This is a genomic window from Metasolibacillus sp., from assembly GCF_025291715.1.
In the GTDB taxonomy this organism is placed as follows: Bacteria; Bacillota; Bacilli; order Bacillales_A; family Planococcaceae; genus Metasolibacillus; species Metasolibacillus louembei.
Map to the genome: position 1 here is coordinate 1 of NZ_JAMBIZ010000030.1, position 50,323 is coordinate 50,323.

49 protein-coding genes are annotated in these 50,323 nt (G+C 38.4%); 36 read left to right on the forward strand and 13 right to left on the reverse strand.

Annotated elements, in window-relative coordinates; genetic code table 11:
- Nucleotides 1–42 precede the first annotated feature (42 nt).
- Nucleotides 43–504, forward strand: a complete 462-nt coding sequence (locus tag M3Z76_RS15595) for a phage holin family protein (RefSeq protein ID WP_293928629.1) — start codon at nucleotides 43–45, stop codon at nucleotides 502–504.
- Nucleotides 501–1,181, forward strand: a complete 681-nt coding sequence (locus M3Z76_RS15600) for a M15 family metallopeptidase (RefSeq protein ID WP_293928630.1) — start codon at nucleotides 501–503, stop codon at nucleotides 1,179–1,181. The genes M3Z76_RS15595 and M3Z76_RS15600 overlap by 4 nt, the downstream gene beginning before the upstream one ends.
- Before the next feature lie 42 nt (nucleotides 1,182–1,223).
- On the opposite strand, the gene M3Z76_RS15605 is transcribed toward M3Z76_RS15600, so the two are convergent.
- Together M3Z76_RS15605 and M3Z76_RS15610 are read right to left on the reverse strand one after the other, a co-directional pair.
- Entirely contained in the window at nucleotides 1,224–1,580 is a 357-nt protein-coding gene (locus tag M3Z76_RS15605) for a hypothetical protein (protein ID WP_483310180.1), read from the reverse strand.
- Between the two features lie 1,166 nt (nucleotides 1,581–2,746).
- Nucleotides 2,747–3,103 (reverse strand): helix-turn-helix domain-containing protein, encoded by a 357-nt coding sequence (locus tag M3Z76_RS15610; protein ID WP_293928631.1) that lies wholly within the window; start codon nucleotides 3,101–3,103, stop codon nucleotides 2,747–2,749.
- Between the two features lie 166 nt (nucleotides 3,104–3,269).
- On the opposite strand from M3Z76_RS15610, the gene M3Z76_RS15615 reads away from it, so the two are divergent.
- The 3 genes from M3Z76_RS15615 (at nucleotide 3,270) to M3Z76_RS15625 (ending at nucleotide 4,552) form a co-directional block, all read left to right on the forward strand.
- The gene (locus M3Z76_RS15615) at nucleotides 3,270–3,446 is read left to right on the forward strand and encodes a helix-turn-helix transcriptional regulator (protein ID WP_293928633.1); all 177 of its coding nucleotides are present in this window, start codon (nucleotides 3,270–3,272) and stop codon (nucleotides 3,444–3,446) included.
- A 15-nt stretch (nucleotides 3,447–3,461) separates the two neighbouring features.
- The gene (locus M3Z76_RS15620; RefSeq protein ID WP_293928634.1) at nucleotides 3,462–4,235 is read left to right on the forward strand and encodes a BRO-N domain-containing protein; all 774 of its coding nucleotides are present in this window, start codon (nucleotides 3,462–3,464) and stop codon (nucleotides 4,233–4,235) included.
- Nucleotides 4,236–4,369: 134 nt separating this feature from the next.
- Nucleotides 4,370–4,552, forward strand: coding sequence for a hypothetical protein (locus M3Z76_RS15625; RefSeq protein ID WP_293928635.1), 183 nt, complete (start codon nucleotides 4,370–4,372; stop codon nucleotides 4,550–4,552).
- Nucleotides 4,553–4,623: 71 nt separating this feature from the next.
- Here the strand turns inward: M3Z76_RS15625 and M3Z76_RS15630 are convergent, their stop codons facing one another.
- Nucleotides 4,624–5,331: a hypothetical protein gene (locus M3Z76_RS15630; protein ID WP_293928636.1), complete on the reverse strand. Its 708-nt coding sequence runs from the start codon at nucleotides 5,329–5,331 to the stop codon at nucleotides 4,624–4,626.
- Nucleotides 5,332–5,500: 169 nt separating this feature from the next.
- Between M3Z76_RS15630 and M3Z76_RS15635 the strand changes: the two genes are divergently transcribed.
- Entirely contained in the window at nucleotides 5,501–5,722 is a 222-nt protein-coding gene (locus M3Z76_RS15635) for a transcriptional regulator (RefSeq protein WP_293928637.1), read from the forward strand.
- Entirely contained in the window at nucleotides 5,719–6,981 is a 1,263-nt protein-coding gene (locus M3Z76_RS15640; RefSeq protein ID WP_293928638.1) for a Y-family DNA polymerase, read from the forward strand. The genes M3Z76_RS15635 and M3Z76_RS15640 overlap by 4 nt, the downstream gene beginning before the upstream one ends.
- A 234-nt stretch (nucleotides 6,982–7,215) precedes the next feature.
- Here M3Z76_RS15640 and rpsD read toward each other — a convergent pair whose 3' ends face one another.
- The gene (rpsD, locus tag M3Z76_RS15645) at nucleotides 7,216–7,818 is read right to left on the reverse strand and encodes a 30S ribosomal protein S4 (RefSeq protein WP_293928640.1); all 603 of its coding nucleotides are present in this window, start codon (nucleotides 7,816–7,818) and stop codon (nucleotides 7,216–7,218) included.
- A 504-nt stretch (nucleotides 7,819–8,322) separates the two neighbouring features.
- Here rpsD and M3Z76_RS15650 point away from each other — a divergent pair.
- Nucleotides 8,323–10,203: a sensor domain-containing diguanylate cyclase gene (locus M3Z76_RS15650; protein WP_293928642.1), complete on the forward strand. Its 1,881-nt coding sequence runs from the start codon at nucleotides 8,323–8,325 to the stop codon at nucleotides 10,201–10,203.
- A gap of 168 nt (nucleotides 10,204–10,371) precedes the next feature.
- On the opposite strand, the gene M3Z76_RS15655 is transcribed toward M3Z76_RS15650, so the two are convergent.
- Both M3Z76_RS15655 and hisJ read right to left on the reverse strand, forming a co-directional pair.
- Nucleotides 10,372–10,854 (reverse strand): GAF domain-containing protein, encoded by a 483-nt coding sequence (locus M3Z76_RS15655; RefSeq protein ID WP_293928643.1) that lies wholly within the window; start codon nucleotides 10,852–10,854, stop codon nucleotides 10,372–10,374.
- A gap of 22 nt (nucleotides 10,855–10,876) precedes the next feature.
- The gene (hisJ, locus tag M3Z76_RS15660; RefSeq protein WP_293928657.1) at nucleotides 10,877–11,668 is read right to left on the reverse strand and encodes a histidinol-phosphatase HisJ; all 792 of its coding nucleotides are present in this window, start codon (nucleotides 11,666–11,668) and stop codon (nucleotides 10,877–10,879) included.
- A 110-nt stretch (nucleotides 11,669–11,778) separates the two neighbouring features.
- Between hisJ and ezrA the strand changes: the two genes are divergently transcribed.
- The 9 genes from ezrA to M3Z76_RS15705 all read left to right on the forward strand — a co-directional run bounded on the left by ezrA (nucleotide 11,779) and on the right by M3Z76_RS15705 (nucleotide 21,665).
- The gene (ezrA, locus tag M3Z76_RS15665; protein WP_293928658.1) at nucleotides 11,779–13,479 is read left to right on the forward strand and encodes a septation ring formation regulator EzrA; all 1,701 of its coding nucleotides are present in this window, start codon (nucleotides 11,779–11,781) and stop codon (nucleotides 13,477–13,479) included.
- Nucleotides 13,480–13,691: 212 nt separating this feature from the next.
- Entirely contained in the window at nucleotides 13,692–14,852 is a 1,161-nt protein-coding gene (locus M3Z76_RS15670; RefSeq protein ID WP_293928660.1) for a cysteine desulfurase family protein, read from the forward strand.
- On the forward strand, nucleotides 14,849–16,057 hold the full coding sequence (gene thiI / locus M3Z76_RS15675; protein WP_293928661.1) for a tRNA uracil 4-sulfurtransferase ThiI: 1,209 nt from the start codon (nucleotides 14,849–14,851) through the stop codon (nucleotides 16,055–16,057). The genes M3Z76_RS15670 and thiI overlap by 4 nt, the downstream gene beginning before the upstream one ends.
- 143 nt (nucleotides 16,058–16,200) lie before the next feature.
- Nucleotides 16,201–16,410 (forward strand): alpha/beta-type small acid-soluble spore protein, encoded by a 210-nt coding sequence (locus M3Z76_RS15680; protein ID WP_293928662.1) that lies wholly within the window; start codon nucleotides 16,201–16,203, stop codon nucleotides 16,408–16,410.
- A gap of 233 nt (nucleotides 16,411–16,643) precedes the next feature.
- Nucleotides 16,644–18,230 (forward strand): acyl-CoA synthetase MbcS, encoded by a 1,587-nt coding sequence (mbcS, locus tag M3Z76_RS15685; RefSeq protein WP_293928663.1) that lies wholly within the window; start codon nucleotides 16,644–16,646, stop codon nucleotides 18,228–18,230.
- A 213-nt stretch (nucleotides 18,231–18,443) separates the two neighbouring features.
- Complete coding sequence (gene sppA, locus M3Z76_RS15690) at nucleotides 18,444–19,460, forward strand: signal peptide peptidase SppA (RefSeq protein WP_293928665.1); 1,017 nt, start codon at nucleotides 18,444–18,446, stop codon at nucleotides 19,458–19,460.
- 12 nt (nucleotides 19,461–19,472) lie between these two features.
- Nucleotides 19,473–19,997: an RDD family protein gene (locus M3Z76_RS15695; protein ID WP_293928667.1), complete on the forward strand. Its 525-nt coding sequence runs from the start codon at nucleotides 19,473–19,475 to the stop codon at nucleotides 19,995–19,997.
- A gap of 156 nt (nucleotides 19,998–20,153) precedes the next feature.
- On the forward strand, nucleotides 20,154–20,660 hold the full coding sequence (gene tpx / locus M3Z76_RS15700; RefSeq protein ID WP_293928669.1) for a thiol peroxidase: 507 nt from the start codon (nucleotides 20,154–20,156) through the stop codon (nucleotides 20,658–20,660).
- A 75-nt stretch (nucleotides 20,661–20,735) separates the two neighbouring features.
- Complete coding sequence (locus M3Z76_RS15705) at nucleotides 20,736–21,665, forward strand: class I SAM-dependent methyltransferase (RefSeq protein WP_293928670.1); 930 nt, start codon at nucleotides 20,736–20,738, stop codon at nucleotides 21,663–21,665.
- A gap of 43 nt (nucleotides 21,666–21,708) precedes the next feature.
- Here M3Z76_RS15705 and M3Z76_RS15710 read toward each other — a convergent pair whose 3' ends face one another.
- Nucleotides 21,709–22,155 carry a universal stress protein gene (locus tag M3Z76_RS15710; RefSeq protein WP_293928671.1) on the reverse strand — a complete coding sequence of 149 codons (447 nt, stop codon included), beginning with the start codon at nucleotides 22,153–22,155 and terminating at the stop codon, nucleotides 21,709–21,711.
- 287 nt (nucleotides 22,156–22,442) lie between these two features.
- Between M3Z76_RS15710 and ald the strand changes: the two genes are divergently transcribed.
- Nucleotides 22,443–23,567 (forward strand): alanine dehydrogenase, encoded by a 1,125-nt coding sequence (gene ald, locus M3Z76_RS15715; protein ID WP_293928673.1) that lies wholly within the window; start codon nucleotides 22,443–22,445, stop codon nucleotides 23,565–23,567.
- Entirely contained in the window at nucleotides 23,567–24,334 is a 768-nt protein-coding gene (locus M3Z76_RS15720) for an ABC transporter ATP-binding protein (protein ID WP_293928675.1), read from the forward strand. The genes ald and M3Z76_RS15720 overlap by 1 nt, the downstream gene beginning before the upstream one ends.
- A gap of 173 nt (nucleotides 24,335–24,507) precedes the next feature.
- Here the strand turns inward: M3Z76_RS15720 and M3Z76_RS15725 are convergent, their stop codons facing one another.
- Nucleotides 24,508–25,596 carry a M24 family metallopeptidase gene (locus M3Z76_RS15725; RefSeq protein ID WP_293928676.1) on the reverse strand — a complete coding sequence of 363 codons (1,089 nt, stop codon included), beginning with the start codon at nucleotides 25,594–25,596 and terminating at the stop codon, nucleotides 24,508–24,510.
- A gap of 119 nt (nucleotides 25,597–25,715) precedes the next feature.
- Between M3Z76_RS15725 and M3Z76_RS15730 the strand changes: the two genes are divergently transcribed.
- Complete coding sequence (locus M3Z76_RS15730) at nucleotides 25,716–26,396, forward strand: metal-dependent hydrolase (protein WP_293928677.1); 681 nt, start codon at nucleotides 25,716–25,718, stop codon at nucleotides 26,394–26,396.
- Nucleotides 26,397–26,445: 49 nt separating this feature from the next.
- On the opposite strand, the gene M3Z76_RS15735 is transcribed toward M3Z76_RS15730, so the two are convergent.
- Complete coding sequence (locus M3Z76_RS15735; protein ID WP_293928679.1) at nucleotides 26,446–27,582, reverse strand: amidohydrolase; 1,137 nt, start codon at nucleotides 27,580–27,582, stop codon at nucleotides 26,446–26,448.
- Nucleotides 27,583–27,792: 210 nt separating this feature from the next.
- On the opposite strand from M3Z76_RS15735, the gene M3Z76_RS15740 reads away from it, so the two are divergent.
- The gene (locus tag M3Z76_RS15740) at nucleotides 27,793–29,100 is read left to right on the forward strand and encodes a DRTGG domain-containing protein (protein WP_293928681.1); all 1,308 of its coding nucleotides are present in this window, start codon (nucleotides 27,793–27,795) and stop codon (nucleotides 29,098–29,100) included.
- A 261-nt stretch (nucleotides 29,101–29,361) separates the two neighbouring features.
- On the opposite strand, the gene M3Z76_RS15745 is transcribed toward M3Z76_RS15740, so the two are convergent.
- The gene (locus tag M3Z76_RS15745; protein WP_293928683.1) at nucleotides 29,362–29,670 is read right to left on the reverse strand and encodes a YtpI family protein; all 309 of its coding nucleotides are present in this window, start codon (nucleotides 29,668–29,670) and stop codon (nucleotides 29,362–29,364) included.
- 94 nt (nucleotides 29,671–29,764) lie between these two features.
- Here M3Z76_RS15745 and M3Z76_RS15750 point away from each other — a divergent pair, with 94 nt between their 5' ends.
- From M3Z76_RS15750 to M3Z76_RS15790, 9 genes are all read left to right on the forward strand, one after another.
- Nucleotides 29,765–30,706 carry a DHH family phosphoesterase gene (locus M3Z76_RS15750; protein WP_293928685.1) on the forward strand — a complete coding sequence of 314 codons (942 nt, stop codon included), beginning with the start codon at nucleotides 29,765–29,767 and terminating at the stop codon, nucleotides 30,704–30,706.
- Nucleotides 30,707–30,722: 16 nt separating this feature from the next.
- Nucleotides 30,723–33,755, forward strand: a complete 3,033-nt coding sequence (dnaE, locus tag M3Z76_RS15755) for a DNA polymerase III subunit alpha (RefSeq protein WP_293928686.1) — start codon at nucleotides 30,723–30,725, stop codon at nucleotides 33,753–33,755.
- Nucleotides 33,756–34,194: 439 nt separating this feature from the next.
- Nucleotides 34,195–34,830 carry a FadR/GntR family transcriptional regulator gene (locus tag M3Z76_RS15760; protein WP_293928687.1) on the forward strand — a complete coding sequence of 212 codons (636 nt, stop codon included), beginning with the start codon at nucleotides 34,195–34,197 and terminating at the stop codon, nucleotides 34,828–34,830.
- Between the two features lie 12 nt (nucleotides 34,831–34,842).
- Entirely contained in the window at nucleotides 34,843–35,712 is an 870-nt protein-coding gene (accD, locus tag M3Z76_RS15765; RefSeq protein ID WP_293928689.1) for an acetyl-CoA carboxylase, carboxyltransferase subunit beta, read from the forward strand.
- Nucleotides 35,705–36,661 carry an acetyl-CoA carboxylase carboxyl transferase subunit alpha gene (gene accA, locus M3Z76_RS15770; RefSeq protein ID WP_293928691.1) on the forward strand — a complete coding sequence of 319 codons (957 nt, stop codon included), beginning with the start codon at nucleotides 35,705–35,707 and terminating at the stop codon, nucleotides 36,659–36,661. Before accD ends, accA begins: the two co-directional genes overlap by 8 nt.
- Before the next feature lie 89 nt (nucleotides 36,662–36,750).
- Nucleotides 36,751–37,818 (forward strand): branched-chain amino acid aminotransferase, encoded by a 1,068-nt coding sequence (locus tag M3Z76_RS15775; RefSeq protein WP_293928693.1) that lies wholly within the window; start codon nucleotides 36,751–36,753, stop codon nucleotides 37,816–37,818.
- Nucleotides 37,819–37,997: 179 nt separating this feature from the next.
- Entirely contained in the window at nucleotides 37,998–38,957 is a 960-nt protein-coding gene (gene pfkA, locus M3Z76_RS15780; RefSeq protein WP_293928695.1) for a 6-phosphofructokinase, read from the forward strand.
- A gap of 27 nt (nucleotides 38,958–38,984) precedes the next feature.
- Nucleotides 38,985–40,745 (forward strand): pyruvate kinase, encoded by a 1,761-nt coding sequence (gene pyk / locus M3Z76_RS15785; protein WP_293928697.1) that lies wholly within the window; start codon nucleotides 38,985–38,987, stop codon nucleotides 40,743–40,745.
- A gap of 100 nt (nucleotides 40,746–40,845) precedes the next feature.
- Nucleotides 40,846–41,235 carry an FxsA family protein gene (locus M3Z76_RS15790; RefSeq protein WP_293928699.1) on the forward strand — a complete coding sequence of 130 codons (390 nt, stop codon included), beginning with the start codon at nucleotides 40,846–40,848 and terminating at the stop codon, nucleotides 41,233–41,235.
- Here M3Z76_RS15790 and M3Z76_RS15795 read toward each other — a convergent pair.
- On the reverse strand, nucleotides 41,219–42,187 hold the full coding sequence (locus M3Z76_RS15795) for an AI-2E family transporter (RefSeq protein WP_293928701.1): 969 nt from the start codon (nucleotides 42,185–42,187) through the stop codon (nucleotides 41,219–41,221). The two genes, M3Z76_RS15790 and M3Z76_RS15795, sit on opposite strands and share 17 nt — an antisense overlap.
- 223 nt (nucleotides 42,188–42,410) lie before the next feature.
- Here M3Z76_RS15795 and citZ point away from each other — a divergent pair, with 223 nt between their 5' ends.
- The 3 genes from citZ to mdh all read left to right on the forward strand — a co-directional run bounded on the left by citZ (nucleotide 42,411) and on the right by mdh (nucleotide 46,138).
- Nucleotides 42,411–43,526, forward strand: coding sequence for a citrate synthase (gene citZ, locus M3Z76_RS15800; protein ID WP_293928703.1), 1,116 nt, complete (start codon nucleotides 42,411–42,413; stop codon nucleotides 43,524–43,526).
- A 163-nt stretch (nucleotides 43,527–43,689) separates the two neighbouring features.
- Entirely contained in the window at nucleotides 43,690–44,955 is a 1,266-nt protein-coding gene (gene icd / locus M3Z76_RS15805) for an NADP-dependent isocitrate dehydrogenase (protein ID WP_293928705.1), read from the forward strand.
- Nucleotides 44,956–45,196: 241 nt separating this feature from the next.
- Entirely contained in the window at nucleotides 45,197–46,138 is a 942-nt protein-coding gene (gene mdh / locus M3Z76_RS15810; protein WP_293928707.1) for a malate dehydrogenase, read from the forward strand.
- Nucleotides 46,139–46,222: 84 nt separating this feature from the next.
- On the opposite strand, the gene M3Z76_RS15815 is transcribed toward mdh, so the two are convergent.
- Both M3Z76_RS15815 and M3Z76_RS15820 read right to left on the reverse strand, forming a co-directional pair.
- On the reverse strand, nucleotides 46,223–46,657 hold the full coding sequence (locus tag M3Z76_RS15815) for a hypothetical protein (RefSeq protein ID WP_293928708.1): 435 nt from the start codon (nucleotides 46,655–46,657) through the stop codon (nucleotides 46,223–46,225).
- A gap of 22 nt (nucleotides 46,658–46,679) precedes the next feature.
- On the reverse strand, nucleotides 46,680–47,174 hold the full coding sequence (locus tag M3Z76_RS15820; protein WP_293928710.1) for a hypothetical protein: 495 nt from the start codon (nucleotides 47,172–47,174) through the stop codon (nucleotides 46,680–46,682).
- Between the two features lie 183 nt (nucleotides 47,175–47,357).
- Between M3Z76_RS15820 and M3Z76_RS15825 the strand changes: the two genes are divergently transcribed.
- From M3Z76_RS15825 to pnpS, 3 genes are read left to right on the forward strand one after another with little or no spacing between them, the layout of a single operon-like run.
- A complete protein-coding gene (locus M3Z76_RS15825; protein ID WP_293928711.1) occupies nucleotides 47,358–47,795 on the forward strand; it encodes a MaoC/PaaZ C-terminal domain-containing protein in 438 nt (145 codons plus the stop codon).
- A 45-nt stretch (nucleotides 47,796–47,840) separates the two neighbouring features.
- Nucleotides 47,841–48,551, forward strand: coding sequence for a response regulator transcription factor (locus M3Z76_RS15830; protein ID WP_293928712.1), 711 nt, complete (start codon nucleotides 47,841–47,843; stop codon nucleotides 48,549–48,551).
- A complete protein-coding gene (gene pnpS / locus M3Z76_RS15835; protein WP_293928714.1) occupies nucleotides 48,548–50,095 on the forward strand; it encodes a two-component system histidine kinase PnpS in 1,548 nt (515 codons plus the stop codon). Before M3Z76_RS15830 ends, pnpS begins: the two co-directional genes overlap by 4 nt.
- Nucleotides 50,096–50,323 lie beyond the last annotated feature (228 nt).

The window sequence follows — 50,323 nt, forward strand, 5'->3', positions numbered from 1 at the left end:
TTGTGGGGGGCTTTTTATATTAAAAATAGGAGCGTGAAGCTTATGGAGGGAATTAATTTGGAATATCTAGACGTGGCGCATTTATATTTATTTGGAGGGGTAAAGTTTGTCGATTTATTATTAACGTTGATGGCATTAGATATTATTACAGGTCTATTTAAAGCATGGAAAAACAGGAACTTGTGGAGCCGCAAAAGCTTGTTTGGCTATGCACGTAAGTTGCTTGTGTTGATTGTAATTATTACGGCAAACATTATTGACCAAGTATTGTCGCTAAATGGCACACTTACATTTGCAACAGTGCTTTTTTATGTAGCTAATGAGGCTTTGAGCATTACAGAAAATATGGCGCAATTAGGAGTGCTTGTTCCACAAAATTTAGCGGAAAAACTAAAAGTTATTGAATCAACTAAGCATGAAAAAGAGCATCCTGCTTCTGAAATTTTAAAAGAACTAGCTGGGAAAGATGTTAATAAAAAATTGAAGGACGGTGAGGAGAAATGAGTGTAACGACAACATGCCGAGATTTATCCGAGCTTTTGCCAGTTGCACAAACAGCTTGTAAATTACTATTTCAGGAGTGCTACAAAGCAGGAATTCGCAATATTTTTATTACTGAGACTTACCGCAGTCAAGAGCGCCAAAATTACTTGTATGCACAAGGGCGTACAAGACCGGGGCAGCCTGTCACATGGACGTTGAACAGTAATCATAAATCTCGTTTAGCGTGGGATATTGCTGTAGGTCCACCGAATGTTTTATATGATGTGACGGTATTAAATAAGGTAGGAGCAATTGCACAAAAGCTAGGTATTACATGGGGCGGTCAAAAAAGTTGGATCGATGCAGGTAAGACAGACCGTCCCCACTTTGAGGTTCCTTCAACGTGGAAAATGCCAGCTGGATATAAATTAGAGGGACAGGTTATTGTGCCATCGAACAGCAAACTCAAAGTACAATTAATAATTGAGGATAAAAAGGAGGCTAACGCAATGCCAAATATCTGGAACCCAGCAAGCCCTGCTATGCAAACAGCAGCGGAACAATACTTAGCACAAGCGGTAAAGGATGGTATTATCCAAGCATCACATTTAAAAGACTTACAAAACAAACAAATGACAACAGATCGATTGTTTGGATTGTATATTACAATTCAACAACGCCGTAGCACAGTTAAATAAAAAAATGCCCAGGTACTCATGAAGTTGAGCCTGGGCATTTTTTTATTTTGCAAACGTTGTATTGCTAACTTTCCAACTTTCTAACTTAATAAACACCCAAAAACCATAAATGCCGAATGTAATAGCAGTCAACGCCCACCATTTTATCCAATGTCCAAATAGACCAATAGCGGAGCCATTAAACTGCAATCGACGCCCCTCGATAACTGTATGGTTTATTTTCCAACCATACACCATTGTTAAAGCCCATGGGTAACAAATACCGAATGTACAAACAGTAACTAATGTACCGAGTATGCGCCAACCTATGTATTCCAATAACCCTCCATCAAAAAACGATGCTTTGCCTTTCCTGCTTTCTAACTGTATTTGCTCCTGAATAGTGATATTTGTTGTCATTAATTTATATCCTCCTTTTAGATTATATTTAACATTATTTTAGTGAAATTGGAATGATTTGTACATAGTAAAATAAAAAAAGACCACTCGTAATGGAGTGGTCTACTACACAAAAAACTACACAAAAACGTTGGGAAATACGTTTAAACTATTGGTATATAAGTATTCATTTAGAATTCAACTAAGTTATAGCATTCTAATTTTGAACTATCTCAATCACAATAATTCTTATTTTAATAACATACAAATAAATTAAAGTTAAAATACGGAAGCACCGTAAATGAATCGATTAAATTCGGTTTATTTATGGTGCTTTTTTGTACCTATCATAATAAGCATTTGAGGTTTTTAAAAAATATTTTTAAAAAGCACTTGACATGGAAAATGTGATTTTTTCCAATTTTCTTTAGTTTAAAATGCCTTTTAAAATTATTAAAAAGAAATAGATGCAAATAGATATAAATAGATATAATTCAATACATTCTCTTCTGGAAAAATATATAAATAAATGGAAAAAGGTCGATTTGCTATAATGTAAAGTGAAAAGAAAAGTATTAGTTTAAAGTGTGAAGGTAATATAAAAGTAACCTACATTGATAGTGCCGAATTATTTAGTAAAGTATGTCATAATTAAAGAAATCAATGTTAGAACCAATGATTTAGATTCATTCAAAGGTGCTGGGGGTATATAAAGCGCTCTTATGATTAGGGCACTTTTTGGGCAGCAAAAGGACATGCTTTTTGTGCTACAATACGAAAAAGGTATTTTAAGAAGGTAAGTGAGTGAAAACGACCTTGCCAATACTATAAAATTTAATATTGCAAATCAGCTACTCTTTGTATATTATTTATTTAATCTAATTAAATATAATAATATGAAAAACGAGAATACCTCGATATGAAAGCTGATGTGCCATGACACATGACAGTTTTTTTATCGAGGTATTTTTTATTTTTAGTTAATAGACGAATACAATGTCACTTTTATTTTTTGTCAATATGAAATAATAAAGTTGAAAAACGCTGTCACTTTTTATTATTTGATTTATGAAATAATGAAAGGGCGTCATTGATATGACACCCAAAAAGAATTGAAATAGCAGATTGGGTAGGAGCAACAAAACTTTGTTGTGGGTGATTAAAAATTTTTTTCGGGATGTTGGGTATTACTTTCTTTCATGCTTAATAATTTCCCAAATATCACGTAATTTCTTAACTGCTTCTTCATCCGATTCATAAAGTTCCCTATAAAATTTTTTCAATTCAGGATCCTCAGAAAATACTTTGAATGCAACTTCATCTTGTTCTTCTGAAGTAAGGTTTTGCTTTTCAGTTCGCCCAAGAAGATAATCCGTACTGACAGCAAAAAAGTCAGCTAGTTTTGCCAATTTAGAATTATCTGGTTCACCTAAATCATTCTCATATTTTGCATACCCTTGACGAGATACACCAAGAAAATCGGCCATATCTTGTTGTGTCTTACCGTGTTGTATCCTAAGGGATTTCAATCTATCAGAAAACATTGTAATACCTCACTTTTATATATTCATTACATATAGTTTATATATTGATTATATATTGAATATAGTCAATATGGGTAACTTTTTGTTACAAAAAATATTGACAGCAACAAAAAGTTACTTTATATTGAATTTATATAGCAACAAAAAGTTGCGTAGGAGGGTAGGAATGAGAATAAAGTTAATTGAACTAAGGGGAAAAAAAACCTTAACTCAAGTGGCAAATGAGTTAGGTGTAACTAGGCAGATGCTTGGGGCCATTGAGAGGGGGGATAGGAATCCATCATTAAATTTAGCAAAAAAAATTGCTAGTTATTACAACACTACAGTAGAAACTATTTTCTAACAAAGGAGGAATTATATGAATCTTACAATAGCAACGCAACAACAATTTAACTCTGTTTTATGTGATTTTTGGGAGAATGAAAATGGTGATGTATTCATGACACGCAAACAAATTGGTGAAGCCCTTGAATATGCTAATCCACAAAAAGCTATTGATAAAATACACACACGGCATGAAAAGCGATTGAATCAATTTTCAACTACCGTCAAATTGGGGGTAGTTGAAGGAAACCGTACTGTACAAAGGGATACAGTAATTTATTCAGCCAAAGGTATCTATGAAATCTGTCGTCGTAGTGAACAATCAAAAGCTGATGAATTTTATGATTTTGTTTATGATCTGTTGGAAAAGTTACGCAAAGGAGAAATGGTTGTAGCCAAACCCCAAACGGTTGACGCAGAACTAGAAATCAAGCGTATGAGGGCAGAAGCAATGTTGAACAATTCTCGTGCAAAGCAGGCTAAGTTAATTATTGATATGCAAAAAAATAAGATTCTTTCACCTGTAGCAGTTGAACTGTTAAATATTAATGCTTTGGAAGTATTAACCGAAAAAACCATTGAGCATCGTCCAGGGGTTGAAAAATCGTATACAGCTACTGAATTAGCTAAAGAATTTGGCATTTCTGCTCAAAAGATTGGCAGTTTGGCAAATAAACATGACCTAAAAACAGAGGAGTATGGTTATTTCGCATTGGACAAGTCTCGCTACAGTAATAAACAGGTTCAGTCTTTCCGGTACTTTGAAAGCGGGCGAAAGAAATTGAAGGAAATTATACATGCAAAATAAAAACCACATTTCAAGTGGCTGCTTGAAATATGGCTATCACAGAGTGATATCTACGAAATAATTCTGCGCAATTTTAGTATACTCTAAAAGGGTAACTTTTAAAAGTAGATATCCTCAATTTGAGGAGGATATAGATGGAACTACCAAATGAAAATTTAGAAACATGGTGGAGAAATACTTTACATCAAACGGAGCAGCGAGAAATACAATTATATTACTTAGCATTAAAAAGAGCTGTAAAAAATGGTTTGATACATGGCGATCGTACCACTATGATGATTAATGAAATTGAAAAAAGTAATTTAATAGCTATATAGATAATGTGAAACACTCTCTCTTTTTATATCAAATAATGCCCACCCCTTATTACTGAGAGGTAGGCATTATTTTAGAATGCGATTTCGATTTTTTCGCCAGGATTTATTTTTTTACCCTCATCATCATCCCATACATCTCCAGTTATAATATTTATGGTATTAATATCGTTTAAGCTACCAGAAAAATATGGAACAGCAATTACACCTTCCATTACGACGTTTCCTTTATAATTTCCAGTGTCATCTGATGGTATCATGTTATTTTCTGTTATTGCGTCATTTACTGTTATTTGTACTTTAGTATCTGTAGTTAATGTTTCGATTGCTGTAAACAAAATATTTTTGTCTACAGCAGTATTTTCAATAGAGTATTCGATTTGAATTGTATTCATAGTTTTATCAACAAGATTTTTATGAAATTTTGATGTGATATATTCTTCAACCTCTGTAGTCACGTTTGTATGTTGCAAAAGTTTAATCGATTTAACAGTTAAAATCATTGGACCTACAGTATAAGGTTGATTATCTTCTTTTATTTTAATCAAAGTTACCTTTGATTCTCCATTCATAGTCCATTGCCCAGCTTTAAGTAGTGGACCATCCTTTACTTCCATATCATCGTTTGCCTTTTCTTCTGTCTCTGTTTCTTCATTTGTTTGCGTTTCTTCTTGCTCAGGGGTTGCAGATACTTCTTTAGTTTTTGCTTCGTCAGTTGTATCTTCATTGCCGCAGGCAGCAAGCACTAAGGCTAATGAACAAATGTAAAATAATTTCTTCATCTTAAATCCTCCTTATGTATATTCATGATAATCCAACTATACCAAAACCACTAATTTATGTCAGTATTAAATGCTACATTTCCTGCAATCTCATTATTTACCTGTACTAAAAAGGGAATATTTGTTCTAAAATAAAGTAGAACGTACATTCTTTTTGAGGGGTGATAATGTGAAGAATCAACTTATAAAAGCAATGAAATATAGTCAATTGATTGATGTTATGTATATAGCCAAAGATAGTAAAATCTCAAAGCGCCGTGTGAAAGTCATTAAAATAGCTGGTGAAACGGTGCAAGCATATTGCTTTATGAAACAAGCGAAACGTACTTTTATTATTGATAATGTACTTGCTGTAATGCCAGCTACTAAGAAAGAGCGTGAAGTCATATGAACTATGACCAAATGCCAAATCGAGATATATTTTGCATTGATATGAAGAGTTTCTATGCGAGCTGTATCGCGATGGCAGAGGGTTTAGATGTAATGAGAGAGCCGATTGCTGTAGTGGGTAGTCTTACGCAGCCGGGAGCGGTGGTGCTTGCTGCCTCGCCGATGATGAAATCAAGATTTAATATAAAAACGGGGAATAGACGTTTTGAGATACCCAAGCATCCAGATATACGCCTGTTTGAGCCACGCATGCAGTTCTTTTTAGAGACATCCGTGGCGATTACAAGGCTGCTACTGCAATATGTGCCGCGTGAGGCGGTGCACGTATATAGCGTGGATGAAAGCTTTGTCGACTTATCAGGAACAGAGCGTTTATGGGGTCCTCCTGAAGAAACGGCCAAAGCGATCCAACGAGCGATATTTGACCAATTCCGGATCCCTTCGGCTGTTGGTATGGGTCCTAATATGTTAATGGCAAAACTTGCACTTGATTTAGATGCAAAACGAGCAGGTTTTGCTAAATGGGCATTTGAGGACATACCTAGAAAACTGTGGCCGATTAGACCTCTCTCCGAGATGTGGGGCATCGGCAGGCAAACTGAGGCATCGCTGAATAATATGGGCATTTACAGCGTTGGGGACTTGGCAAGGGCAGATTTAAAAGAGTTAGAAAAGCGTTTTGGCATCATGGGAAATCAGTTGTACCACCACGCTTGGGGCGTCGATTTATCAACGTTTGGTGAGCCAAATATTGATGTTGCAAAGACAAAAAGCTTTGGTCAAGGTCAAATGCTCATGCGCGACTATCCAACACGTAAGGAAATCTCTATTGTGTTGCTGGAGATGTGCGAGGATGTAATGATGCGGATGAGGCAAGCGGGCTTTGTGGGGCGTACGATAAGCTTAGGTGTGTCTTATAGTAGGAGAGCGCAAGAAAAGGGCTTTTACAGATCAACAACTTTAAAAGAGCCAACATGTGAAACGATGACGATGTATCAAACGTGTGTGGATTTGTTAGATGAGCATTTTGCGGGTGAACCAGCGAGACAACTTGCTGTGCGGATTTCCAATCTCGAAAAAGTCCAGGGTATACAACTAGATTTGTTTGATGAGCGAAAAGCGCAGCGGCAAGTGTTAGCTCACACGATAGACGAAATCCGTGCACGCTTTGGTCCGTCATCCATTTTACGTGCTGCATCATATACGCCGAGTGGTACAGCAATCGAACGGAACTCGAAAATAGGAGGGCACTTAGCATAGGGAAAGCCGTAAAAAAGAAAATCTTTGTGGTTGCTATTTATAATAGAAGATAATACACCTGTCCGTGTGTTTTAAAATATATTTTGATTAAATATGTTCCCCCAGTCGCTCCCCCAAAAGAATAGTAAATAATCGTGAAAAATCGGAAGTTAAAAAATACAGAAAAACCCCGCAATCCCTTGAATAAAAAGGGTTGCGAGGTTTAAGAAACCGAAGTAATCTGACGTTAAAAAATTAACGAGAATAGAACTCTACGATTAATTGTTCGTTGATTTCAGCTGATAATTCAGAGCGCTCTGGGAAGCGTACGAATGTACCTACTTTGCTATCTGCGTCAAATGAAAGGTATTCTGGTACGAAGTTGTTTACTTCGATTGCTTCATTAACAACAGATAAGTTTTGTGAACGTTCACGTAAAGAAATAGTTTGACCTGGTTTTACGCTGTATGATGGGATATCAACGCGTTTGCCATCAACTGAAACGTGACCGTGGTTTACTAATTGGCGAGCAGCACGACGAGTGCGAGCTAAACCTAAACGGTAAACTAGGTTGTCAAGGCGAGTTTCAAGAAGGATCATGAAGTTTTCACCGTGTAGACCTTGTAATTTACCAGCTTTGTTGTAAGTGTTTTTGAATTGACGTTCAGTCATACCATACATATGGCGTAATTTTTGTTTTTCTTGTAATTGTAAACCATACTCAGATAATTTTTTGCGTTGGTTTGGGCCGTGTTGACCTGGTGCGTATGGGCGTTTTTCGATTTCTTTACCTGTGCCGCTTAGAGAAATACCAAGACGACGAGAAAGTTTCCAAGATGGACCTGTATAACGAGACATAATTGTGTCTCCTCCTTTAAATTTGGTTTTTTGTTGTAAAACAAAACCAGTTGTCTCCGAACTTATTTTGCATTTTATTATTTCATATCTTCGCCCTTGCAGCCGTAGGGTTACACAATACACCGTTCACAGTTTTGTGAAGGAATAAAATACAGAAAAAAGCTACACAACTGCTGCATTTATTTTACACTCTGACAATTCTATCTTGTTTTAGCTTGTTAGTCAAGAGAAAATAGTTGTCATGATAATTATGAATACGGCATAAACTATATGGGTAGTTCAAATCGTATCTAACCTTTAATATGTTATATTGGAAATTGGAAATTTTAAATATAAAAACAATAAATAAGTATTTTTATATATTTTTTTATGTTACATTGAATTTAGTGTAGTTTTTATGAAAAAAATGTGAATATTTTCATAGTTAAATAGGCTAAAAGTAAGGTATAATGAAAAGTATGTGCAATATAATCCTTTTGACAGTAAAGGAGAAAAGGTGATTTCATGATTTTTGACCATCAACAAAAACTTATTGAAATTAAATCTGATTTAATGGACTTCCATATTAACTCTAACAATGAGCTTGATGATTTGAATGAATTTGTTCTTTTAATAAGCAAATTATTAGAAAGACATTTTCTTATAACAAACTGTATATTTTTCAAGTGGACAGACGATTTATTTAAGCCAGTGAACCATAGTGATCGGAATATGAACTTATATAATATATCCTCGATTGCCCTTGATTCTTATTTTAAACAACAGTCACTCATACCGATTCCTCCAGCTTTGAAAAAAGAAAAAGGCTTGGAACAGATGACGCATATGCTGTTGTTGAAAATAGAAGATCAAGACCCAAGCGGTGTATTTGTTTTTGAGGACTCATTGCCATGTCCGTTTTTCGATAATTTAGAATTCATGGAAAAAATTGTTCTTTTGCTTTCGGAAGTTGTACAGACGAAAATGAAAAATATAAATATGCGACAAAATGAAATTCAGTATCGCAAACTATACGATATCGCTAATCTTTTCCACTCAACGATGGATGTGGATACGATTTTACAAAATGTGCTCGCGATTATTAAAGATAATTTCCCGAATTTAAAAATAGAATTAATCTTATCCAACAACCAAGATCAAAAAACAAAAGTAAACATAAAGCAATTTGATTATTTATCTGAACGAGCAACAACAATCGAGGCCTTTTTATCTGGGGAAATGACAGCTGAGCATATTCCAGAATTAAATTGCTATTTGTTGAATGCACCAATTAAAGGGCAACAGGCAACCTATGGAATTTTACAAGTAACTGTGCAAAGTGACTATACGATTACCGTATCGCAAAGAGAGTTCATTCAAGTATTAGCTCAAGCATCAGGGAATGCATTAGAAAATGCTAAATTATATCATCAATCCTCTCGCTTAATAAGTGATTTGCAATTGATTAATGAAACATCGCATCGCTTAAATATGCGCCTTGATATTGATGAGATGCTGTTGTTTTTACAAAAACAGTTAATGAAATCCTTTCATCCAATGGAGCTCTGCTTCATATTTAAAGAGGATGAGCAGTTTGAAATGACATCTGCATGTACAGGTTTATTTAAAACAGCGCAAGGTGATATGTATATTCAACATGTAGAAAAGCATTTTTCACATTCACAGGACCCTTTATTTATAGCAGATTTTAGACGGATTATAGAGGATGAACATATAGAATTCAGATCCATTATGGCGATTCCGATGATTGTGGAGGAGCGAATTAATGGTTTTAGTATTGTTATGCATAGCGAGCCTTATTTCTTCTCGTTTGATAGCTTTAAGTTAATGCAATCGCTTATTCATCATTCCTCTTTAGCAATTGCCAATTCGAAATTGCGTCATCAATTACAGGAAATGGTTGATAAAGATCATTTGACAGGCTTGTACGCAAGAAGCTATTTAGATCATTTTGTAGAAAAATCATTGCATGAAGATGATGCAGGGATGTTTTTATTAATTGATATTGATAATTTTAAGCATATTAACGACACATTTGGTCATCAAATGGGCGATACTATTTTAAAGCAAATTGGTATGCAATTGCAGCGTATCGTAAGCAAACAAGGCATTTGTGCGCGTTGGGGCGGAGAGGAAATGTCTGTCTACATTCCGAATATCTCGGATAAAGAAGCATTCATGGTAGCCAAAACATTAGTGGACAGCATCCCGAAAGTAACGGAGCCAAGCGTGACGATTTCTGCCGGTTTAATTACATGGGATAAAGAGGAGAGACCGGAATTCCAAGCGTTATTTTTACATGCGGATACAGCGCTCTATAATGCGAAGAATAATGGGAAAAATCAAGTGTGCATCTTCCATCATTCGATGCAATTACAGCATTAAAAAGCTGCCTGAAAGGATAGTTCTTTTCAGGCAGCTTTTCATTATCAATTACGCCCTGGCGGATGTCAAGGGCTTTATTATGATTCAGTGGGTGTTTGGACATCCACTAAATGAAAGAGAATTTAAGTATTCATCGCACCACCTATAGAGGGGGCGTTTTCTACTGAATCATGATAAATGCTTTAACAATGTTTGAACAAATAATGTTAAACCTTGTTCGTCCTCTGCAGAAAAGCGATTTTTTATAGGACTATCAATATCTAATACCCCAATCACTTCATCCTCTTTTAACAATGGGATGACAATTTCTGAATTGGAAGCCGCATCGCATGCGATATGTCCTGGAAATGCGTGCACATCTTCCACAACGAAAGTTTTCTTCTGTTCCACAGCAGAGCCGCATACACCACGCCCTACTGGGATGCGTACACAAGCAGGTAGCCCTTGGAATGGTCCGAGTACAAGCTCGCCATCCTTCATTAAATAAAAGCCTACCCAGTTAATTTCCTGTAAAAATTGATTTAGTAACGCGGAAGCATTGCTTAAATTCGCAATTACATCCTTTTCTCCTGTAAGAAGTGCGTCAAGTTGTTTTGAAAGCATGGCATATTGGCTTTCAAGCGTGCCTTCATATTGTGTTTGAGCAAACATATTTTTACCTCCAGTTAATACTTTATGAAAATAATAAATCATAGTGCTGGTGCAAATCTTGCACAGTGTGTGCATCTGAGCCGAAAGTATAGCGAAGCCCAATTGAATGTGCGTACTCCAGCGTGGCTAGCGGCGGATAAGGCTCTAAGCAAAGCGGTTTGCTTAAACCTGCACTGTTAAAATCCATTTCATAGCCTGCGCTTTGCATATGTAGCATTAATTTCTTAATTTGTGCTATATCATCAATTTGTTCACCGTGTGCATGCTGAAATTTGTGAATCAATGTCGGATGTCCGATTCGCTTCGGCTTATATTTACCTAAATCGCTATCAATTGATTGGTGAACTGTTTCATAATATAATTGATACAGTCGTTGCACAGAGCCTAATTGTTCGGCGTATTGTAAATATACTTCTTTCGAAAAATCAATACAAGTGTAACGGTTTTGCCATTTTAAAAAATGGACAGAAAGAATCGAATCATCAAGCAATGGACCATATTCATTGAGAAATTGACGCGTTTCATGCTCAAAACCAGCAATAAAATCGACTTCAAGTCCAATATTAATACGGATTTGTGAAGAATAGTATTTTTTTATCTGTTGCAATTGTGTAAAATAGGATGGGAGCAATGCTAAATCCATCCCACCATCCTTATCAGGTGTAGGTTCATCAAATGATGGCGGCAGCGGTGCGTGCTCCGTAAAAGTAATTTCGGAAAAATGACAGGCAATTGCTTTTTCAACATAATGTTCTAATGCATCTTTTGAGCCGTGTGGACAAAAGGGTGTGTGAATGTGACCATCTTTTTTCATAAAAAGACAACTCCTTTCATTTACTTTGATAAAAACTAAAACAAATCATATAAAACATGGTATTATTATAAATAACTAGCCATTAGCAATTTTGGAACAGGGGGCTTACAGTGGAGTATATCATCATTGTTGTCGTCCTACTATTAGCATTATTAATTTTTGGTTTAATGATCAGGCGAAAACATAATGCTGAAATAGAGCGACTAGAAAAAGAAAAAATGCAAGTACAGCATTATCCTATATATGAAGAATTAACAAAAGTAAAAGCGCTGAATATGAACGGCCAAACAGAGGAAATGTTTGAAAACTGGCGCAATATGTGGTCAGAGGTAATCGATGTTCATGTTGTCAAAATGGATTCCATGTTATTCGATGCAGAAGAATATGTTGACCGTTTTAAATTTAAAAAAGCTTCCCAAATCGAACGTGAAATCGAAGAATATATTGTGAAATGTGAAACGATTAAAGTGAAAATTATTAAAGAGCTGGAAGAGTTGATTGGTAGCGAAGAGAAAAATCGTATTGAGGTGGAGCAACTAAAGGAATATCACCGCTCAGCACGCAAAACGATTTTAGCGCATCAATATTCCTTCGGTCCTGCATTAGAACAGCTTGAAAAACGATTGGAGCAATTTGTTCCAAAGTTTGAAGAGTTTGACCAATTGACAGCGGAAGGCAACTATTTGCAGGCTCGCGAAATTATTTTGACGTTAAACGGAGAAGCACAGTCTATTTTTGCTTTATTAAGTGACATTCCAACATTGCTAACAGAAATTCAAACGAAAATTCCGACAGCTATTCAAGAATTACGCAACGGTCAGAAGGAGATGGAGGAGCAAAAGTATTATTTACGCCATCTTGAACTGACGGATTATTTAAATAAGCTTGAAGAGGAGCTTGTCACATTAAAGCAAGCTGTTGCTGATTTAAATTTAACAGAGGTCGCACTTCGCATTGACGAAATTAACGATGAAATTGATAATTTCTATGACTTGCTTGAAAAGGAAGTAGTCGCGAAAAAATTCGTTGACCGCCATTGCAATGCGATGAATGATACGATTCATGAAGTTGTGAAAGCAACGAAGGAAGTACATGACGAGGCGGCATACGTACAGCATAGCTATCGCTTACCAGATAAAGAGGCGGAAGTGCCAAAGCAATGCTTAAAGCAGCTTGAGGTTTTACAAAAGCGCTACGAGTTATTAGCGATTCGTGTAGAAGAGGAAAAATCGGCCTATTCTAGCTTACAGGAAGAATTGCAGGAAATTACAAATGAAATGGAACGCATTCAAGAGGAGCAAGAAAAATTCTCAAATATGTTGAAAAATTTACGTATTGATGAAAATAATGCACGTAAAGAGTTAGATGCGTTAAAAAAATTATTGCAAAATACAGAGCGAATGCTACATAAAGCGAATATTCCAGGGGTTCCTGAGGAAATGGATGCGCGCTTAGAAGAAGCAGAAGAGCACATTTTTATTGTGGTGCAAAGCTTGCAAGAAATTCCACTGAATATGGAAGCAGTACATAGCCATTTATTAAATGCGAAAAAATGTATTGAAGATGTACATGAACGTGCGGAAGAAATGATTACAAATGTCATGTTGATTGAACGAATGATTCAATATGGCAATCGTTACAGAGCGACGAATGCAACGGTGAATGCACGTTTAGCTGAAGCGGAGGAAGCATTCCATCAATTCCGTTATGTCAAGGCTTTAGAGGATGCTGCACATGCGGTAGAATCCATTGAACCTGGAGCAATTAAACGTATCGAGGCGCTAGTACAAGAAGAATTATTAATGAAATAGAGAGCTAATGAGAAATGTGAGCAATTGCATTTCTTATTAGCCTTTTTGTATTCTAATGGAAGCATTCCTTCTTAAGAAGTAAGGGTAGTCATTTATAGAAGTTTGCGTTATGATAAGTAACGGTAATTTTATTTGGTTGAATTAATATAAAGCTTAACAACTTAGCAAGTTAACCAAAGCGCAATTGATAATGAGAAAGTGTGTGACAAGTAATGAATTCCAATATAATTTATTTAGATAACAGCGCAACGACAAAGCCGCATCCAGAGGTGCTGCAAACATTTTTACAAGTAAATGAGCAGTATTATGCTAATCCTGCATCCATTCATGAAGCAGGTGTTGAGGCGAATGCTTTATTAATGCGTGCGCGTGAGCAAATTGCGGGTATTGTTGGAACAGAGGCGAAGCACGTTATTTTTACGGCTGGAGGTACAGAGTCGAATAATTTTGCGATTTTTGGTACAGCACAGGCAAATACGCATAAAGGTAAACATATTTTAACGACAAAAATTGAACATCCTTCCGTATTAGAGGCGGTCAAGCGTTTAGCACAGGAGGGCTTTGAGGTCGAATATTTAGCGGTCAATGAGGCTGGGATTATTTCGCTTGATAAGCTACGTGAAAAAGTAAGACCAGACACGATTTTAGTAAGCATTATGCATGTGAATAATGAAATGGGGGCAATTCAGCCGATTGCAGAGGCTGCTGCGATCATTCATGCACAAAGCCGCGCACTGTTTCATGTAGATGCAGTACAAAGCTTTGGCAAAATCCCTGTGCGTTTTCATGATGAGCAAGGTCCTGATTTAATTACGATTTCAGGTCATAAAATTCATGCACTAAAAGGATCAGGTGCATTGCTTCTTCGTAAAAAGCTAACAGTTGCCCCATTTCTAGTTGGTGGTGGACAGGAATTTGGTCTGCGTAGCGGTACGGTTGCTGTGCCACAAGCGGTAGCCTTAGCGAAAGCAGCACGTATGGCGATTGAGGCAATGCCTGAAAAACAGCTGCAATTTGAGAAATGGTCAAACGATTTACATGCCTTTTTACGCAAGTTTGGTCGAGATATCCATCTGTTATCATCAGAAGCTGGCGCGGCACATATCGTATCGTTTAGTGTCAACGGGTTAAAGGGAGAAGTATTAATTAATGCGCTGCAACAGCATGGAATTATCGTGTCAACATCGAGTGCTTGTTCATCAAAGCAAACGACGACAAGCCATGTTGTAGAGGCATTAAATGTGATACCGAGCTTTAAAAAAGGTGTGCTACGTGTAAGCTTTGGCGCACATACAACAGATGCACATATTGAGCAGTTTAAAAAAGTATTCACTGTTATTATGCGCGATTTAAAAGGAGAAAATAAAGAATGATTTTTAAAGAAATATTAATTCGTTATGGTGAGCTATCGACAAAAGGGCGCAATAAAAATGACTTTATTCGTCGTTTACGTGAAAATATTCGCTATTCTTTTATAGATATCTGGCCATTAAAAATTCGTGCTGAGCGCGATCGCATGTTTATTGAAATAGAAAATGATGAAAAATATGAAGTGTTAATGCAGCGTTTGCCAGAGGTGTTTGGTATTCAATCATTTAGCCCTGTTGCGGCATGTGAAAAAGATATCGATGCAATGAAGCAATTAGCGATTGACATTATGGCACAGTATGGTGATAAGCCGCTGACATTTAAAGTAGAAGTGCGCCGTACAGATAAGCATTTCCCATTTGATACGTATATGATTCAACGTGAACTAGGCGGCGCTGTACTGAGCAATCATCAAAATATTTCAGTGCAAGTGAAAAAGCCAGATGTAGAATTGCGTGTAGAGGTTCGCTATGATGCCATTTATATGATGGGACAAATTATTCCAGGTGCAGCAGGCATGCCTGTTGGCTCAAATGGCAAATCGCTATTAATGCTGTCAGGTGGTATTGATAGCCCTGTAGCAGGCTATTTAATGATGAAACGTGGTGTGCGTTTAGAGGCAATTCATTTTTATAGCCCACCGTACACAAGTGAGCATTCTTTACAAAAAGTAAAGGATTTGGCCAATGAGCTAACGAAATTTGGAGCAAAAATTCGCTTGCATGTTATTCCATTCACAGAAATTCAAGTGTTGATTAAGGACCGTGTGCCTGAAAATATGACAATGACCGTTACGCGTCGTATGATGCTTCGCATTGCAGATAAAGTGCGCGAGGAAATTGGTGCATTAGCGATTGTAACAGGTGAAAGCCTAGGACAAGTTGCATCACAAACGCTAGAAAGCTTAACGGCAATTAATGATGTAACGACAACGCCAATTTTACGTCCCTTGATTGCGATGGATAAGCTGGATATTATCCAAATTGCAGAGCGTATTAACACATATGAAACATCTGTGCAGCCTTATGAGGATTGCTGTACGATTTTCACACCAGCAAGACCGAAAACGAAGCCAAAAGCAGAGAAGGTTGCTTATTTTGAAAGCTTTACGGAGTTCGATGAGTTAATTGAGCGCGCTGTGAAAAATCGTGAGATGCATTTGTTACCAGCGAAAAAAGAAACCGTTGATAAATTCGCGGATTTATTATAAATAAGTATGGCGAGTGTGGACATTTTCACGCTCGCCATTATCTTTGGAAAAAGGTCATCGCTAGAAGAATATATTTCCTCTTTTTTGTGTGTATGAAAAATGTATCTTGGCACATTCTAATCTCACAAGGAGGTGACATCGAGATGACTTCAAACAACAACCGTAACTCAAACAAGCTTTACGTGCCAGGCGCACAACAAGCGATTGACCAAATGAAGTACGAAATCGCACAAGAATTTGGTGTACAACTTGGGCCTGAAGCTTCTTCACGCGCAAACGGTTCAGTAGGTGGCGAGATCACAAAACGTCTTGTTGCTATGGCTGAACAACAATTAAAAGGTACAAACCAATAACCTTTTAGAGCTACTTGCGTAAGTTATACTTGCGCAGTAGCTTTTTTAGTTTGTGTAAATGTAAATCAATTATGCTTTGACATAATTGCGCCACATTTTTTGAAGTATGCTCGAAAAAAATCGCCTAAGTCATGATAAATTATTAGATTTTTTTGAATAATCAAGCTCTTATTTGTATAATAAATGTAAGTGGGATATTTTCTCGCTACAGTATAGGAATAGGAGTGGATTCTGTGAAACGAGAAGATTTAATTGCGCCGCATGTTTATAATATTGTGGATGAAATTGAGAGACATGCAGTAGGGGATAAAAAGGCGTTAATTATTCAGCAAGAGGATGGACAGCAAGAGGAAATTACATATGTGGAACTAATCGCAAGAGCAAATCAGGCTGCCAATGTTTTTTATACACATGGCTTGCAAAAAGGTGATGTCATTCTTGTGATGCTACCTCGTTCAGTAGAAGCTTACATAACATATATAGGAGCATTAAAAGCAGGGTTAGTCATTATACCAAGCTCAGAGCTATTGCGTGCAAAGGATATTGATTATCGTATTGAGCATGCGGAAGCAAAGGCGATTGTAGCAAACGAAAATTATATTGCTGAGCTTGATGAGGTGCAGCATTTAGATGGGTTAAAGCCTTTTGTTGTCGGTGAGGGGCAGGAGCCTTGGATTTCTTTTGTGAAAGAAATAGAGGCTGCTTCCAGTCAATTTGATGCACCAACTATTTTCTCAACGGATACCGCCTTTTTAGCCTATACAAGCGGCACAACAGGCAATCCGAAAGGCGCTGTTCATCAGCATAGCTGGGGCTATGCCCATTTGCGCACAACGGCAAGCAGCTGGTTAGGTGTGCGTGAAGGAGATATTGTATGGGCAACGGCAGCACCAGGCTGGCAAAAATGGATTTGGAGCCCGTTCTTAGCGGTGCTTGGAAGTGGCGCTACAGCCTTTGTTTATACAGGGAAATTTGACACTGCAAAATATTTAACATTGCTACAAAATATCGGCGTGAATGTTTTATGCTGTACACCGACAGAATATCGTATGATGGCAAAGGCAGAAAATTTAAGCAGCTATCATTTAGAAAAATTGCGCAGTGCCGTTTCGGCTGGCGAGCCATTAAATCGAGAAGTAATCGAAACATTTAAACGAGAATTTAATGTGGAAGTGCGAGATGGTTATGGTCAAACAGAAAATACATTGCTTGTAGGCACATTATTTGGCATGGAAGCACGTCCTGGTTCAATGGGGAAACCAACGCCAGGCAATATGGTAGAAATAGTAGATGAGTATGGTGAAATTGTAGAGCATGGTGTAGTAGGTGATATTGCTGTGCATAATTCTACGCCTGCATTGTTTAAAGGCTATTATAAAGATATAGAGCGCACACAAATGCAATTTCGTGGGGAATGGTTTATTACAGGAGATCAAGCGTATAAAGATGAGGATGGCTATCTTTGGTTCCAAGGGCGCAATGACGATATTATCGTGTCATCAGGCTATACAATTGGCCCATTTGAGGTAGAGGATGCGTTAGTGAAGCATCCAACAGTGCGCGAATGTGCAGTAGTCGCAAGCCCAGACCCAGTGCGTGGAAATATTGTAAAAGCCTTTATCGTGTTGCGTGATGAACAAATGAAGCATAGTCCAACGATTGTGTCAGAATTACAGGAGCATGTAAAAGCGTTAACAGCACCTTACAAATATCCACGAGCAATCGAATTTTTAGATGAACTACCAAAAACGGCATCAGGTAAAATTCGTCGTGTTGCATTGCGTAATAATGAGCAAAAAAAATCATTAGAACAACAATAACTATTGCTCAGGAAATAATGAATAGTAGATGATAGGAGCGATTTCCTGTCATCTTTTTGTATGAATAAATTTGAAACCTTTCATAAGCACACACGTATAAAATAATATACATAACATCACAGTATTTCACATCCAAAGTGAAATAATATTGGCATAAAATACAAAAAAAGTTTATGCTATAAAGTGATGAAAAACATAAGAAGGAGTAAGAGAATGAATACAAAAAGATGGGTAGCTTTAATAGCTGCGGTGGTATTAATTGTATTTTCAATCGGTTTAAATGCAATGATGGCCATATTCAAAACAAATTTTTTCAATTCATTTGATGCTGTACTGCCAATGCCTGGAGATATAGTAATGAATGAAAGCGTAGTAGAGCCAGGCGATTTGGAGAAACGAATTGCACTTTTAACAGTGAATGGAACAATTCAAGATGTAGGCTCAGGTGATGTATGGACAAAAGTAGAATACGATCATCAAATGTTTATGAATCAATTGGATATCATTTTAGCGGATGAATCTGTGCAGGCAGTCGTGTTAGCTGTTAATTCACCAGGTGGTGGTGTTATTGAATCAGCAGCAATTCATGAGAAGCTACTGGAAATTAAAGAGCAACGACAAATTCCAATTTATGTATCAATGGGCACAATGGCCGCATCAGGTGGCTATTATATTGCTGCACCGAGCGATAAAATATTTGCGTTAAAAGAAACGATTACAGGGTCGATTGGTGTCATTATGCAAGGCATTAATTACTCAGAGCTAGCAGAAAAATTAGGTGTGAAATTTGAAACGATTAAATCAGGGCCACATAAAGATATGTTCGGGGGCTCACGTGAAACTTCACCAGAGGAACGTGCAATGCTGCAAGAAATGATTGACGAAATGTATGAGGAATTTGTGGATGTCGTAGAGGCAGGTCGCGGCATGTCAGAGGCGGATGTTAAAAAAGTAGCGGATGGTCGTATTTTAGGTGGAACACAAGCGTTGAAAGCAGGCTTAGTAGACGAAATTGGGACATTAAATGATACAATTGCCGCTATTCGCGCCGATTATGATTTGCAAGATGCTGAGCTATTTGAATATACAAAAGAAGATGAAAGCCTTGCTGCAATATTTGGTATGAAAGTAGGCTCAATGTTTGGACCATCTGTTGAAGAACGCTTTTTAACACGTATTTTAACAACGCATAATGCACCGCGTGCAATGTACTTATATGGTGATTTTTAAGGAGGGGTAAAAATGCAATACGAACATACAGCTATCCCACCAACAACACAATATGTGCAGAAAACGGCAGGCTTTTGGCTGCGCTTATGGGCATTCATGATTGATGGGCTAATTATTAGTGCTGCTATTGGTATTTTAATTAATCCAATTTTTTATTTGATGGATTGGAGCTTAATGAAAACGCCGTGGTATGCACCGTTAGCCATTATTTCAACAATCGTATACTTTAGCTATTTTGCGATTATGACGAGATTTTGGCAGCAAACGATTGGCAAGATGATTTTTGGCTTGCGTGTTGTAAAGGTTGATGGTCAGCAGCTTGATTGGTTAACAGTTTTATTCCGTGAGGTGATTGGGCGCTTTATTAGCAATACGATTTTTTACTTACCGTATTTAGCGGTTGCTTTTTCACCGAAAAATCAAGGCTTGCTCGATTATATTGCAGATACAATTGTTGTACATGAACGCCTTTATACAGAGCAACAAACACAGCAAGCAGCGCCTGTACAACAGCCTGAAATTGAATATATAATTTAAGCTTTCATTATTCTAAGCTGTCCAAGTTGCAAAGCTTGCTACATATTTAGTAAAATGAAGGCATGATGAAGTGAACCTACAAGCAATAGAGCTATACTGCTTGCAGGTTCACAAAAGGCTATGGCCTGTTCATACAGGATAAAAGGAGGCGTTTTTGTGGCACAAGTAACATTTAAAAATGGTCCAGTAACATTATTAGGGAATGAAGTAAAAGTTGGGGATAAAGCACCTGATTTTACAGTGTTAGCAAACGATTTATCAGCAGTAACATTGAAGGATTCAGAAGGAAAAGTTCGATTATTTTCAGTCGTGCCTTCGCTTGATACAGGTGTATGTGATGCACAAACGCGTAAATTTAACGAAGCGGCAGCAGAGCTAGGCGATAATGTTGTAATTTACACAGTGTCAATGGATTTACCATTCGCACAAAAACGCTGGTGTGGTGCAGCAGGTATTGATGCAGTACAAACAGTATCTGACCACCGTGATGCATCATTTGGTGAAGCGTATGGCGTACATATTAAAGAATTACGCCTATTAACACGTGCTGTATTCGTAGTAGATGCAGAAGGTACTGTAACGTATGTAGAATATGTACCAGAAGCGACGGACCACCCAAATTATGAAGCAGCAGTTGAAGCTGTAAAAGCATTAACAAAATAATTAATTGAACAAAACAGCCCACTCATTTTGCTGAGTGGGTTGTTTCCTTCATTATGGTTGTAGAAAGGGTTACTTATGGAAACGTTTGAACAAATTTTTATGCATATCAATGGTGAGGCAGAGAAACGTGAAAAGGAGCAAGAGCAAACTTATTTAGATGCGCTACTTAGCACGCTAGAGGATACGCTTGATGGCGTGTTTTCTTGGCAAGTAGAAGGTGCAACAAAAGAGGAAATGCGTAAGGCGATTCAAATTGCCATTTTAAAAGGAATGCGCAAAGGCTCACAGCCCAATCACCAAATGACACCCGATACATTAGGGCTCTTAGTTAGCTATTTTGTTGAGCAATTTTTTGAAAAAGAATTAGAGAACGGAACAATTTCTGTACTTGATTTAGCTGTTGGTACAGGCAATTTATTATATACGATGATGAATGCGCAAGATGGCAAAATTCAAGCAACGGGCATCGAGGTGGATGAGCTTTTAATTCAATTAGCTGCAGCAACAGGCGATTTAATTGAGCAGCAAGTAACTTTATATCGTCAAGATGCACTTGATAACTTGTTAGTTGATCCAGTAGACGCAGTTGTGTGTGATTTACCTGTTGGCTATTATCCGAATGAAGAGGTTGCACTTGATTACGAGCTTTGTGCAGCGGAAGGGATGAGCTTTGCTCATTATTTATTTATAGAGCAGGCACTCCGTTATACGAAGGATGGCGGCTATTTATTTTTCTTAATTCCAGCGAATCTTTTTGAGGGAGAAGAAGCGAAAAAGCTACATCATTATTTAAAGGCAAATGCTTGGATACAGGCAGTTATCCAATTACCAGAAACTTTATTTTCTGCAAAGGCACACGAAAAAAGCATCTTAATCTTGCAAAAGCAGCAAAAAGAATTGCGCGCACCTCGTGAAGTGCTGTTAGCAAAAGTACCGAATATGTCCAACAAACAAGCGTTAGCAATGTTTTTTGAAAAAGTGCAAATGTGGAAGGAAGGCAAATAGCTAGAAAAAGCTGACGGAAAATATCTTTCCGTCAGCTTTTTCATCATTCTGGCGTACGAATTACTAGTACGTCACAGTTTGCAGAGCGAACGATTGCCTCAGATACAGAGCCAATTAGGAAGCGTTCTACTGCATTTAAACCTGTAGCACCACAAATGATTAAGTCTGCAGTGACAAGCTTCGATAATTCTTTTGTAATAATTGATTTTGGTGAGCCGTATTCGATTAACGTTTTTACGTTTTCAACGCCTGCCTCAAGCGCTTGTTGTTTATAACCATTTAATAGTTCTTCAGAAAATTTTTGAGCTCGTTCAGCGATTGAGCGATCGTATGCTTCTACAGCTGCAAATGAACGAGTGTCAATTACATTTACTAAGTGAAGTGTCGAACCAACATTACGTTTGGCAACATCTAGAGACTTGCGAAAAGCATATTCCGCTTCTTTTGAACCGTCTACTGCTACTACGATATTTTGGTAATGATTTGCCATAAATAACTCCCCTTTACATTGTGTATACTACTATTATAGCAAAAGTTTTAATTATGAGAATACTTATCGTATAAAATACGTAAATAAAAGGATTTTTTGTGTCTAAAACAGCTTTTTTATCTACAATTCAGAAAATACATAAAAATTGGATGATTTGAAATTATGACTTTGATAGCTTTTTTGAAAAATTTCAGTTTGTTTTTCGAAAAAAAATTGATAGAATGAATGTGGATTTATGAGTAATTGTCAGCAATTACTTTGCCATATTGAAGAGGAGGAGAAAGTTTATGAAAATCGGGGTACCTAAGGAAATAAAAAACAATGAAAATCGCGTTGCAATGACACCAGCAGGCGTTGTTACACTAGTTCAAGCAGGACATGAAGTAATGATTGAGACAGGTGCTGGGGTAGGGTCTTCTTTCACAGATGCTGATTACGTAGCAGCTGGGGCTACAATTGTACCAACAGCCGCTGAAGCGTGGAAAGCTGAAATGGTCATGAAGGTAAAAGAACCAATCGCAAGCGAATATGGTTATTTTTATGAAGGATTAATTTTATTCACATATTTACATTTAGCACCAGAGCCAGCTTTAACAGCTGCACTACTTGAAAAGAAAGTAGTAGGTATTGCTTACGAAACAGTACAATTACCGAACCGTTCTTTACCATTATTAACACCGATGAGTGAAGTAGCTGGTAAAATGGCGACACAAATTGGTGCACAATACTTAGAAAAAACAAACGGCGGTAAAGGTATTTTATTAGGCGGCGTTTCAGGCGTACAACGTGGTAAAGTAACTGTTATCGGTGGCGGTATCGCAGGTACAAATGCAGCGAAAATCGCAGTAGGCATGGGTGCAGATGTAACAGTAATCGATTTAAGCCCAGAGCGTCTACGTCAAGTAGAGGATATTTTTGGTCGCGATGTGCAAACATTAATTTCAAATCCATTTAACATTGCAGAATCAGTGAAAAACTCTGATTTAGTTATTGGGGCGGTATTAATTCCAGGAGCAAAAGCACCGAAGCTTGTGTCAGAGGAAATGATTAAATCAATGCAGCCTGGCTCAGTTGTAGTGGATATTGCGATTGACCAAGGTGGTATTTTTGCTACGAGCGACCGCGTAACGACACATGATGAGCCAACTTATGAGAAGCATGGTATCGTTCACTATGCTGTAGCAAATATGCCTGGTGCTGTACCACGTACATCAACAGTTGCATTAACAAACAACACGGTGCCATACGCATTACAAATTGCAAATAAAGGCTATGTACGCGCATGTAATGAAAATCCTGCTCTAAAATTAGGCATTAATACGATCGATGGTAAAATCGTGTATGAGGCAGTAGCTTTAGACCAAGGCTTAGCATACACACCTGTTGATGAAGTATTAAATTCATTAGCTTAATGATTCAACTTGAAAACGTTCTGTTGTATCGCAACGGCAAAACGATTTTGCAGGATATTAATTGGAAAGTACAGCGTGGAGAGCATTGGGCAATTTTAGGGCTAAATGGTAGTGGTAAAACAACGCTGCTAAAGGTCATCAATGGCTATCTTTGGTCAAATGAAGGCACTGTTCAAGTGTTAGGTGAAACTTATGGTAAAACGGATATGCGTGAAATACGTAAATCAATTGGCTGGGTAAGTGCCGCTATGATTGAGGAGTTTAACCGTTTAGACCCTGTAATTGAAATTGTGTTATCAGGTAAATTCGGTGCCATTCGTTTGTTTGAATCGGTGACAGAGGAGGAAATTCAAGAAGGTGCTAGCTTACTTGAACAATTCGGAATCCGTCATTTAGCGAATACATCGTTTGAGTTTTTATCACAAGGAGAGCGTCAACGTGTGCAAATTGCGCGTGCTTTAATGGCAAAGCCAAAGCTGTTAATTTTAGACGAGCCTTGTACAGGCTTAGATTTAATTGAACGTGAAAATTTGTTACATATCATTGCGCAAATTGCACAGCAAGAAGACGTAACATTAATTTATGTGACACACCACGTGGAGGAAATTCTGCCTTGCTTTAGCCATACTTTGCTAATGCGTGGTGGGCAAGTGTTTGCACAAGGCGAGCGAGCAAATCTTTTAACTGAACAATGCTTGAGTGAATTTTTCCAACATCCAGTCGCTGTTCAATTTGAAAAGCAGCGTGCATGGGTGGCTGTGAAATAAAGAGAGGCTACAGGGAAGGGGACTTTCCTGTAGCTTTTTCTAGTTCAAAAGTAATGATTCGCACATAAGAAGGTAGAATTCGCACGTAAGAACATGAAATTCGCCCGTAAGATACTCGCATTCATCAAAAGCTAAGGGACAACTCAAATTTTCGAGTTGTCCCTTGTTTTATCTTATAAAATTACAAGCTCTTTTGTAAATTTCGTTAATACTTCGACACCATTCTCTGTTACGACAACATCGTCCTCAATGCGTACACCTGTTACATCTGCTTTATAAACGCCCGGCTCGATTGTGAATACCATGCCTGGCTGTAAAGCAAGTGTGTTTGTGCCTGTTACAGAAGGGTACTCATGGACAGAGATACCTAAGCCGTGTCCTAAGCGGTGCGTGAAGTATTCGCCATAGCCAGCCTCTGTAATCGTGTCACGTGAAATTTTATCTAAATCACATGCGCGTACACCTGGTTTTACAGCTGCAACTGCACGCTCATTTGCTGCACGGACAGTGTTGTAAATATCCTTTTGCGCATCGCTTACTTCCCCGAAAGCTACTGTGCGGGTAATATCTGAGCAGTAGCCCTCATAAATAACACCTAAGTCAAATAAAATCATATCGCCGCGCTTAATTTTGCGGTTACCTGGTGTGCCATGCGGAGAAGCTGATTTTTCACCTGCTAATACCATCGTATCAAAGCTCATTGCATAGCCTTTTGCTTTAATTGCCGATTCAATGGCATTTAAAATTTCCATTTCTGTTTTACCTTCTGCAATTTCCTTACAGCCGACCTCTACTGCATAATCAGCTAATTTTGCTGCTTCACGCAATTTCACAAGCTCTGCTTCGTCTTTAATAACGCGCATTGCATTAATTTGGTCATCAAGACGCTCGAATGATGCAGTTGGGTAAATGCGTGAAAGTGCCTCTAAACGCTCTACTGTTAAGTGAGATTTTTCGATTGCTAACTTTGTAATTGCTGTGCCACTTTCTGCAATTTTCTTTGCTAAAACGTCCCAAGCATTGTCTGTATCCAAATGGCCAATCACATCATATGTCCAGCCAGCTGCCTTCGCATCAGGTACTTCCATTTGTGGACAAATTAAAAACGGCGCTGCCTCTTTAAAAATAACAACACCTAGTAAACGCTCATGCGGGTTGCTTTTGAAGTTTGAAAAATAAAAAACGTTGTCAGGTGTTGTAATAAAGGCTGCATCGATATTATGTTGCTGTAAATAATTTTGTAATTGTTGAATTTTGCTCATTTAATAGAACCTCCACGGTGTTGAATGTATTTACTTTAATAGCATATCAAAAAAGAGGGAATTTTGCAGATATAGAGAATATATTTTATGTAATGATTTTTTTGAAGGAGGCATTTACAATGCAAATTTCTTACCACGGACATTCTGTAGTAAAAATTATAACAAATGATACGACGATTTTAATTGATCCATTCATTCGAGGAAATGCTTCAACGGATTTGAAGGTGGAGGAGCAAAAGCCTGAGGTGATTTTGTTGACACACGGACATAATGACCATGTGGGCGATACCGTCGAAATTGCCAAAGCAAACAATTCGTTAGTTGTTGCACCAAATGAATTAGCAGACTTTATTGGCTGGCAAGGTGTCAATGTCCATAATATGCATATTGGTGGTGCAAAGCAATTTGATTTTGGGAAAGTGAAGTTTACGCAAGCTTTCCATGGTTCATCCTATGTAACGGAAAACAATGAAATTATTTATACAGGTATGCCAAGCGGTATTTTATTTATGGCGGAAGGGCTGACGCTTTATCATGCGGGGGATACGGCATTGTTCGGCGATATGAAATTAATCGGTGAGCGCCATCCAATCGATGTAGCCTTTTTACCAATTGGTGATAATTTTACGATGGGTCCAGAGGATGCAGCCTATGCGGTATCTTTATTGAAGCCTAAAATTGTCGTGCCGATTCATTACAACACATTCCCGCCGATTGCCCAAGACCCGCAAGTGTTTGCGGATTTAGTAGAAGGAGCAGAGGTGCAAATTTTACAGGCTGGGGATTATGTAAAGCTATAACGAGGGGGCTGTCTGAAAAGGTGGGGCCTTTTCAGACATGACCTATATTTTACTCGTATACGACAGCGCCATTCACATATGTTTGGTAAATCGTTGTGCGCAAATCGAATGGATCGCCATTCCAAATGACAAAATCAGCATCTTTGCCAGCTTCGATGGAGCCAACCTGTGATTCGATGCCTAAATGCTTTGCTGAATTAATCGTAATTGCTGCAAGTGCCTCGTCCTCTGTTAGTCCATGTTTAATAGCAAGAATGGCGCTTGTTAATAAATGCGTAATGCCGACAACTGGATGATCTGTCGTAATGGAAAATGGTACACCCGCCTCGCGTAATGCAATTAGCGTATGCCAGCCTTTATTGGCATTTTCATTTTTCGAGCGAGCTGACATTGTTGGTCCAACAGATACGCGAATATCGTGCTGTGCGATAAAATCAGCCATAAGGTGTCCCTCTGTACAATGCTCAATCGTCATATCGATATCGAATTCGCGTTTAATGCGTAGTGCTGTTGCAATATCATCTGCACGGTGCGCATGAATGCGAAGAGGTATTTCCTTTTTTAATACTTTACCGATATTTTCTAACCCTAAATTTCGATCACAAGCACCTTGTTCACGCTTTTCTAAATAGTTTTGACCTGCGATTAGCATTTCACGTAGGCGTCCTGCAACGCCCATACGTGTTGTCGGCATTTTACCTTTTCCACCGTGCGTATTTTTAGGGTTTTCACCAGTTGCCGCTTTTAGACCAGAGGGGTTTTTGACAATCATTTCATCAACAACTGCTTTGGCAGCTGTTTTCACAATAACCATCTCACCACCGAGGACGTTTGCGCTTCCAGGCATAATTTGAACGGTTGTAACACCATTGCGTCTCGCATCTTCAAAGCCGATATCCTGCGGCTGGATGCCATCTAATGAACTAACCTCAGGTGTTGATTCAGAGCTAATTTCATTAAAGTCATGGCCCGCCTTACCAACACCCTCTGCATGAACCCCTAAATGTGTATGAACATCGATTAAGCCGGGTGTAATGATTTTGCCTTGTGCATCAATTGTTGAAGCATTGGCAGGTATTGAAGTGATTGTCCCGATTTCTTTAAATTTCCCATTTTCAATGAGTAAATCTCCATGGATTGTTTCACCAGTACCTGTGCGAATTTGTGCATTTTTAATATGTAACATAAAAAATCCCTCCTATTTTTCAAGTATACTAAATATAAAAAGTGACGGGTATATAGATGACTAAATTATTTTTATTTTCGAAATTCTTTTAAGGTGAAAGCCTTTTGCTAAAACGGTTTCATTCAAGTAAAATACACTTTTTGTTTTGTATGCATTACTAAGAAATATGATACACTAGCTAGGAAGGAAGATAGGGAAATAGGTGATTGTATGTCAACGAAACATGAGAAGATTTTACAGTATATCGAATCATTGCCTGTAGGAGATAAAATTTCAGTTCGCCAAATTGCTAAGGAAATGCAGGTCAGTGAAGGAACGGCCTATCGTGCAATTAAAGAGGCGGAAAACCGACGACTTGTGAGCTCGATTGAGCGTGTTGGCACAATTCGTATTGAAAAAAAGAAAAAGGAAAACATTGAGCGTCTAACATTTGCAGAAATTGTCAACATTGTTGACGGGCAAGTGCTTGGTGGCAAAACAGGCTTACATAAAACATTGACGAAATTCGTTATTGGTGCAATGAAGCTAGATGACATGATGCGTTATACAGATGCAGGGAGCTTGCTCATTGTTGGGAATCGAACACAGGCGCATGAGCATGCTTTAAATGCAGGTGCAGCCGTATTAATTACGGGTGGCTTTGATACGACAGATGCTAATAAACAATTGGCAAACGAGCTAGAGCTACCAATTATTTCAACGAGCTACGATACATTTACCGTTGCTACGATGATTAATCGAGCAATTTACGACCAGCTGATTAAAAAAGATATTTTGCTGATCGAAGATATTTACGTACCGATTGAAGAAACAGCCGTTTTACAAAATGATCAAACATTAGCTGACTTTAGAGAGCAAAATCGCCGCACTTCACACGGGGCATTCCCTGTTGTGACAAGCCAGCAAAAGCTTGTTGGGATGATTACTGTAAAGGATGTCATCGGAAAAGAGGATACGGAGCTTATTGAAAAGGTGATGACGAAAAATCCGATTGCTGGCTCGATGAAAACGAGTGTGGCATCTGCGGGGCATCGCATGATTTGGGAAGGCATTGATTTATTACCAGTGATTAATGATGACGGCACATTACAAGGGGTCATTAGTCGTCAGGACGTTTTAAAGGCATTGCAGCTTGCACAGCGTCAGCCACATCAAGGTGAAACAATTGATGATTTAGTGAAAAATGAAATGAAGATGATTGATGATGAAGAGGTTGCGATAGAATTTACTGTAACACCTCAGATGACCAATCAATTCGGTGGTATTTCTTATGGTGCATTTACGACATTGCTTGCTGAAGCAGGCGCATTTGCCTTGAAAAAACGCAAGCGCGGTGAGGCGGTTATAGAAAATATGACCATTTATTTCATTAAGCCTGTACAGATGGAAAGCGTATTAACAGTGAAGCCGAGAATTTTAGATATGAGTAGGAAATTTGTGAAGATGGATTTTGAAGTATTTAGTGAAACGGTGTTAGTAGGAAAAGCGATGATGACATTCCAGCTACTAGAGCGTTAAAAATCAATTACGCCTTGGCGTAATTGCGTCGGGATTTTGATTGTGCTTGCATTTAGTAGAAGTTAATCTAAAAGCGTCACACACGCGTCAACGGTTTTGGGGCAACATGCTGTTGCCAAAGGACGTGGCGCTCTTAGACTGAGTTCCTCTTTCTAAGTGAGTTTTTGGATGCCCACGCACTATCTATAGCAGAGGGTGTTTTCTACTGAATCATAATAAAAGGCTATCGGAAGAAAGTTGCTTTTCCGATAGCCTCCTAAACTACTTATTGAGCTCATATTCTTCCTGTATATACTGACCTTCATGGCGAGCGCGTTTATAATTATTATACGCTAAGCCTGCGCCAACAAGGATAAATACGACAGCGACAATATAGCCAACAGTTGTTGGGTAGATGATGGTTGCATTTAATCCGAATGCAATAACAAAAACGCCAAGTGCAACACCCGCTTTAGCTGTATACCATTTTTTACGTATTGGCAGTGTTGAGCGGAATTGCTTTGTTTTATAATAAAAATAAAACACAAATGATACAACAATAAAGAAAACAAAAATAAAGTTTAATAACATTAGTGAACCTCCCGTAAAGCAAAGCTGTTATTATTGTACAAACTTTTGACGGAAAATGCGAACGGATTTCACTTGAATTGAGGAGGAAAACTATTTGAAACGTCAAATCATCGACACAATTGAGCAATATGAGACAATTATTATCCACCGCCATGTGCGACCAGACCCTGATGCTTATGGCTCACAGTTTGGTTTAAAGGAATTAATCAAGGCAAATTATCCTGAAAAAGAAGTATACGCTGTAGGAGAACATGATCCATCGCTTACTTTTTTAGCGATGCCTGATGATATACAGGACGAGCTATTTAATGGTGCACTAGTCATTGTGACAGATACAGCAAATACCGAGCGTATAGACGATCAGCGTTATGCAAATGGAGAAAGGCTTATTAAAATTGATCACCATCCAAATGATGATGCATATGGCGATTTATTATGGGTAGATACAAATGCAAGCTCTGTTAGTGAAATGATTTATGCGTTTTATGAGGAAGGGAAGGCTTATAAAAATTGGCTTCTTCCTGATGCAGCAGCGCGTTTATTGTTTGCTGGTATTGTAGGGGATACAGGTAGATTTTTATTTTCAAGCTCAACGGTTAAAACGTTCGAAACAGCGGCACAGCTAATCCAATATGACTTTGATCGCAACGAAGTGTTTGATGGCATGTACGAAATGGAGCCGCATTTATTGCAGCTACAAGGCTATTTTTATCAATATTTTGAAATGGATGAAAATGGAGCCGCATCGCTAAAGATTACAAAGGATATATTGCAGCAATATGGTGTAACAGCGTCTGAAACCTCTCTATTAGTAGGCTCGTTAGGAAATGTGAAAGGCATTTGCGCATGGGTAATCTTTATTGAGGAAGGTGACACAATTCGTGTGCGCTTACGATCAAAAGGACCTGTTATTAATAAGCTAGCTAAAAAATATAATGGTGGAGGCCATCCGTTAGCATCCGGTGCTTCTGCAGCCTCATGGGAGGAAGCAGAGCAAGTTGTAGCGGATTTACAGGAGCTTTGTAAGAATTATTAATGTAGGAGGGAGCGAAATGGTCGTTTATCCACAAATCAGAACGAGCGCGGATTTATTGAAAAGTACGATACGGATTGAAGCGCTTATCCCTTTTTTACAGCAGCAAAAGGCAGAGGCATGCGCCATCGTGAATTCGAGGCTATATGGTCTTCTGCCTTTTTGGCACGAGATAAGGAAAGCGGGCATTCGTCCTGTTATAGGGCTGACAGTGAATGTACAATTTGCAGAGGAAATCCATCTGCCGATTATTTTATATGCTCAAAATAATGTTGGCTATCGTCATTTATTGAAAATTAGTAGCAGTGTGGCAATTCGCAAGGATGAGACGCTGCCATTACGCTGGCTAGCAGGCTATGCAGAAGGCTGTATTGCGGTGATTCCTGTATTAGCTAACAAGGCAATATGGCTAGAGCAGCGCCAGTTTATAGAGCAACTTCAGCAATTATTTACAGCGCGTTTATTGCTAGGCATTGAAAGGCTGGCAGTTTCAGCTGAGCGTGAGCCAGAAGCCATCCAGCTGAGCGAGCATTTGAGGCTGCCGATTATGGCGATACATGAAAGCACATTTCTGGCGAAGGATGACCATTTTGCTTATGAAGTAGCACGCGCAATTGATACAGGTGTGAAAGAGCGTTTAACCGCGCATTTGAAATTAAAGCACCGCTATGTATTGACGCAAGACGAGTGGCAGCATTTTTTCGCAGATCGCCCCGACTGGCTGAAGCAAACAGAGCAAGTTTTAATGAGCTGTCATGTCACGTTGGAGCAGCATGAAACATTGATGCCAAAATTCCCAGTAAGCAATGGACAAACAGCAGAGCAGCTATTATATGAGCAGGTGTTAAAAGGTTTGCAGCACCGCTTGCAAAGTACCCAAATTCCTGCCTCCTATGAGCAGCGCATGCGACATGAATTACATGTCATTTGTACGATGGGCTATGCCGATTATTTTTTAATTGTGGAAGACTTTATGCGCTTTGCAAGAGAGCAGCAAATTTTAACGGGTCCAGGAAGGGGCTCCTCAGCTAGCTCACTCGTTGCTTATGCCCTGCATATTACACAAGTAGATCCATTGCAGTATGATTTATTATTTGAGCGTTTTTTAAATCCTGAGCGTATTACATTGCCTGATATCGATATCGATTTTGTCGATACGAAAAGGCAGGAAGTCATTCAATATGTAGCAAAGAAATATGGGCAGCAGCATGTGGCGCAAATTATTACATTTGGGACATTGTCAGCAAAGGCGGTCGCAAGAGATGTAGCGAGAATGCTGGAGTTTGAACAAGCAGAGCTTGAGCAAATTTCGAAAATGCTACCGAATAAGCCTGGAACGATGCTGCAAGATGTTTATAATGAATCTTCAAGCTTGCGTCAATGGATACAGCAAAAGCCTGAACGTGAGCGTTGGTTTGCCACGGCTAAAAAGCTTGAAGGCTTGCCACGTAATGCCTCTACACATGCGGCAGGTGTTGTCTTAAGCCCTATACCTCTTGTAGAAGTTGTGCCGATTGAAGAAGGGCATGACCAAATTTTTTTAACGCAATGGCCAATGCAGGAAGTAGAGCAAGCAGGATTATTAAAAATGGACTTTTTAGGCTTGCGCAATTTAACAATTTTAGAGCAAATTCGTCGGTCTGTGTATTATACGCATGGACAGGATATTCAATTTGAAAATATTCCATTGCAGGATATGCAAACATTTGAATTGCTACAAGCAGGAGATACAGCGGGTATTTTCCAATTGGAATCGGAGGGGATGCGCCAAGCGTTGAGAGAAATCAAGCCAACGCATTTTTTAGATATTGTAGCGGTCAATGCACTATATCGTCCAGGACCGATGGACTTTATTGCAACATATGCGCGCAGAAAGCATGGACAGGAGCAAGTAACATCGCTGCATCCAGTGCTTGAGCCGATACTGCGAGAAACATACGGTGTTTTAATTTATCAGGAGCAAATTATGCGCATTGCACACGTCATGGCAGGGTTTTCAATTGGAGAAGCCGATATTTTGCGTCGTGCTGTTAGTAAAAAAAAGCGTGAGGAGCTAGAGCATCAGCGTGAACGCTTTATTCAAGGCGCACAGCAAAAAGGGTACGACCCACAAGTGGCGAATGAGGTGTATGCGTTAATTGTACGCTTTGCCGATTATGGCTTTCCAAAAAGTCATGCGGTTGCATATAGCTTAATTTCATATCAAATGGCGTATTTAAAGGCACACTATCCTGTGAATTTTTATGCAGCATTACTAACAAATGCGACAGGTAATACAGATAAGCTAGTGCAAATTTTAATGGAGGCAAAGGCGAAAGGAATAACGATTTTACCACCGTCTATTCAAAAAAGTGAGCGCCATTTTAAAGTGGAAAATGGACAAATTCGCTATAGCCTATCAGCGATAAAAGGCGTGCCACAGCCTTTTTTAAAAAGCCTATTGGACGCTAGAAAAAACAGAGAAGCACCGTTTAAAGATTTATTTGATTTAGCTAGCTCACTTTCAACCGCTGTCTTTCAAGAAAAGACAATTGAACCGTTGATTAAAGCAGGTGCATTAGATGATTTTAATTTGGATCGAGCTGTGTTGCTCGCTTCCATCGAGGCTGCGAGAAAGCATGTAGATTTTAACGTAGGTAAACCGAAATTAGGTGCAGCGGAACCTTTATCACAGCAGCAAAAGCTACAATATGAAAAAGAAGTGCTTGGCTTGTATTTGTCAGAGCATCCATTAACTAAATGGCGCACAACGGTTCAAACAACGGCAACGGTATATAATTTGAAGCAGCAGCGTGATGGACAATATGTAAAAATGCTTGGAGTCACGGCAGAAATTAAGCAAATTCGCACGAAAAAGGGCGAGCTCATGGCATTTGTCGAGCTACAAGATGAATATGGTAGCATTTCCGCTACGCTGTTCCCGAAGGAGTTTGCTGCTGTACAGCAGCAGCTTATGGTAGATCATATCGCTTATGTGGAAGGTATTTTAGAGTTTCGCTTCGGAAAACCACAATTGAAAGTGAAAAATATGCGGATACAAGTGATGCAATAAAAGATGAAAACTGTGCTAAGTGTAATTTTTTGTACTTGGCACAGTTTTTTCTTTACTTTTGATGAAATCTTTTGTATATTGTAAATGTGCAAAAAGTGGTCAGACCACTTTTGCACCTTAAAAATCGCACCTATAAGTAAAAAGCATAGAGGGTATGTAGATGACTGCTACATGCTCTCTATCATTTGCACGGCTGATTTACATAATAAAATCAATTGCACTATGGTGTAATTGCGTCCAGATTTTTCGAGTATGCTCGTAGTAGAAGTTAACCTAAAACCGTCACACACGTGCCAACGGTTAACTGACCTGCATCGTGCAGACCTCTTCTTCAAAATCTGTGACATCTGCCAGATGCTTTATCGTGATTCAGCGGGTGTCTTAACACCCGTTGAATCATGATAAATAGTGACGATATGAAGGGGAAATATCGACATTTATGAATGAAAACAAAAAAATGTTTATGCAAATTGTCAAAGAGCTTCGAACGTTGATTCGCGAGCAGCATATTGAGCCGGGCGATAAATTGCCATCAGAGCGCGTTTTATCAGAGCAGCTAGGTGTCGGTAGGTCTTCGGTACGTGAAGCTTTGCGCAGCTTGGAGCTGCTTGGATTAATCGAAACAAGACACGGCGGTGGAACGTTTTTAGCATCTGTTCATCATCATCAATTAATTGAAATATTATCTTCTTTTATTTTGCAGGAAACAAAATCGATTGAGGATGTTCATGCAACGAGAGAGATGCACGAGCGCGAAGCAATTCGCATTATTTGTAGGAGCGAAGCTTTGCGCAATTTGCCAGTATGGGAAAGCCTATTTATTAAAGTGGAGCTACAGCAGGAGCTTGTACGAGAGGATATTTTGCGAGAATGCATAATTGCCTCCAATAATCGACTTTCATTAAAAATATGGCTACAGCTATTAGCTTATAGTGCACAAACGTTTAAGCAATTTGTCACAGCGCAAGAAAAAAAGGCGCTGCAAATGTTTATAAAATCATTGCAGATGGGCTACATAAAAGAAGCCATCATCGCATACGAAGAATGGATAGAAATTATTCAGGATGGAAGATAAGGAGGACATGAAGTGGCAATACGAGATATATTTTCAGTAAACAGAAAGAAACAAAAAGGTAGCTTTAGTGCAACAAAGGAAAAAGATTTTCCAGAGGATTTAATGACGAAATGTCCAGAGTGTCGAAAAATTCATGTGACAAAAGCGGTGGAGCAAAATTTAAAAGTTTGTCCGAATTGTCAGCATCATTTAAAGCTAACAGCACAGGAGCGTGTTGCCATCTTTTTAGATGAAGGTAGCTTCACATCTTTTGATGACCATTTACAAACAACAAATCCATTAGGCTTCCCAGCATATGTGGAGAAAATTGAAGTAGATAAAAAGAAAACGGGCTTGAATGAGGCAGTTTTAACAGGTGTTGGTACGCTAAAGGGCGAGCAAGTCGTTGTCGCAATTATGGATTCTCATTTCCGCATGGGCTCTATGGGCTCTGTGGTAGGAGAAAAAATTACACGCGCAATTGAAAAGGCAACAGAACTAAAAGTGCCATTTATTATTTTCACAGCAAGCGGTGGCGCACGTATGCAAGAAGGTGTGCTATCTCTTATGCAAATGGCCAAAACGAGCGTTGCTTTAAGCCGTCATAGTGCAATGGGCTTGTTATACATTTCGATTTTGACACATCCAACAACTGGTGGTGTATCTGCAAGCTTTGCGTCAGTTGGAGATTTCAATATTGCAGAGCCACAAGCACTTATTGGCTTTGCTGGTCGTCGTGTTATTGAGCAGACGGTACGTGAAAAGCTACCTGATGACTTCCAAACAGCGGAATTTTTATTAGCACATGGACAATTGGATGCTATTTTCCATCGTCATGAAATGCGTGATAAAGTAGCGACGATTGTCAAGTTACATCGCAAGGAGGAAGCAGCAAATGTCTAAAACTATGCCATTTGAAGAACCTGTTATTAAATTACGTGAAAAAATAGATGAATTAAAAAGTATTGCACAAGATGCTGATGTAGATATGAGCGGTGAAATTGCCACACTTGAAGCGCGTCTTTCACAGCTAGAAACGTCTATCTACTCAAATATGGCGCCATGGGACCGCGTACAAGTAGCTCGCCATCCAGAGCGTCCGACAACATTAGCTTATATTGAAGCGATCTTTGAGGATTTCATCGAATTACACGGTGACCGCCTATATGGAGATGATGAGGCCATTGTTGGAGGTATTGCCTCATTTGATGGACAGCCGATAACGATTATCGGTCATCAGCGTGGAAAAACGACGAAGGAAAATATTCGTCGCAATTTCGGTATGCCACATCCAGAGGGTTATCGTAAAGCACTACGCTTAATGAAGCAGGCGGAAAAATTTAAGCGTCCTATTATCTGCTTTATTGATACGAAGGGGGCTTACCCAGGAAAGGCTGCTGAGGAGCGTGGGCAAAGCGAAGCGATTGCACGTAACTTAATTGAAATGGCGGGCTTAAAAGTACCTGTTATTAGCGTTGTTATCGGTGAAGGAGGAAGTGGTGGTGCGTTAGCATTAGGTGTGGCAAATCGCATTTTAATGCTTGAAAACTCCACATACTCTGTTATTTCTCCAGAGGGTGCAGCATCTATTTTATGGAAGGATGCAAGCTTGGCGAAGCAAGCAGCAGAGGCAATGAAAATTACGGCACCAGATTTAATGGATATGAAAATTATCGATGCCATTATTCCAGAAGTAGCAGGTGGTGCACATCGTGATATTGAAAAGCAGGCAGGCACAATGAAGGAGCATTTAACATCAACACTTACAGAGCTAGCGTTATTAAATGAAGAAGAGCTTGTGCAAGATCGCTATGAAAAATTTAAGGCAATTGGTCAATTTGTTGAAAATTAAAAAATAATCAGAATTTATAGCATACAATGTTAGAAAAGCGTGTTAGGATAGACATATACTTATTTTTTTAGTGAACAGGGGATAGCAATATGTCATCAATTATCACAACACAACTTACAACAACGCCAAAGCAAAAGCCTGCTACCGAGCAGCTAGGCTTTGGCAAACATTTTACAGACCATATGTTTATCATGGATTATACGGAGGGGCAAGGCTGGCATGATGCACGCATTATTCCATATCAGCCGCTAGCACTAGATCCGTCAGCGATGATTTTCCATTATGGGCAATCTGTTTTTGAAGGAATGAAAGCTTATAAAACAGCTGCTGGTGATGTGCAATTATTCAGACCAGAGCGTAACTTCAAGCGTTTAAATGCCTCTAATGAGCGCTTATGTATTCCAGCAGTTGACGAGCAATTTGCACTTGATGCATTAAAGCAGCTTTTAGCGATTGATAGAGAGTGGGTTCCAAGCGAGCCTGGCACATCGCTCTATATTCGACCATTTATTTTCGCAACAGAGCCATTTTTAGGCGTTGCACCATCAAAAAACTATCACTTCATTATTATTATGTCTCCTGTAGGTGCGTATTATAGTGAGGGGATTAATCCAGTTAAAATTTTAGTAGAAAAGCAATATGTGCGTGCTGTTATTGGCGGAACGGGTGAAGCAAAAACGGGTGGTAACTATGCAAATGGTTTAAAGGCACAGGAAATTGCAAGCAAGGAAGGCTACTCGCAAATTTTATGGCTGGATGGTAAGGAAAATCGCTATATTGAAGAAGTAGGAAGCATGAATATTTTCTTCAAAATTAATGGCAAAGTGATTACACCTGCTTTAAATGGCAGTATTTTGCCAGGCATTACGCGCGATTCAATGCTACATTTATTAAAAGCAAAAAATATTGATGTAGAAGAGCGTCGCATTACAATTGATGAAGTAGTGCAAGCATTTGAGGAAGGAACTTTGGAAGAAGCCTTCGGTGCTGGAACAGCGGCAGTTATCTCACCTATTGGGGAGCTAAAATGGCAAAATAGGAAGTTGACAGTAAATGATGGTCAAATTGGCGCAGTAACACAAATGCTCTATGATACATTAACAGGCATTCAGAACGGTACGATGGAAGACCCATTCGGTTGGATTGTTAAACTATAATAGCAAAAAATGTTTAAAGCCAAGGCTGTTCAGAAATAATATATTCTGAACAGCTATTTTAAATGAACAACGTATTATATTATTTTTTTGTAAAATAGCAAACGGAATCGCATTGAATGCTTACATAAAACGTACATTCGTGATAATGTGATAGTAGCGTTATTTTAGGAGGGACTTTTATGAAAAAAATAGCTGTTTTAACAAGTGGTGGAGATGCACCAGGTATGAATGCGGCAATTCGTGCGGTTGTTCGTAAAGCGCATTATCATAAAATAGATGTTGTAGGTGTTTACTACGGCTATGAAGGGCTTTATAATGGTAAGTTCGAGCCGCTTGATTTAGGTTCGGTAGGCGGCATTATTCAACGCGGTGGTACAATGCTTTACTCGGCACGTTTCCCTGAATTTAAAGAGGAGGAAATACAAAATAAAGCAATTGAAAACTTGCGCAATCAAGGAATTGATGGCTTAGTTGTTATTGGTGGGGACGGCTCATACCGAGGTGCGATGGCATTAACGGAAAAAGGCTTCCCATGTGTAGGAATTCCAGGAACGATTGATAATGATATTCCAGGTACAGAGTATACAATTGGCTTTGATACAGCGCTTAATACAGCAGTGGAAGCAATCGATAAAATTCGTGATACAGCGACAAGCCACGAAAATACATTTATTGTAGAAGTAATGGGGCGTAATGCAGGCGATATCGCACTTTGGACAGGGCTAGCGGCAGGTGCAGAGACGGTCTTGATTCCGGAAGAGGAATTCGAAATTGAAGATATCGTAGCACGCCTTGAGCGCAGTGCTGCTCGTGGTAAACGTCATAGTATTATTATCGTTGCAGAAGGAGTAATGCCTGGACACAAGCTCGGGAAAATTTTAGAAGAGCGAACAGGTGTCCAAATTCGCGTCTCTGTATTAGGGCATATGCAAAGAGGTGGTGCACCATCAGCACGCGATCGTGTATTAGCGGGAAGATTAGGTGCGAAGGCAGTAGAGCTTTTACTTGAAGGACAAGGTGGACGCGCTGTAGGTATTCATAATCATGCCGTTGTGGACTATGATTTAAAAGAAGCTTATGAAAATAAACATAAAGCAGATGTCAGCCTATACACATTATCAAAAGAATTATCAATTTAATTTGAAGCAAATGGAGAGAGTGAACTTATGAGAAAAACGAAAATAGTATGTACAATTGGACCGGCAAGTGAATCTCCAGAAATGTTGGAAAGCCTAATTAAAGCAGGTATGAACGTAGCGCGATTAAATTTCTCGCATGGTTCGCATGAAGAGCATGCAGTACGTATTGCAGCAATTCGTGAAGCTGCTAAAAATGTAGGTCAGCCTGTAGGGATTTTACTGGATACAAAAGGGCCAGAAATTCGTACACATACAATGGAAAATGGTGAGCTACATTTAGTAACAGGCCAAGTAATTGATATTTCAATGACGGAAGTTGTTGGAACATCCACTAGCTTCTCTGTTACATATTCAGAATTAATCAATGATGTTGACCAAAACGATATCATTTTATTAGACGATGGTTTAATTGAATTACGCGTATTAGCCAAAGATATTGAAAAGGGCTTAATCCATACAATCGTTGAAAATGCAGGCGTATTAAAAAATAAAAAAGGTGTGAATGTTCCTGGCGTATCCATCAAATTACCAGGGATTACAGAAAAAGATGCACAGGACATCTTATTCGGTATCGAGCAAGAGATTGATTTTATTGCAGCATCCTTTGTACGTACAGCAAGCGATGTTTTAGAAATTCGCGAGCTATTAGAGCAAAATAACGGTAGCCATATTCAAATCATTCCAAAAATCGAAAACCAAGAAGGGGTGGATAATATTGATGAAATTATCCAAGTATCTGATGGTTTAATGGTTGCACGTGGAGATTTAGGTGTGGAAATCCCAGCAGAAGAAGTACCGCTTGTACAAAAATCGCTTATTTCAAAATGTAATCATGCAGCAAAACCGGTTATTACAGCAACACAAATGCTAGACTCAATGCAACGCAATCCACGTCCAACACGCGCTGAAGCGAGCGATGTAGCGAATGCCATTATCGATGGAACAGATGCAATTATGCTATCTGGTGAAACAGCAGCAGGTCTTTACCCATTAGAATCTGTACAAACTATGAATAAAATCGCAGAGCGCACTGAGCAATCATTGGATTATCGCTCAATTGTTTCGAAGCATAGCCGTGGAAAAGAAGCGAATATGACAGAGGCCATTTCACAAGCGGTTGCTTATACATCGCTTAATTTAGGTATTAAAGCTGTATTAGCACCAACAGAAAGTGGTAACACAGCAAAAATGATTGCAAAATATCGTCCAGGAGTGCATATTGTAGCCGTAACAGGCTCTAAAAATACGGCACAGCTTTTAACATTAGTGTGGGGCGTCAAACCAATTTTATGTCAACGTGCTAAAACAACGGATGAAATTTTAGAGCTATCTGTTGATGAATCATTAAAGCATGGCTTTGTTGACCACGGTGATGTTGTTGTTATTACAGCAGGTGTTCCTGTTGGTGAAGCAGGTACAACAAACTTGATGAAAGTACACGTTATTGGTGATTTACTTGCACGTGGACAAGGTGTCGGCAAAGCATCAGTAGTAGGTAAAGCATTAGTGGCAAACAATGCAGCAGAGGCATTAGCATATGATGCGGAAGGTGCAATTTTAGTAACGATTGGTACAGATCGCGAAATGATGCCAGCTATCGAGAAGTGTGCAGGTATCATCACAGAGGAAGGTGGCTTAACGAGCCATGCAGCAGTTGTCGGCTTAAGCCTTGGCATTCCTGTTATCGTAGGCGTAAAGGATGCACTTGAGCTTATCCGCCAAGGACAAGAAATTACAATGGACGCAGAAACAGGCGTTATTTATAAAGGACACGCAAGCGTTCTATAAAGAAAAAAACTATCTGAAAAGATAACCTCTTTTCAGATAGTTTTTTGTATATGAAACTTTTTTGCTAATAGTTCGTAATACATAAGTAGGAGGTGCTCGTATGCCAAAAATATTGCTTATTTTTATCGCCGCTAGCTTTGCAGAAATCGCTACATTTATTATTGTGGGCAAATGGCTAGGTGTCTTTGCAACATTACTACTTGTTATTGCGACAAGCCTTATCGGTGCCTTTATTTTGAAAAATAAAGGATTAAAATCATTCCAATCACTTCAGCAAAGCATCGCTCAAGGAAAACCACCAGGCGTTGCTGTTATAGAGACCTTTGCCTTATTCATTAGTGGTGTGCTGTTACTAGTACCAGGCTTTTTAACGGATTTAATCGGCTTGTTATTGTTAATGCCAATTACTCGTAAACTATGTCAGCCACTTATTTTTAACTGGGTGAGAAGAAGAATGAAAAGTAGTCAAATTATTATCGAGCAAAAATAGATTTTTCGCTTATTTTAACTGCAATCAAGAGGAAAAATGGGCTTAGTAAAATGCCATATACACCAAATAAAAGGATGGAGGCAGCGCTAATTACGAAGGAATGAACCATGCGTAATTGAAATGTAGATGCCCAAACGATAGATTCTACAAGCTGTCTCGATAGTTGGATAAAAAGATAAAGCGCAATCAATGCAATGGCCAGCCCTTTTTGACCGACAATATAAAAATAAATCATTAATGGAATAAGAAAAATGCCGATTCCGAAAAATGGTAATGCATCTGCAAAGGATATTAAAAGTGCTTTACTAATTGGACTTTCAAAGCCCAATAAATAAAAGCCAATGCTTAATAACACAAAGGTCATAATAAATAATTGCAGCGTCACGAATAAAAAATAAGAAAAAATATGTAAAGCGCGCTTGAAATAATGCTGCCATTCAGCGCGATATTTTTTCGGTACATAAATGAAAAACCATAGGCGATTTTTTCTTGATTCGAACAATGAAAAGTAGAAAACGATTAAGAAAATAAAAAACTCAAATAAATAGCCAAAAGTATGCTGTGCAATGCTAACGAGAGACATCATAATGGAGTCGATAAAGGAAAATGATTTTTCAAGCAACAATGGGAAAAATACCACATCGGCGTATTCTGTAGAAAATGTATCTAAGTGCATTTTAAAATATGGAATGAGCGTTAATAAGCTTTGAAAAAGGATGGCAGATAGTTGATAAATAATAAAGAAACATAGGGCAGTCGTTAAAGTGATGCTAATTACAATAGGCAGATGAAATTTCTTATAAAAAAATTGTACAACTGGGTACAGTAGGTATGCACAAAGTAAAGCTAAGGAAATCGGTAGTAAAAGAAATGCTAGTAATAAATAACTAGCGACGACTAAATACTTTATCATGTTATCGGCTGTTAAAAATTTTAAATGAGCATTATGCAACCATTTTCACCCCTCTAAAGTTTATGTTATTTTTTTCTCTTTTAATGATTATTTTTTATACCTCATGCATTTTTTTCTTAAAATAGTTTCTTTTCATTCACAAAGCCGTCAAAATTGATTATAATGGTTTATGTAAGCGATTTACTTATAGGTTCATATAGTTAATGAAATTTAGTGTGTACAAACACTAATACAGTCAACAAAAATGAGGGAGCGATTATTTATGACAGCAACACGTGGTTTAGAAGGTATCGTAGCAGCGGAGTCTAAAATTAGTTCAATTATTGATGATACACTTACATATGTAGGGTACAATATTGATGATTTAGCAGACAATGCAAGCTTTGAAGAAGTAGTTTATTTATTATGGCATACTCGTTTACCAAAAGCGGACGAGCTTGCTGAATTAAAACAACAATTAGCTGATAACATGGCAGTACCACAAGCTATTCTTGATCAGTTTAAAACATACCCATTAAATACAGTACACCCAATGGCAGCTTTACGTACAGCTGTATCATTATTAGGTGTATTCGATGAAGAAGCAGATGTAATGGAGCCAGAAGCAAACTACCGTAAAGCAATTCGTCTACAAGCGAAAATTGCAACTGTAGTAACAGCATTCTCTCGTATTCGTAAAGGCTTAGAGCCAGTAGCACCAAAAGCTGGTCTTAGCTATGCAGCGAACTTCTTGTACATGTTAAAAGGTGAAGAGCCAGCAGAAATCGAAATCGAAGCATTTGACAAAGCGTTAGTATTACATGCTGACCATGAATTAAATGCATCTACATTTACTGCACGCGTATGTGTAGCGACACTTTCTGATGTATATTCAGGTGTAACGGCTGCAATCGGCGCATTAAAAGGTCCTTTACATGGTGGCGCAAACGAGCAAGTAATGAAAATGTTATCTGAAATTGGTTCACTTGATAATGTTGAAGCATGGGTACAAAACAAATTAGATAACAAAGAAAAAATCATGGGCTTCGGTCACCGCGTATACCGCAAAGGCGATCCACGTGCACCGCATTTACGCGTTATGTCTGAAAAATTAACAAAGCTAACAGGCAAACCAGAATTATACGACATGTCTGTTAAAATCCATGACATGATCGTAGAGCAAAAGAAATTACCAGCAAACGTAGATTTCTTCTCTGCATCAGTATATGATTCATTAGGTATTGAGCATGACTTATTCACACCAATCTTTGCTGTGTCACGTACATCTGGTTGGGTAGCACATATTTTAGAGCAATATGCAAACAACCGTTTAATCCGTCCACGTGCAGAGTATGTTGGACCAGGCATGCAAAAATATGTTCCAATTGAAGAGCGTTAATTTTTCATAAATAAGTTAAAAATGTGTGTTTCACACTCGTACAGGTTGCGACTTATCGCAATTTTACGACAGCAAATGCGCAATTTTAAAAAATATGCTAAACTTATCTAGGACTGGGGCGAGTGCACAGTCCTAGATTTACGAATATAGGAGGCAACTATTCATGACTAACGGTAAAATTGTAGTAGAAAACGGCGTGTTAAACGTACCAAACAACCCAGTGATTCCTTTCATCGAGGGCGATGGTATCGGTCCAGATATTTGGGCAGCAGCTTCTCGCGTAATTGATGCAGCGGTAGAAAAAGCATACAATGGCGAAAAGAAAATCGAATGGTTAGAAGTTCTTGCAGGTGAGAAAGCGTTCAACCAAACAGGTGAATGGTTACCACAAGAAACTTTAAATAAAATTGACGAGTACTTAATCGCGATTAAAGGACCTTTAACTACACCAATCGGTGGCGGTATCCGTTCTTTAAACGTAGCATTACGTCAAGAATTAGACCTATATGTTTGCTTACGTCCAGTACGTCACTTTGACGGTGTGCCTTCACCAGTAAAACGTCCAGAAGATGTAGACATGGTTATTTTCCGTGAAAATACGGAAGATATTTATGCTGGTATCGAGTACCAAGCTGGTTCTGACGAGCAAAAGAAATTATTAAACTTCTTACAAACTGAATTAGGCGTTAACAAAATCCGCTTCCCAGAAACTTCTGGTTTAGGTATTAAGCCTGTTTCTCAAGAAGGTACAGAGCGTTTAGTGCGTGCTGCAATTGAGTATGCAATCAAACACGACAAACCAACTGTTACTTTAGTACACAAAGGTAACATCATGAAATTCACTGAGGGTGGCTTCAAAAACTGGGGTTACGAATTAGCTGAAAAAGAATTCGCTGATAAAGTATTCACTTGGAACCAGTACGATGCAATTAAAGCTGAGCAAGGCGAAGCTGCTGCAAACGAAGCACAAAAAGCTGCTGAAGCTGCTGGCAAAATCATCGTAAAAGATTCTATCGCTGATATTTTCTTACAACAAATTTTAACTCGTCCAACTGAGTTCGATGTAGTTGCTACAATGAACTTAAACGGTGACTATATTTCTGATGCATTAGCTGCACAAGTTGGTGGTATCGGTATCGCACCAGGGGCAAACATTAACTACGTAACTGGTCACGCTATTTTCGAAGCTACTCATGGTACAGCTCCAAAATATGCTGGTCAAGATAAAGTAAACCCATCTTCAGTTTTACTTTCTGGCGTATTAATGCTTGAGCACTTAGGTTGGCAAGAAGCTGCAGATTTAGTAACAAAATCTGTAGAAAAAACAATCTCTTCTAAAGTTGTAACTTACGACTTCGCACGTTTAATGGACGGCGCTACAGAAGTAAAATGCTCTGAATTCGCTAACGAATTAATTAAAAACCTATAAAAGTGAAGGCTGTCGGAAAATTTTTCCGACAGCTTTTTTATGTGAGAAGTGTGCTTTTGAAAAAGAGATTTTGCTAGTTCAAAAGTTATGACTCGCATGATAGACAGGGAGCTTCGCACATTAATTGTCTATATGCCCCTGCTAAATTTGCTGATTTTGCCACTTCTTTTACTTATACAAGTGGTAGTTTTTTGTTAATATAGAGCTAGTAAGACATTTCATCAATAGGAGTGGATTGATTATGGCATTAGGACGTAAAAAAATCACGGTAATTGGTAGCGGATTCACTGGCGCAACGGCAGCGTTTTTAGCAGCGCAAAAGGAGCTTGGCGATGTTGTATTGTTAGATATTCCACAAGCTGAGAACCCAACAAAAGGGAAGGCACTCGATATGTGGGAGGCAGCACCAATTCAGGGCTATGATGCATATGTAAAAGGAACGGCTGATTATGCTGATACAGCAAATTCAGATATCGTCATCGTAACAGCAGGCGTCGCGCGCAAGCCAGGCATGAGCCGCGATGATTTAGTACAAACGAATGAAAAGGTCATGATTGCTGTATCTGAGCAAATTGCAAAATATTCACCAAATGCAACAGTGCTTGTATTAACAAACCCTGTTGATGCAATGACATATACGGTTTATAAAACAACAGGCTTCCCGAAAAATCGCGTTATCGGTCAATCAGGTGTTTTAGATACAGCCCGCTTCCGCGCATTTATCGCAGAGGAATTAAACATGTCTGTAAAAGATGTAACAGCATTAGTTTTAGGTGGTCATGGCGATACGATGGTACCATTAACACGCTATTCATTCGTAGGTGGTGTACCAATTGAATCATTGATCGCACCAGAACGCTTAGAGGAAATTGTCAACCGCACACGCAATGGTGGTGCAGAAATCGTTAACCTGCTTGGTAACGGCTCTGCCTACTACGCACCAGCAGCGGCAATGATTGAAATGGCTGAAGCGATTATTAAAGACCAAAAACGTGTACTGCCATCAATTGCTTACTTAGAAGGCGAATATGGCTATGAAAACCTTTGCTTAGGTGTACCAACATTATTAGGTGCAAACGGCATAGAAAAAATCTTTGAGCTAGAGTTAACAGAGCAAGAAAAATCAGCGCTCGACTATTCAGCAGAGGCTGTAAAATCGGTGATGGATGTTTTGAGTAAGTAAAATATTATGATAAATAGGACTACCTAGAAAGAATGTTCTTTCAAGGTAGTCCTATTTATATTTTTGGTGTTTTCTATTAAAATTTTATTTTATAGTAACTACAGGCTGTATCTCACTTAGTACATCGATAAAAAAATCAGATGTAATAAAGAGGTGATGTTCCACATTAGGTTGTAAAGTAGCCCTAGCAGAAAAGTTATTATCATACCAAGCTAAAAAATCGGAGTTTTCTACTTTATAAAAAGTAGGGTTGTACATTGGGGGATTCTCCAATAACCCAATAAGCGATTCAATATCTGGTCTTGCCATTTCTTCACAGGAACGAAAAGTAAGTATAGGATAAGGTCTTTCTTCAGGTTTTTTATAAGTAAATGTATATTCAAAGGATGTTTCATAGTCTTTAAATACTAAAATGAAATCTACCTCATATACCATTTTAACAAATAGCATCTCTCGCTCTAATCTGCTAAATGGATTTTCTGTTAAGGGCTCCCATAACAACAATTTTTCTTTTTTCACAATATTCATCACCTTTCAAGTTTCAGTCTCCCATAAATCTAACCTTGTCATTACCAAAAGTTAAAGTAGGTCTCTGATTACCAAGTGTTTCTGATGTACTTCTATATAGAGTTACATAACCGCCATCTGTTTGTTTTACATAAGTTATTTTATCTCCGTTGATATGTGTTACGATTTCTCCATTTCCTCCTATTCTATTAAGTTCGGCTCTAGCAGTAGTATAATTTCCACTATTATGATAAATTCTTGTGCTGCCAGATTGATTTGAAAAGACTGAACGTCCTAGTAAACCACCCCAATCAACTTTTGCTTTGCTATAAGGCTTAGAAAATGGAGTAATTATTTGATTATTTATTTCTATATTTGTTGTTGAATTTTCAAAGTTATCATTGGTATAATTTGATGCATTCAAATCATTTACTTCTTCAGCAAAAGTAGAAATAGAAAACAATGTGCTACTTAAGAAAATAAGTGAAACTATTAGCAATACATTTCTAAAAAGTGATTTTTCTCCCATAAAAACAACTCCTTAAAAAATTTGCTTAAATTGTAACCTGACTATTCTGAATTTGTCAATCTGTCATGATAGAGGTAAAGAGTGAATGAAATATTACTTTTACCATAGCCATTCCACAACATTGTACTTTCCACAAAAAATTGATACTATAAAAGTATCGCATAAAGAAGGAGTTGCTTCGTATTGCTACAAAAGAGTAGAAAGCAAGGCAGGTTGATAACGACTTTAACAGTTGGTGAAAAGCTACATATTACAGAAAAAATGGATGATAAAGATTTGTTAATTTATTTAGGCTTAACAAATGATAATAATCCATTATTTATTCAGCATGATTATGCAGCGATTACATCATTTAAGCAGCCGATAGTTCCACAAATTATGTTAAATGGTATTATTACTGCTGCTATTTCTAAGCATCTACCTGGTCCAGGCTCTTATATTTTAGAGCAAACGATAAAATATGTAAGTCCGGCATATCATTATGAAACAGTCGATTTTGTATTGGAAATCGAGCATATTGATGAAACCAAGAATGAAGTGTTAATAGCAGTTACAGCAATTAATAGCGATAAGCTACAACTGTTGGAAGGGAAGCTTAAAGTATCTCCTCCTCTTATATAATGGATTTGGGATGGGGGTTTCAAATCGATGATGGAGGCAAGGGAAATGACGAAAACCATTTTAGTTGTAGAGGATGAATTATCCATCGCAACATTATTACAATATAATTTAGAACAGGCTGGCTTTCATGTGCTTTTGGCACATGATGGGAAAAAAGGGCTTGATTTAGCGGTTGAAAAGACGCCAGATTTAATGCTGTTAGATTTAATGCTGCCGACAATGGACGGGATGGAAGTGTGCAAGGAATTGCGTAGCTTAAGAATGAACATCCCGATTATTATGTTAACGGCACGCGATGATGAATTTGACAAGGTGCTTGGCTTAGAGCTTGGTGCGGATGATTATATGACAAAGCCCTTCAGTCCACGTGAAGTGATTGCACGTGTAAAGGCTGTGCTTCGCCGTTTCACACCATCTGCATCAGCAGAAGAGGTGAAGACAGGGGAGACAACATATGAATATGGTAGCTTAAAGGTATTCCCAGAGCGCTTCGAGGCATTCTTAAATGAAGAGGCATTGGAATTCACACCAAAGGAATTTGAACTGCTTGTTTATTTATTAGAAAATAAAAATCGCGTTTTAACGCGTGATCAGCTACTAAGCTCTGTATGGAATTATGATTTTGCTGGTGATACGCGTATTGTCGATGTACATATTAGCCATCTGCGCGATAAAATCGAGGAAAATAGCCGTAAACCATTATTTATTAAGACGATTCGCGGGCTAGGCTATAAATTTGAGGAGCCAAGAAAATGAGTAAATCGATGAGCGGTCGACTCTTTCTTTCTTTTATTTTACTTGTTACAGCGATTTTTGTTGTTCTAGAGCTTGTAATAGGTCAGCTTTTTCCTTTTTATTTAGATGACTATGTGCAAGTTCAAACAGAAGTGGTGCAGCAAAATGTGACGGAGCTGATTGAGCAAGAAAAGATTGATTTAACCTCGGCTCAGCAAGAGAAATTGCTGCAAGCATATGATGGGGATGTAGATGAAGACTATTTTCACTATATTCGTGTACGCTTGATGCTTGTCCTTATATTTTTATTTGTAATAGCGGTTGCGATTATCGGCTTAGTATCGTATCGAATGGTCAACAACTTTGTAGAGCCGATTGAAGCTGTAACACGTACAGCACAGGAATTAGCAGTTGGAAACTATTATGCACGTGCGTTTGCAAATGGACCAAAAACGATTGTAGAGCTACGCAATTCAATCAATGTATTAGCTCGTAATTTGCAGGATATTACAAAAATCCGTGAAATTGAAGAAGAACGTTTGAAAACATTGATTGAAAATATGGGCAGCGCCTTAATGATGATTGACCGAGAAGGCTATATATCCATCGTTAATAAGCAATTTCTTCAACGCTTTGATTTAACATTTGAGCAAGTGCAGGGCAAAAACTTTTTAACGGTTGGTCTGCCCGAAAATTTAGAAGTATTTATTGATCATGTTTTTTTAACGGAACAGCCTTATCAAAAGCAGCTTAAAATGGAATTGCAGCAAGAAATCACACATAAGCTTGTGTATGGAGCGCCCGTTGTTGGGGAGCATGGGCGCTGGCTCGGTGTCGTCTTAGTTATGCATGATGTGACAGAGTTGATTCGTTTGGAGCAAATTCGCAAAGATTTCGTAGCGAATGTTTCACATGAATTGCGCACGCCAATCACTTCAATTAAAGGCTTTTCTGAAACATTATTAGACGGTGCATATAAAGATGAAAGCATGCTGCTATCATTTTTAGAAATTATTTATAAAGAAAGCAATCGCCTTCAGGAATTAATTCACGATTTATTAGAGCTATCCAAAATTGAGCAGCACGGTTTTTCAGTAGCGATTGCTCCGACAAGCTTGCAGGAGGTCATTGCAAGGGTCGTAGATGTCACAAGCCCTCGACTTGATGAAAAAAATATGCAATTTGATATGCAAATAGATCGAGATGTACGTGTACTAGGTGATGAAAACCGGTTAATTCAAATTTTTACGAACTTAATTTCTAATGCAGTTACGTATTCTCCAGATGGCACAACTGTTACAGTGACAATGAAGCAAGGTGCGGAATATGGTATTGTTGAAGTGGAAGATCAAGGTATCGGTATTGAAAAGCATGAAATCGCTCGTGTATTTGAGCGTTTTTATCGAATTGATCGCGCACGGAGCCGCAATTCGGGGGGGACAGGGCTAGGTCTTGCCATTGTAAAGCATTTAGTGGAAGCACATCACGGCAAAATCGTCGTCACAAGCGAGGTAGGGAAAGGAACAAAAATTCAAATCCATTTACCGCTTGCACCATCATCTTAACAAAATCTTTACAATCGCTTTATAAAATCTTAAAAAAACATCTATATAATAAAGCGTAAGAAACCCCATTTCAAAACTATTATATACAGGAAGGCGTCCGGAAATTATCGAGGGCACTGAAAAACTTACATTTTTTACGATGAATTAGTTTTTCAAACAAAAATAAGGCACTTTCCATTCGTTTTTGAATGGAAGGTGCCTTATTTCTTTCTTTTTTCCTACTCTTTT

Coding starts and splice junctions, on each gene's coding strand:
- M3Z76_RS15595 (WP_293928629.1), top strand. CDS start 43: ATGGAGGGAATTAATTTGGAATATCTAGACGTGGCGCATTTATATTTA.
- M3Z76_RS15600 (WP_293928630.1), top strand. CDS start 501: ATGAGTGTAACGACAACATGCCGAGATTTATCCGAGCTTTTGCCAGTT.
- M3Z76_RS15605 (WP_483310180.1), bottom strand. CDS start 1,580: ATGACAACAAATATCACTATTCAGGAGCAAATACAGTTAGAAAGCAGG.
- M3Z76_RS15610 (WP_293928631.1), bottom strand. CDS start 3,103: ATGTTTTCTGATAGATTGAAATCCCTTAGGATACAACACGGTAAGACA.
- M3Z76_RS15615 (WP_293928633.1), top strand. CDS start 3,270: ATGAGAATAAAGTTAATTGAACTAAGGGGAAAAAAAACCTTAACTCAA.
- M3Z76_RS15620 (WP_293928634.1), top strand. CDS start 3,462: ATGAATCTTACAATAGCAACGCAACAACAATTTAACTCTGTTTTATGT.
- M3Z76_RS15625 (WP_293928635.1), top strand. CDS start 4,370: ATGGAACTACCAAATGAAAATTTAGAAACATGGTGGAGAAATACTTTA.
- M3Z76_RS15630 (WP_293928636.1), bottom strand. CDS start 5,331: ATGAAGAAATTATTTTACATTTGTTCATTAGCCTTAGTGCTTGCTGCC.
- M3Z76_RS15640 (WP_293928638.1), top strand. CDS start 5,719: ATGAACTATGACCAAATGCCAAATCGAGATATATTTTGCATTGATATG.
- rpsD (WP_293928640.1), bottom strand. CDS start 7,818: ATGTCTCGTTATACAGGTCCATCTTGGAAACTTTCTCGTCGTCTTGGT.
- M3Z76_RS15650 (WP_293928642.1), top strand. CDS start 8,323: ATGATTTTTGACCATCAACAAAAACTTATTGAAATTAAATCTGATTTA.
- M3Z76_RS15655 (WP_293928643.1), bottom strand. CDS start 10,854: ATGTTTGCTCAAACACAATATGAAGGCACGCTTGAAAGCCAATATGCC.
- hisJ (WP_293928657.1), bottom strand. CDS start 11,668: ATGAAAAAAGATGGTCACATTCACACACCCTTTTGTCCACACGGCTCA.
- M3Z76_RS15670 (WP_293928660.1), top strand. CDS start 13,692: ATGAATTCCAATATAATTTATTTAGATAACAGCGCAACGACAAAGCCG.
- thiI (WP_293928661.1), top strand. CDS start 14,849: ATGATTTTTAAAGAAATATTAATTCGTTATGGTGAGCTATCGACAAAA.
- M3Z76_RS15680 (WP_293928662.1), top strand. CDS start 16,201: ATGACTTCAAACAACAACCGTAACTCAAACAAGCTTTACGTGCCAGGC.
- sppA (WP_293928665.1), top strand. CDS start 18,444: ATGAATACAAAAAGATGGGTAGCTTTAATAGCTGCGGTGGTATTAATT.
- M3Z76_RS15695 (WP_293928667.1), top strand. CDS start 19,473: ATGCAATACGAACATACAGCTATCCCACCAACAACACAATATGTGCAG.
- M3Z76_RS15705 (WP_293928670.1), top strand. CDS start 20,736: ATGGAAACGTTTGAACAAATTTTTATGCATATCAATGGTGAGGCAGAG.
- M3Z76_RS15710 (WP_293928671.1), bottom strand. CDS start 22,155: ATGGCAAATCATTACCAAAATATCGTAGTAGCAGTAGACGGTTCAAAA.
- ald (WP_293928673.1), top strand. CDS start 22,443: ATGAAAATCGGGGTACCTAAGGAAATAAAAAACAATGAAAATCGCGTT.
- M3Z76_RS15720 (WP_293928675.1), top strand. CDS start 23,567: ATGATTCAACTTGAAAACGTTCTGTTGTATCGCAACGGCAAAACGATT.
- M3Z76_RS15725 (WP_293928676.1), bottom strand. CDS start 25,596: ATGAGCAAAATTCAACAATTACAAAATTATTTACAGCAACATAATATC.
- M3Z76_RS15730 (WP_293928677.1), top strand. CDS start 25,716: ATGCAAATTTCTTACCACGGACATTCTGTAGTAAAAATTATAACAAAT.
- M3Z76_RS15735 (WP_293928679.1), bottom strand. CDS start 27,582: ATGTTACATATTAAAAATGCACAAATTCGCACAGGTACTGGTGAAACA.
- M3Z76_RS15740 (WP_293928681.1), top strand. CDS start 27,793: ATGTCAACGAAACATGAGAAGATTTTACAGTATATCGAATCATTGCCT.
- M3Z76_RS15745 (WP_293928683.1), bottom strand. CDS start 29,670: ATGTTATTAAACTTTATTTTTGTTTTCTTTATTGTTGTATCATTTGTG.
- dnaE (WP_293928686.1), top strand. CDS start 30,723: ATGGTCGTTTATCCACAAATCAGAACGAGCGCGGATTTATTGAAAAGT.
- M3Z76_RS15760 (WP_293928687.1), top strand. CDS start 34,195: ATGAATGAAAACAAAAAAATGTTTATGCAAATTGTCAAAGAGCTTCGA.
- accA (WP_293928691.1), top strand. CDS start 35,705: ATGTCTAAAACTATGCCATTTGAAGAACCTGTTATTAAATTACGTGAA.
- M3Z76_RS15775 (WP_293928693.1), top strand. CDS start 36,751: ATGTCATCAATTATCACAACACAACTTACAACAACGCCAAAGCAAAAG.
- pfkA (WP_293928695.1), top strand. CDS start 37,998: ATGAAAAAAATAGCTGTTTTAACAAGTGGTGGAGATGCACCAGGTATG.
- pyk (WP_293928697.1), top strand. CDS start 38,985: ATGAGAAAAACGAAAATAGTATGTACAATTGGACCGGCAAGTGAATCT.
- M3Z76_RS15790 (WP_293928699.1), top strand. CDS start 40,846: ATGCCAAAAATATTGCTTATTTTTATCGCCGCTAGCTTTGCAGAAATC.
- citZ (WP_293928703.1), top strand. CDS start 42,411: ATGACAGCAACACGTGGTTTAGAAGGTATCGTAGCAGCGGAGTCTAAA.
- icd (WP_293928705.1), top strand. CDS start 43,690: ATGACTAACGGTAAAATTGTAGTAGAAAACGGCGTGTTAAACGTACCA.
- mdh (WP_293928707.1), top strand. CDS start 45,197: ATGGCATTAGGACGTAAAAAAATCACGGTAATTGGTAGCGGATTCACT.
- M3Z76_RS15820 (WP_293928710.1), bottom strand. CDS start 47,174: ATGGGAGAAAAATCACTTTTTAGAAATGTATTGCTAATAGTTTCACTT.
- M3Z76_RS15830 (WP_293928712.1), top strand. CDS start 47,841: ATGACGAAAACCATTTTAGTTGTAGAGGATGAATTATCCATCGCAACA.
- pnpS (WP_293928714.1), top strand. CDS start 48,548: ATGAGTAAATCGATGAGCGGTCGACTCTTTCTTTCTTTTATTTTACTT.